Origin of the sequence: Nonomuraea sp. NPDC049624, assembly GCF_040675255.1 — a bacterium.
Classification (GTDB): Bacteria; Actinomycetota; Actinomycetes; order Streptosporangiales; family Streptosporangiaceae; genus Nonomuraea.
Genome location: NZ_JBFAOR010000003.1, coordinates 543334 through 600291 on the forward strand (window position 1 = coordinate 543334; position 56958 = coordinate 600291).

The 56958-nt window shown below is 74.1% G+C and carries 49 protein-coding genes (1 of these 49 only partly in view); 19 read left to right on the plus strand and 30 right to left on the minus strand.

The annotated features are described in order from the left end of the window. Nucleotides 1-23: 23 nt before the first annotated feature. Together AB0J76_RS13915 and AB0J76_RS13920 are read right to left on the minus strand one after the other, a co-directional pair. On the minus strand, nucleotides 24-1745 hold the full coding sequence (locus tag AB0J76_RS13915; protein WP_364389562.1) for an ABC transporter ATP-binding protein: 1722 nt from the start codon (nucleotides 1743-1745) through the stop codon (nucleotides 24-26). Next, nucleotides 1742-3613: an ABC transporter ATP-binding protein gene (locus AB0J76_RS13920; protein WP_352330181.1), complete on the minus strand. Its 1872-nt coding sequence runs from the start codon at nucleotides 3611-3613 to the stop codon at nucleotides 1742-1744. Before AB0J76_RS13920 ends, AB0J76_RS13915 begins: the two co-directional genes overlap by 4 nt. Nucleotides 3614-3679: 66 nt before the next feature. Between AB0J76_RS13920 and AB0J76_RS13925 the strand changes: the two genes are divergently transcribed. Continuing rightward, nucleotides 3680-4267, plus strand: coding sequence for a TetR/AcrR family transcriptional regulator (locus AB0J76_RS13925; protein WP_352330182.1), 588 nt, complete (start codon nucleotides 3680-3682; stop codon nucleotides 4265-4267). A 109-nt stretch (nucleotides 4268-4376) separates the two neighbouring features. On the opposite strand, the gene AB0J76_RS13930 is transcribed toward AB0J76_RS13925, so the two are convergent. Further along, nucleotides 4377-4613 carry a hypothetical protein gene (locus tag AB0J76_RS13930; RefSeq protein WP_352330184.1) on the minus strand — a complete coding sequence of 79 codons (237 nt, stop codon included), beginning with the start codon at nucleotides 4611-4613 and terminating at the stop codon, nucleotides 4377-4379. Between the two features lie 109 nt (nucleotides 4614-4722). On the opposite strand from AB0J76_RS13930, the gene AB0J76_RS13935 reads away from it, so the two are divergent. Further along, nucleotides 4723-5967, plus strand: coding sequence for an MFS transporter (locus AB0J76_RS13935; protein WP_364389565.1), 1245 nt, complete (start codon nucleotides 4723-4725; stop codon nucleotides 5965-5967). Nucleotides 5968-6069: 102 nt separating this feature from the next. Here the strand turns inward: AB0J76_RS13935 and AB0J76_RS13940 are convergent, their stop codons facing one another. Together AB0J76_RS13940 and AB0J76_RS13945 are read right to left on the minus strand one after the other, a co-directional pair. Next, nucleotides 6070-7128: a spore photoproduct lyase family protein gene (locus tag AB0J76_RS13940; protein ID WP_352329045.1), complete on the minus strand. Its 1059-nt coding sequence runs from the start codon at nucleotides 7126-7128 to the stop codon at nucleotides 6070-6072. Continuing rightward, complete coding sequence (locus AB0J76_RS13945; protein ID WP_352329043.1) at nucleotides 7125-7733, minus strand: DNA-formamidopyrimidine glycosylase family protein; 609 nt, start codon at nucleotides 7731-7733, stop codon at nucleotides 7125-7127. The genes AB0J76_RS13940 and AB0J76_RS13945 overlap by 4 nt, the downstream gene beginning before the upstream one ends. Nucleotides 7734-7911: 178 nt before the next feature. Between AB0J76_RS13945 and AB0J76_RS13950 the strand changes: the two genes are divergently transcribed. The 3 genes from AB0J76_RS13950 to AB0J76_RS13960 are packed head-to-tail and all read left to right on the plus strand — an operon-like array spanning nucleotide 7912 to nucleotide 16164. Continuing rightward, the gene (locus AB0J76_RS13950) at nucleotides 7912-8370 is read left to right on the plus strand and encodes a hypothetical protein (RefSeq protein WP_352329041.1); all 459 of its coding nucleotides are present in this window, start codon (nucleotides 7912-7914) and stop codon (nucleotides 8368-8370) included. A gap of 20 nt (nucleotides 8371-8390) precedes the next feature. Then, the gene (locus AB0J76_RS13955; protein WP_352329039.1) at nucleotides 8391-11894 is read left to right on the plus strand and encodes a hypothetical protein; all 3504 of its coding nucleotides are present in this window, start codon (nucleotides 8391-8393) and stop codon (nucleotides 11892-11894) included. 1 nt (nucleotide 11895) lies between these two features. Continuing rightward, a complete protein-coding gene (locus AB0J76_RS13960) occupies nucleotides 11896-16164 on the plus strand; it encodes a hypothetical protein (protein WP_364389568.1) in 4269 nt (1422 codons plus the stop codon). Between the two features lie 138 nt (nucleotides 16165-16302). Here AB0J76_RS13960 and AB0J76_RS13965 read toward each other — a convergent pair whose 3' ends face one another. Next, on the minus strand, nucleotides 16303-17133 hold the full coding sequence (locus AB0J76_RS13965; protein WP_352327233.1) for a helix-turn-helix domain-containing protein: 831 nt from the start codon (nucleotides 17131-17133) through the stop codon (nucleotides 16303-16305). Between the two features lie 343 nt (nucleotides 17134-17476). Between AB0J76_RS13965 and AB0J76_RS13970 the strand changes: the two genes are divergently transcribed. Both AB0J76_RS13970 and AB0J76_RS13975 read left to right on the plus strand, forming a co-directional pair. Continuing rightward, entirely contained in the window at nucleotides 17477-19495 is a 2019-nt protein-coding gene (locus AB0J76_RS13970; protein WP_352327232.1) for an acyltransferase domain-containing protein, read from the plus strand. 129 nt (nucleotides 19496-19624) lie between these two features. Further along, nucleotides 19625-19951 carry a hypothetical protein gene (locus AB0J76_RS13975; protein ID WP_352327231.1) on the plus strand — a complete coding sequence of 109 codons (327 nt, stop codon included), beginning with the start codon at nucleotides 19625-19627 and terminating at the stop codon, nucleotides 19949-19951. A gap of 210 nt (nucleotides 19952-20161) precedes the next feature. Here AB0J76_RS13975 and AB0J76_RS13980 read toward each other — a convergent pair whose 3' ends face one another. Further along, a complete protein-coding gene (locus AB0J76_RS13980) occupies nucleotides 20162-20419 on the minus strand; it encodes a hypothetical protein (RefSeq protein ID WP_352327230.1) in 258 nt (85 codons plus the stop codon). A 344-nt stretch (nucleotides 20420-20763) separates the two neighbouring features. Here AB0J76_RS13980 and AB0J76_RS13985 point away from each other — a divergent pair, with 344 nt between their 5' ends. The 5 genes from AB0J76_RS13985 to fxsT all read left to right on the plus strand — a co-directional run bounded on the left by AB0J76_RS13985 (nucleotide 20764) and on the right by fxsT (nucleotide 29102). After that, nucleotides 20764-21102 (plus strand): CU044_2847 family protein, encoded by a 339-nt coding sequence (locus tag AB0J76_RS13985; protein ID WP_364389571.1) that lies wholly within the window; start codon nucleotides 20764-20766, stop codon nucleotides 21100-21102. A gap of 103 nt (nucleotides 21103-21205) precedes the next feature. Beyond that, nucleotides 21206-22198: a trypsin-like peptidase domain-containing protein gene (locus tag AB0J76_RS13990; protein ID WP_352327228.1), complete on the plus strand. Its 993-nt coding sequence runs from the start codon at nucleotides 21206-21208 to the stop codon at nucleotides 22196-22198. Continuing rightward, entirely contained in the window at nucleotides 22195-23670 is a 1476-nt protein-coding gene (locus AB0J76_RS13995; protein WP_352327227.1) for a hypothetical protein, read from the plus strand. Before AB0J76_RS13990 ends, AB0J76_RS13995 begins: the two co-directional genes overlap by 4 nt. Then, nucleotides 23667-24773: an AAA family ATPase gene (locus tag AB0J76_RS14000; RefSeq protein ID WP_352327226.1), complete on the plus strand. Its 1107-nt coding sequence runs from the start codon at nucleotides 23667-23669 to the stop codon at nucleotides 24771-24773. Before AB0J76_RS13995 ends, AB0J76_RS14000 begins: the two co-directional genes overlap by 4 nt. Nucleotides 24774-24818: 45 nt before the next feature. Then, on the plus strand, nucleotides 24819-29102 hold the full coding sequence (gene fxsT, locus AB0J76_RS14005; RefSeq protein WP_364389574.1) for an FxSxx-COOH system tetratricopeptide repeat protein: 4284 nt from the start codon (nucleotides 24819-24821) through the stop codon (nucleotides 29100-29102). 19 nt (nucleotides 29103-29121) lie between these two features. Here the strand turns inward: fxsT and AB0J76_RS14010 are convergent, their stop codons facing one another. The 3 genes from AB0J76_RS14010 to AB0J76_RS14020 form a co-directional block, all read right to left on the minus strand. Beyond that, nucleotides 29122-30876, minus strand: coding sequence for an HEXXH motif-containing putative peptide modification protein (locus tag AB0J76_RS14010; RefSeq protein ID WP_364389576.1), 1755 nt, complete (start codon nucleotides 30874-30876; stop codon nucleotides 29122-29124). A 34-nt stretch (nucleotides 30877-30910) separates the two neighbouring features. Further along, complete coding sequence (locus AB0J76_RS14015) at nucleotides 30911-31144, minus strand: hypothetical protein (RefSeq protein WP_352327764.1); 234 nt, start codon at nucleotides 31142-31144, stop codon at nucleotides 30911-30913. 69 nt (nucleotides 31145-31213) lie between these two features. Then, nucleotides 31214-31645: a DUF6223 family protein gene (locus AB0J76_RS14020; RefSeq protein ID WP_352327763.1), complete on the minus strand. Its 432-nt coding sequence runs from the start codon at nucleotides 31643-31645 to the stop codon at nucleotides 31214-31216. A gap of 217 nt (nucleotides 31646-31862) precedes the next feature. Here AB0J76_RS14020 and AB0J76_RS14025 point away from each other — a divergent pair, with 217 nt between their 5' ends. Then, on the plus strand, nucleotides 31863-32987 hold the full coding sequence (locus AB0J76_RS14025) for a histidine kinase (RefSeq protein WP_352327762.1): 1125 nt from the start codon (nucleotides 31863-31865) through the stop codon (nucleotides 32985-32987). Further along, nucleotides 32984-33646: a response regulator transcription factor gene (locus AB0J76_RS14030; protein WP_352327761.1), complete on the plus strand. Its 663-nt coding sequence runs from the start codon at nucleotides 32984-32986 to the stop codon at nucleotides 33644-33646. Before AB0J76_RS14025 ends, AB0J76_RS14030 begins: the two co-directional genes overlap by 4 nt. 19 nt (nucleotides 33647-33665) lie before the next feature. Here AB0J76_RS14030 and AB0J76_RS14035 read toward each other — a convergent pair whose 3' ends face one another. Then, complete coding sequence (locus AB0J76_RS14035; protein WP_352327760.1) at nucleotides 33666-34520, minus strand: universal stress protein; 855 nt, start codon at nucleotides 34518-34520, stop codon at nucleotides 33666-33668. A 200-nt stretch (nucleotides 34521-34720) separates the two neighbouring features. On the opposite strand from AB0J76_RS14035, the gene AB0J76_RS14040 reads away from it, so the two are divergent. Next, the gene (locus tag AB0J76_RS14040) at nucleotides 34721-35596 is read left to right on the plus strand and encodes a universal stress protein (protein ID WP_352327759.1); all 876 of its coding nucleotides are present in this window, start codon (nucleotides 34721-34723) and stop codon (nucleotides 35594-35596) included. 15 nt (nucleotides 35597-35611) lie between these two features. On the opposite strand, the gene AB0J76_RS14045 is transcribed toward AB0J76_RS14040, so the two are convergent. Then, nucleotides 35612-36217: a hypothetical protein gene (locus tag AB0J76_RS14045; protein WP_352327758.1), complete on the minus strand. Its 606-nt coding sequence runs from the start codon at nucleotides 36215-36217 to the stop codon at nucleotides 35612-35614. A gap of 224 nt (nucleotides 36218-36441) precedes the next feature. Further along, nucleotides 36442-37320, minus strand: a complete 879-nt coding sequence (locus AB0J76_RS14050) for a hypothetical protein (RefSeq protein WP_352327757.1) — start codon at nucleotides 37318-37320, stop codon at nucleotides 36442-36444. A gap of 116 nt (nucleotides 37321-37436) precedes the next feature. On the opposite strand from AB0J76_RS14050, the gene ppk2 reads away from it, so the two are divergent. Next, complete coding sequence (gene ppk2, locus AB0J76_RS14055) at nucleotides 37437-38231, plus strand: polyphosphate kinase 2 (RefSeq protein ID WP_352327756.1); 795 nt, start codon at nucleotides 37437-37439, stop codon at nucleotides 38229-38231. A 99-nt stretch (nucleotides 38232-38330) separates the two neighbouring features. After that, nucleotides 38331-39521: a MarP family serine protease gene (locus tag AB0J76_RS14060; protein ID WP_352327755.1), complete on the plus strand. Its 1191-nt coding sequence runs from the start codon at nucleotides 38331-38333 to the stop codon at nucleotides 39519-39521. A gap of 26 nt (nucleotides 39522-39547) precedes the next feature. Here the strand turns inward: AB0J76_RS14060 and AB0J76_RS14065 are convergent, their stop codons facing one another. Further along, nucleotides 39548-41032 (minus strand): carboxylesterase family protein, encoded by a 1485-nt coding sequence (locus AB0J76_RS14065; protein WP_364389580.1) that lies wholly within the window; start codon nucleotides 41030-41032, stop codon nucleotides 39548-39550. 170 nt (nucleotides 41033-41202) lie between these two features. On the opposite strand from AB0J76_RS14065, the gene AB0J76_RS14070 reads away from it, so the two are divergent. Beyond that, nucleotides 41203-41556, plus strand: coding sequence for a hypothetical protein (locus AB0J76_RS14070; RefSeq protein WP_352329894.1), 354 nt, complete (start codon nucleotides 41203-41205; stop codon nucleotides 41554-41556). Here AB0J76_RS14070 and AB0J76_RS14075 read toward each other — a convergent pair. The 12 genes from AB0J76_RS14075 to AB0J76_RS14130 form a co-directional block, all read right to left on the minus strand. Further along, nucleotides 41489-42589: an alcohol dehydrogenase catalytic domain-containing protein gene (locus AB0J76_RS14075; RefSeq protein WP_352329893.1), complete on the minus strand. Its 1101-nt coding sequence runs from the start codon at nucleotides 42587-42589 to the stop codon at nucleotides 41489-41491. The genes AB0J76_RS14070 and AB0J76_RS14075 overlap by 68 nt on opposite strands. Continuing rightward, a complete protein-coding gene (locus tag AB0J76_RS14080; RefSeq protein WP_352329891.1) occupies nucleotides 42589-43506 on the minus strand; it encodes a DMT family transporter in 918 nt (305 codons plus the stop codon). The genes AB0J76_RS14075 and AB0J76_RS14080 overlap by 1 nt, the downstream gene beginning before the upstream one ends. 27 nt (nucleotides 43507-43533) lie before the next feature. After that, complete coding sequence (locus AB0J76_RS14085) at nucleotides 43534-44145, minus strand: glycerol-3-phosphate responsive antiterminator (protein WP_352329889.1); 612 nt, start codon at nucleotides 44143-44145, stop codon at nucleotides 43534-43536. Nucleotides 44146-44155: 10 nt separating this feature from the next. Beyond that, nucleotides 44156-45709, minus strand: a complete 1554-nt coding sequence (locus tag AB0J76_RS14090; RefSeq protein ID WP_352329887.1) for an FAD-binding oxidoreductase — start codon at nucleotides 45707-45709, stop codon at nucleotides 44156-44158. After that, nucleotides 45706-47379: a glycerol-3-phosphate dehydrogenase/oxidase gene (locus AB0J76_RS14095; RefSeq protein ID WP_364389583.1), complete on the minus strand. Its 1674-nt coding sequence runs from the start codon at nucleotides 47377-47379 to the stop codon at nucleotides 45706-45708. The genes AB0J76_RS14090 and AB0J76_RS14095 overlap by 4 nt, the downstream gene beginning before the upstream one ends. Next, a complete protein-coding gene (locus AB0J76_RS14100; protein ID WP_352327090.1) occupies nucleotides 47376-48902 on the minus strand; it encodes an FGGY family carbohydrate kinase in 1527 nt (508 codons plus the stop codon). Before AB0J76_RS14100 ends, AB0J76_RS14095 begins: the two co-directional genes overlap by 4 nt. Further along, the gene (locus AB0J76_RS14105) at nucleotides 48899-50335 is read right to left on the minus strand and encodes an MFS transporter (RefSeq protein WP_352327091.1); all 1437 of its coding nucleotides are present in this window, start codon (nucleotides 50333-50335) and stop codon (nucleotides 48899-48901) included. Before AB0J76_RS14105 ends, AB0J76_RS14100 begins: the two co-directional genes overlap by 4 nt. Nucleotides 50336-50533: 198 nt before the next feature. After that, a complete protein-coding gene (locus AB0J76_RS14110; protein WP_352327092.1) occupies nucleotides 50534-50812 on the minus strand; it encodes a hypothetical protein in 279 nt (92 codons plus the stop codon). A gap of 111 nt (nucleotides 50813-50923) precedes the next feature. Further along, complete coding sequence (locus AB0J76_RS14115) at nucleotides 50924-51457, minus strand: GNAT family protein (protein WP_352327093.1); 534 nt, start codon at nucleotides 51455-51457, stop codon at nucleotides 50924-50926. A gap of 10 nt (nucleotides 51458-51467) precedes the next feature. Then, entirely contained in the window at nucleotides 51468-51731 is a 264-nt protein-coding gene (locus AB0J76_RS14120; protein ID WP_352327094.1) for a hypothetical protein, read from the minus strand. A gap of 84 nt (nucleotides 51732-51815) precedes the next feature. Continuing rightward, nucleotides 51816-53045, minus strand: a complete 1230-nt coding sequence (locus tag AB0J76_RS14125) for an alpha/beta hydrolase (RefSeq protein ID WP_352327095.1) — start codon at nucleotides 53043-53045, stop codon at nucleotides 51816-51818. An 87-nt stretch (nucleotides 53046-53132) separates the two neighbouring features. Continuing rightward, the gene (locus AB0J76_RS14130) at nucleotides 53133-53552 is read right to left on the minus strand and encodes a hypothetical protein (protein WP_352327096.1); all 420 of its coding nucleotides are present in this window, start codon (nucleotides 53550-53552) and stop codon (nucleotides 53133-53135) included. Nucleotides 53553-53692: 140 nt separating this feature from the next. Between AB0J76_RS14130 and AB0J76_RS14135 the strand changes: the two genes are divergently transcribed. Next, nucleotides 53693-54229, plus strand: a complete 537-nt coding sequence (locus tag AB0J76_RS14135; RefSeq protein ID WP_352327097.1) for a hypothetical protein — start codon at nucleotides 53693-53695, stop codon at nucleotides 54227-54229. A 43-nt stretch (nucleotides 54230-54272) separates the two neighbouring features. On the opposite strand, the gene AB0J76_RS14140 is transcribed toward AB0J76_RS14135, so the two are convergent. The 4 genes from AB0J76_RS14140 to AB0J76_RS14155 all read right to left on the minus strand — a co-directional run. Further along, nucleotides 54273-55499, minus strand: a complete 1227-nt coding sequence (locus AB0J76_RS14140; RefSeq protein WP_352327098.1) for a hypothetical protein — start codon at nucleotides 55497-55499, stop codon at nucleotides 54273-54275. Further along, the gene (locus AB0J76_RS14145) at nucleotides 55496-56161 is read right to left on the minus strand and encodes an ABC transporter ATP-binding protein (protein ID WP_352327099.1); all 666 of its coding nucleotides are present in this window, start codon (nucleotides 56159-56161) and stop codon (nucleotides 55496-55498) included. The genes AB0J76_RS14140 and AB0J76_RS14145 overlap by 4 nt, the downstream gene beginning before the upstream one ends. Beyond that, nucleotides 56154-56660: a PadR family transcriptional regulator gene (locus AB0J76_RS14150; protein WP_352327100.1), complete on the minus strand. Its 507-nt coding sequence runs from the start codon at nucleotides 56658-56660 to the stop codon at nucleotides 56154-56156. The genes AB0J76_RS14145 and AB0J76_RS14150 overlap by 8 nt, the downstream gene beginning before the upstream one ends. A 125-nt stretch (nucleotides 56661-56785) precedes the next feature. Next, nucleotides 56786-56958 carry the end of an EamA family transporter gene (locus AB0J76_RS14155; protein WP_352327101.1) on the minus strand. The gene runs 664 nt beyond the window's last position, so 173 of the gene's 837 nt are visible here — the last part of the coding sequence; its start codon lies off the right edge, out of view; its stop codon occupies nucleotides 56786-56788.

Genomic DNA, 56958 nt, shown 5'->3' on the forward strand with positions numbered 1-56958 from the left:
GGTACGCACATGATCCAGCTGGTTCACTCCATTATCGAGCCGGGGACGGCCGCCGAGGCGTTCCAGAAGCTTGCGTACCGGCCGCCGCGGCGCAGCAGCTCGTCGTGGGAGCCGGCCTCCACGATCCGGCCGCCGTCGAGGAAGACGACGTGGTCGGCGTGCTGGACGGTCCGCATGCGATGGGCGACCATGACCACGGTACGCCCCGCCAGCAGCCGCTCGACGCCCTCGTGGACGGCCGCCTCGTTCACCGGGTCCAGCGCCGAGGTCACCTCGTCCAGCAGCACGACGGGGGCGTTCTTCAGCAGCGCCCGCGCGATCGAGACGCGCTGGCGCTCGCCGCCGGACAGCAGCGCCCCGCCCTCGCCGACGTTCGCCGCCCAGCCGCCGGGCAGCCGCTCGACCACCTCGTCCAGCCGGGCCGCCGTCGCCGCCGCCCGCACCTCGGCCTCGCCGGCGTCCGGACGGCCGAGCCGCACGTTGTCCTCGATCGTGCCGTCGAACAGGTAGACGTCCTGGAAGACGACGGAGATCCGGCTCATCAGCGCCTCGGTGCTCATGTCGCGCACGTCCACGCCGCCCACGCGGACCGCGCCCGCGTCCACGTCGTGGAAGCGGGCCAGCAGTTGCAGCAGCGTGCTCTTGCCCGCCCCCGACGGCCCGACCACGGCGAGCCGCTGCCCCTCGGCCACGGAGAACGACACGTCGCCGAGCACCGCGCGGTCGCCGTGCCGGAAGGCGACGGACTCGAACGCCAGGTCGTGGCGTACCGGCTCGGCCGGCTCGCGCGGCTCGGGCAGCGGCTCGGTGCGCAGCACCGCGTCCAGCCTAGCCAGCACGGAACGCGCGGCACGCAGCTTGCCCCCGACCTCCGACAGCGACAGCAGCGGGTCCGCGCAGCGGGCGGTCAGCACGAGCACCGCCAGGACCTCCGCCACGCCGAGCTCCCCGCCCAGCGCCAGGTAGGCGCCCAGCGCCAGGATCAGGCTGAACGCGGCCTGTACCACCAGCGCCAGCCCCACCACGCCGGGCAACGTCGAGACCACCGTACGCCGGGAGGCGCGCCGCACCTCGCGCAGCGAGTCGTCGAGCAGCGCGAACCGTTCGCCGGTGCGGCCCGCGGCGCGCAGCACCGGCTGGGTCTGGAGGAACTCGACGACGCGTCCCGCGGCCTCCTTGTCGCGTTCGTGGCGCTCGGCGTCGGCCGCCGCCGTCGAGCGGGCGGTCCAGCGCTGGACCGCCGCCACGACGGGCGCGGCGGCCAGCGCGGCCAGCCCCGTCCGCCAGTCGACGGTGAACATCACCGCCACGATGGTCAACGGCGTGACCAGCGCGGAGACGAACGGCGCCAGCAGGTGGGCGATGATGCTCATCGCCTGCAACAGGCCGCGGCTGGCCATCACGGACACCTCGCCCACCCGGCCGGTGTCGTACCAGCCGAGGGGGAGCCGGGCCAGGTGCTCGCCGAGCCGGTGGTACATGCCGCGCAACATCGAGGTTCCCACTCGCATGCCGGCCAGGTCGCTGGTGTAGCGCAGCACGGCGTACACCGCGACCGCGGCGCCGAACGCGCCCAGCCAGGGCCAGGCGTCCGCGGGCGCGCCGCCGAACAACGCCCGCAGCACGGGCACCAGCAGCGCGCAGGACAGCCCCTCGGCCGCGGCGGTCGTCGTCATCAGGGCCACGGTGCGGCGCGCCGGTCCGGCGTAGCGGTGTCCCAGCACGCGCAGCAACATGCGGATCATCGGGATCGTCCTCCTTGCGGCACGGCGTCGCCGGTCTCGGTCTCGTCGGTGAGCGCCGATCGGTGGGAGCGCCAGAACGCGGCGAACCGCCCGTCCCGCGCCAGCAGGTCGGCTGGTCTGCCGCGCTCGACGATCGTCCCGTTCTCCAGGACGGCGACGGTGTCGGCGTCGATGACGGTCTCCAGGCGGTGGGCGATGACCAGGATCGTCCGATCGCCGTCCAAGGTCGCCAGGGCGCGGCGCACCGCCTGCTCGGTCTGCGGGTCGGCGAAGGCGGTGGCCTCGTCCAGCACCAGCACGGGCGTGGCGGCCAGCAGCGCGCGGGCGATCGAGATGCGCTGCGCCTCGCCGCCGGACAGGCCGGTGTCCTCGCCGATCACCGTGTCGTACCCGCGGGGCAGTTCCAGGACGCGGTCGTGGATGTGCGCGAGCCGGGCGGCCCGCACGATCTCCTCGCGGCCGGCGTCCGGCACGCCCAGCGCGATGTTGTCCGCGACCGACGCGCGCAGCAGCCGGACGTCCTGGAAGACGAAGGAGACCTGCCGGTAGAGCTCCCGGCTGCCGATCTCGCGCAGATCGACCCCGCCCAGGACGACCGAGCCGTGCGTCGGGTCGAAGAACCGCGGCAACAGCCGCACCAGCGTGGACTTGCCGCCGCCCGACGGCCCGACGAGCGCGGTGACCGTGCCCGGCTCCAGCTCCAGGTCGATCCCGCGCAGCACCTCGCGGCCGTCGTCGTAGCCGAACCGCACGTCCCGCAGCTCGATGCGGTGCCCCCGGGGCACGACCGGACGGGCGGGCTCCGGCAGCGGCGGCACCGCGAGCACGTCCTTGATCCGGCCGACCGCGCGCCGGGCGGCCTGCAGATCGTCGAAGCCGTGGCCGAGCGCCGCGACCGGGGCCGTCAGGCCCAGCCCGAGCAGCAGGAAGGGCAGCAGGTCGGCCGGGGCCAGGCCGCCGCCGGTGATCAGGGCCGCACCGCCGGCCAGCACGACCAGCAGCACGAACGGCGGCGACAACGCGACCTGCATCCCCGCCGCGATCAGGGACATGCCGCGCGCCCACCGGCCGAAGACGCCGGCGAAGTCGTCGGCGGCGCGCAGGAAGGCGCGGTGGGCGCGCCCGGAGCCGCCGAACGCCTTGACCACCGCGATGCCCTGCACGAACTCCACGGCGGAACTGGCGATGCGCCCCATGGCGGCGTCGAACTCCTCCTGCTCGCGCAGCCGCGCGGGCCGCATCATCAGCGGCACCAGCGCCAGGGCCAGCGCCACCGGGATCAGCGTGATCAGGGTGAGCCGCCAGTCGACGGTCAGCAGGTAGGCCAGCGACACCGCCGGCACCACGAACGCCGCGGCCAGGTCGCCGGGGGCGTGGGCGATGAACGGATGCACCGCGCTGACGTCCTCGCCCACCACCTTGGCCAGCTCGCCGGTGCGGCGGGTGGACAACCAGCCGAGCGGCACGCGCCCGAGCCGGTCCGCCAGCCGCCGACGTAACGACAGCTGCACCCGGCCGTCGAGCACGTGCCCGAGCCCCGACGACACGCCCGTCAGCAGCAGCCGCACGAACAGCCCGGCCACGCCCGCGAGCACCGCGATCCGAACACGATCGGCGTCCACCGGGCCCGGCGACAGCAGGACGCGGCCCACCTCGACGACCGCCAGCAGCGGCGCCAGGCCCGCGACCGCGCCGATCACCTGCGACACGACGACGGCGACGAACGCCGGCACGTGCGGCCGCAGCAGCCCGCCCGTGCCCGGTTCCGGCGGCGGGACGGCCGCGGGCGGCACGGGGACGGCCGCGCGTGACCCGGGCGGCTCGGGGGTGGGCCGGTGTTCCCGGCTCGGATCGCGGCTGCCGGTCATGGGTCCTCCAATTCCGCTACCTGAAGTATCGATACTTACGGTAGCGCAATAAGTTATCGTTCAGGCATGACCCGAGCGAGCACTTCCGCCAGACCGCCCGGTCGCCCGCGCTCCGGCGTCAACGCCGAGGTGTTCGCCGCCACGTTGCGCACCGTCCACGAGCTCGGCTACGCGCGGGCCACCGTCGAGCGCATCGCCGCCGCGGCCGGCGTGGCCAAGACGACGGTCTACCGGCGCTGGCCGACGAAGGGCGAGCTGATCGTCGACTGCCTGCTCGACGCGTTCGGCCCGGCGCCGCTGGAGGGCGCCGGCCGGGCCGAGATCATGTCCTCGACCATCCGCTGGATCGCGGGGAAGATCAGCGAGCCGGGCACGGGCGACGCGTTCGCGGGCGTGTTCAGCGACGCCGTCAGCGATCCGGCCCTGCGCGAGGTCCTGTCCACCCGGTTCCAGGATCCGTACCGGCTCGCGCTCCAGGAGGCGCTCGGCGAGCCGGAGCAGCGCGTCCTGCTCTACATCGACATCGTCGTCGGCACCTTGCTGCACCGGATGGGCATGACCGGCGAGCCGATGGTCGAGGCCGACGTCGACGCGCTGACCGAGATGGTTCTGCGGCACTTCGCCGGCGAGCCCGGGGAAGCGCCCGGCGCCTGATCCGCGTGCCGCGTCGGCTCCGCGGGTGGTCAGGCGGGGGGTTCCCGGCGGAGTGGACGGGCCGGGCGTCGCCGTAGGCCGACGCCCGGCGCCTGCGCCGGTGCGGGGGTCACGACACCCCGGAGGCGATCTTGTTCAGCAGGCCCTGGCCGCCGCGGGCGGCCTGGTCGTGGACGTGGGCCGGGCCCGCCGGGGCCGGCCAGGCGGGGCCGAAGCCGGGGTAGGGGTGGGGCAGCGGTACGGGAGCGGCCGCGCGGGCCGGCCCGGCCAGCGCGGCGGAGGTCAGCACGCCGGCCACGGCGGCGGCGATCGCGAGGCCGGCTGATCCGCGTCTTCTCTTGAACATCTCGAGGTCCCCTCGACGTGGTCTGGAAGGACCGCCGACAGTAGCAGATTGTTATAGCTCAAGTACAGAGAGTCACATGGTGTGGTGTGAAGCAGTAGCGTGACCGCACGTGAGCGATTACACAGGGTCACCGTCGGTCGAGCTCCGGTCCCCGCGGCGGTGGGTCGTGCTGCTGCTCTGCTGGGCCTCGCTCACCATGACCTCCGTCGACTGTTCCACCTGGGGGCCCGCGTCGCTGCAGGCGGGCGAGGCGCTGGGGGTGTCGCTGGCCGGGCTGGGGGCGTTCGCGACGGCGTACTACGTCGGCTACGTGCTGTCCAACATCGGCGGCGGGCTGCTCGGCGACCGGATCGGCAGCCGGGTCGTGTTGTCGGGGTCGTTGTTCACGGCGGGCGGCTTCATGATCGTGTTCGGGTCCGTGCCGTCCGCCGGGGCGGGGGTCGCGGTGCAGGCGCTGATCGGGCTCTGCGCGGGGGCCGACTTCGCGGCGGGCGTCAAGCTCATCGCGTCCTGGTTCGGCGAGCGGGAGCGCGGGCTGGCGATGGGCGTGTTCACCATGGCGTCCTCGCTCGGCACGGTGATCGCCAACGTGCTCGTGCCCCGGCTGATCCAGTGGTACGACTGGCGGGCCTCGTACCAGCTGTTCGGGATCGTGTCGATGGGGCTCGCGCTGGTGTGCCTGACCCTGCTGCGCGACCGGCGCGAGCCGGCGGCCGCGCCGGCCGCGCGCCCGCCGCTGCGCGGCCTGGCCCGCGACCGGGACCTGCTGCTGATCGGCCTGGCCGGCTTCGGCGGGCTGTGGGGCACGTACGGCTTCGTGACCTGGTCCAACACCCTCATGGTGAAGGGGCACGGGCTCGACCCGGTGGCGGCGGGCACGGTCGTCGTGGTGTTCGCGGCGGCGGGCGCGGTGGGCAAACCGGTCATCGGCCTGGCCACCGACCTGGCCGGACGGGGACGCAAACGCCCGGCGGTCGCCGTGCTGGTCGCCTTCGCCGGCTGCCTGCTGCTGTTCGGCCGCATGGAGACGGAGACGGCGTTCCTGGTGACGGCCGGGTTCGCGGGGCTGGGCGCGTACCTGTACTCGCCGTTGCTGATCGCCATGGTGCCCGGCCTGTCCGGGACGGCGCTGGCCGGCTCGGCGGCGGGCGCGACGAACGCGGTGGCGCAGCTGGGCAGCGTGACCGTGCCGGTCGTCGTGGGGGCGGTCTACCAGGCCAGCGGCTCCTTCTCCGCCGCGTTCGCCACCCTGGCCGCCGGGCCCGTGGCGGGCGCGGTGGCGCTGACCTTCGTCCGCGAGGCGCGCGGCCGGCCGAGCATCGGCCGCGCCCCGCAGGTCGGCTCGCCGGCCTGACGGCGCCGCCGGGACGGGAGCCGGTCGGCGTCCCGGCCTGACGGTGGCGGGCCGGGAGGCGGTCGGCGCCTGGTTCCCCGGACCGGGGGCCGGGGCGGGCCGTCAGAAGGCGTAGCGGACGCGGCAGTAGGGGAGCCTGGCGGCGATCAGCCCGGTCAGGGCGGCGACGTAGCGGCCCTTGTGGCCGTTGCGGTAGCGGACGTTCCAGCCGCCCGTCTCCGACCGTTTGGCCTGCTGCAGCTCAGGCCGCCACAACACCTCCTCGGCCTTCGGGTGCCAGCCCAGGTTGACCTGGTGGAGCCGGTCGTTGTGGGTCAGGAAGATCACCTCGGCGGCGAGCTGGGCGCGGGCCTGGGGCGACAGCGCGTCGTCGAGCCGCTCCAGCAGCTCGGCCCAGTCCTCCAGCCAGCCGTCCCGGACCACCACCGGGCTCAGGTTGACGTGGACCTCGTAACCGGCCGCGACGAAGTCGTTGATCGCGTCGATGCGCTCGGCGACCGGCGAGGTGCGGATGTCCAGGAGCTTGGAGTCGGCGGCGGGCATGAGGCTGAACCGCACCCGCGTACGCCCCCGCGGGTCCCAGCCGAGCAGGTCGCGGTTGACGTACTTGGTGGCGAAGCTGGCCTTGGCGTTGGGCAGGTCGCGGAAGAGCTCGACCAGGTCCCGGACGTTGTCGCAGATCGTGGCGTCGAGCGAGCAGTCGGAGTTCTCGCCGATGTCGTACACCCACAGGCGGGGATCGACCTGGTCGGGCCGGGGCTTGACGCCCTGGCGGCCGGCGTGCCGCCGCAGGTAGCCGGTGATCTGGTCGATGTTGGCGAACACCGTGATCGGGTTGCTGTACCCCTTGCGGCGGGGCACGTAGCAGTAGGCGCACGCCATCGCGCAGCCGTTGGCCGTGGAGGGCGCGATGAAGTCGGCCGAGCGGCCGTTGGGCCGGGCCGTCAGCGACTTCTTGACGCCGAGCACGAGCGCCTCGGTCTTGATGCGCACCCAGCGGGCCACGTTCGCCTCGTCGCCGTACAGCTCGGGGATGCGGTGGTGGCTCTCGACCTCGACGATCTCGGCGCCGGGGAACCTGGCGAGGATCTCCCGACCGCGCGGCAGCGCGGCGGCCGCGGGCTCGGCGTAGATGCGCCGGACGTCGAGGAGGCCGGTCACGGCCGCTCCGGCTGTTCCATGGGGCAAGAATATGCGGTCCGGGACGCGAGTTGCCAGGTCAGCACGGGTGCGCCGCAGCTTCGGCAGTGCTCGCGCCGGTACACCTCGGAGGGGGCCTCCGGGTCACTCACCACCTGCCCGGCGTCCCGGCCGAGGGCGAGATACCTGACCGCCGCGTCCCACAGCCGCCCGGCGGTCTCGGCGCGGACGCCGCGGGCGTTCGGATGCAGGCCGACGAGGAACAGCAGCTCGGCCCGCCACGCGTTGCCGATGCCCGACCACACCTTCTGGTCCAGCACGGCCGCGATCAGGTCGTAGGCCACCTCGCCGGTCGCCAGCCGCAACCGGGTGCCGGGCCGCGGCGACGTCCCGGGGTCGTCGTACCGCAGGAAGATCCCCCGCATGCCCAGGTGGACGTGCACCGTCGGCGCGTCCGCGAAGTGGTACAGCAGGTGCTTGCCGAGCGCCTCCACCTCCGTCAGCACGCGTCCGTCCCACGGCCGCGCGTCGAACCGCCCCTGCGGTCCCGCGGCGAGCACCGTCCGGCCGGCCAGGTCCGCGTGCTGCCCGGCGGCGTGCCGGTGGATGAGATGTCCTTCGGGCATGCCCGGGGCCCTACCCCGCGAGCTGCGCCGACGCGCCGCGGGCGGCCGGTCCGCTGAGTGGACCGAACGTTGCCCGCCGCCCTTCCGGCCCAACAGCATGGACGCGACGTAAGTGATCGCTCACGCAGGGCGACGAAACGCTCGGGCGGTCATACCGTCCCACGGAAGGACGAGCACGATGAACGACAGAACGGCGAGGGCCCTGTCCCGGGCCCTCATCGCGACGGCGGTGGCGGGGGCGGCGGTGACGGCGCCCGGTGCGGCCGACGCGAGCAGCGTCCGGGCCGCGGCCGACCCGACCTGCGGGAGCTGGGTCTCCAGCGCGGTCTTCCCCGGCCTGTCGGCCCGGGCCTGCATCTGGGGCACCGGCGCCTCCTGGAAGCAGGCCCAGACCGAGGTCTTCAACGGCACGGGTTCCGCGGTCGAGGTCGAGACCCTGACCGCCACGCTCGACCCGCTCCCCGGCAACGCCCGGTGCACCGCCATCCACCTCCAGAACGGGCAGACCGCGTTCTGCGGCACGCGGAGCGTCCCCGACGACAACCCCTTCCAGTTCGACCGCGGCGTGGGCTCCGTCCAGGTCACCGACCTGGTCCACCGGGAACAGTTCGCCTTCGCGTCCCCCTTCGTCGGCTGAGCGGAAAGGGTGGTGAAGCCTTGACCGGTCCCGCGGAGGAGCCGGAGCAGGTCCGCCTGGTCCGCACCGCCGACCTGGCGGATCTGCGCTTCGGTTTTCCCGGCCTGTCGTTCAAGCGCCCGGCGGCCGGCCGGATCCTGGTCAGGACCGTGCCGGAGCGCGAGGGGCTGATCGTCGTCACGTTCGCCGCCCAGCACATCGTGGAGCAGGCGTTCTTCGAATCGGCCGGGGCCGGGCTGCCCGACCCCGTCCCGGTGCGGCCCCATCCGGCGCCTCCCGTCGTCTCCCGGATCAGCGGGCGCAGCACGCTCGTCTTCGTCGTGGGGCCCGAGGACGAGGTGCCGTACACCGCCGCGGGCCTGCTGGCGGCCATGAGACGGCTGCCGCTGCGCACGGTGGGCGACCAGGGCCCGGCCGACCCGCTGCGCGACCCGGAGGGGGATCCGCGGACCGCGATCGAGCTGCCGTACCGGCTGCTGCTGTCACCGCCCCCCGACGTGCGCTGGACGCACCGCACGGCCCCCGCCGACGAGGCGGACCGGGTGGAGCTGTGGCACACGCGGCTGCGCGACACACGGGCCAGGGCCGTGTGGACCAGGGACTTCCCCGGCGACACGCCGGTCGATCCGCCGCCCGACCCGCTTCCCACGTCATTGACGCCCGCCGACCGGGCCGCGCTCGTCCACCTCACCAGCGACCGCGGGCTGTTCACCGAGCCGGGGCACCAGCCGTACGTGCCGGTGCCCGTCGAGGTCGGCCACCTGATCCTGTCCGCCCTCGGCGGCTGGCTCGACGCCCTCGGCAGCTGGGACCCCCGCCCGGCGATCACGAACGTCAGCCAGTGGCGGCACCGCGCGGCCATGGGCCGCGACCACTACGTACGGGTGCTCTACTCGGGCTACCTGTGCCCCTTCGGGCACCGCGCGGACCTGGTGAAGGTGACCGAGCGGAAGTTCGACCCCGACCGCCCGGAACATCCCGCCTACCTGGCCCAGCGCATCTTCATCACCTGCCGCGAACCGGTCAGGGACTTCCCGCCCGGCACGGCCCGCCGCGACGCCGACGGCGAACGGCTCGACGCCCAGTTCCCGTTCCGGCGGGTCGAACTGCTGACCCTGGTCACCCCCGACCTCTCGCCGCCCGCCGACGTCCTGCCGGTGCGCGAAGGGCAGCACGCCTTCTTCCCCGCCGTCCGCGACCAGGACCCGTTCCTGTTCAAGGTGCGCGCGACCGACCTGGCCGGACGGGTGACCGAGTTCAGCACTCCGCTGCTGTTCCTCACCGAGAACTTCAACAAGGGCGCCGACCTGGTGGCGGCGGCAGCGGCGTACAACGCCCTGGACCCCGGTCCGGCAGAGGCGCCGCCGGACCGGCTGAGCGCCGACCTGCACGGCGCCCGGGTCGCCGTCGCCGCGCCCGCCGCGCCCGACGACACCACCGTCGAGGCCGCGACCCTCATCTGGGGGACGGCCCTGCCGACGGACCGTGAGGACCAGCTCCACCAGCGGATCCCCGGCTTCCTGCCGGTGCTGCGCTGGGCGTCGGCGGTGGTCCCGGCCGTGAGCAGGCTCACCGGCGCGTCCGGGCCCCGCCCGGTCCGGTACGCCCGGCGCTACCGGCTGGCCGCCTTCGACCGGACGCCCGACCGGCCCGGCGACCCCGTCAACCCCGGCGAGGTGTTCCTGGAGCTGGTCAGCGGCACGTCCCCGCTGGTCATGGACTTCGACGACCAGCGGGACCGCGCCGGCGGCCTGGCCGCGCCCACGTTCACCGTCGCGGGCCTGTCCCGGCTGACCGGCCCGGTCAGCGCCGCCAGAACACCCGCCGGAACGCCCGCCGGAACGCCCGCCGGAACGCCCGCCGCGGCGACCGACCCGCTCGGCACGGTCGCCGACGGCACCTTCCGGCCCTCGGACTTCTTCGACGCGATCGGCGCGAAGCTGTTCGGCGTCATCCCGCTGTCCGCCCTGGTCAAGGCCGCCGGCCTGGACGAGGAGCTGAAGGCGCCGCGGTTCGTCACGCAGACCCTCAACGCCGCCACCGCCTTCCTCACCGACCTGCGCCGCGCCGAACGCCGGCTCACCGAGGTGGCCGCCCGCTTCCCGGCGGTGGCCGCCGCGGCCGAGCGGGTACGGACCACCGCGCTGACCCTCGCCGCCGCCGTCGAGGCGTTCATCGCGGGAACGGCCGACCTCGGCCGGGTGGACGCGGCCTTCCGCGACTTCAGCGCCGCCCTCGACGCGCTCGGCGCCGGCCTTCCCGCCGACGTGGACCACGCCGTCGTCACCCTGCTCCGCCACCTGCGACAGGCCCTCGCCATCTGGGACGACGCCCCCGCCGGGGTGCTGCCGCTGCGGCGGGCGATCGAGAGCGCCGGAGCCGGCCTGCGGCTGCCGGAGTCCGTCGCCGCCCGGCTGGAGTGGACGCCCGACATCCAGCCCTGGTCGTTGCGCGAGGGCGACCAGCCGATCTTCGTCCCGCACGACGGCCACGGCGACCCGGCGCGCAAGGGCCGCTTCTCCGTGGTCGTCGACCTGCGCGCCGGGCTGCGGCCGGACACGCCTCCGGCCGCCGACGTGACCTGCACGCTGGAGGAGTTCGACCTGGTGCTGCTGCCGGGCGTGCTGGAGGCGATGCGGCTGGACTTCCGGCGGATCAGGTTCACCATGCGGGCCGGCGAGAAGCCCGACGTCGAGGTGGCGTTCCGCGACGTCGAGTTCATCGGGGCGCTGTCGTTCGTCGAGACGCTGCGCCGCATCATCCCGCTCGACGGGTTCAGCGACCCGCCGACGCTCGACGTCTCCCCGCGCGGCGTGCTGGCCAGGTACGGGATGCCGCTGCCGAACCTGGCGATCGGCGTCTTCAGCCTGGCGAACATCTCTCTCAACGCCTACCTGGACCTGCCGTTCGCGGGCACCCGGCCGCTGGAGATCGGGTTCGCGTTCTGCCGCAGGGACGCGCCGTTCCGGCTCACCGTCTCGCTGTTCGGCGGCGGCGGCTGGTTCGGGATCGTGCTGTCGCCCGACGGGGTCCGCGCGCTGGACGCCGGCCTGGAGTTCGGGGCCGCGGCGTCCGTCGACTTCGGGGTGGCCAGCGGCAGCGTGTCGGTGATGGCCGGGATCTACTTCCACCTCGACGCCGCGACCGGGCAGGCTGTCCTGTTCGGCTACTTCCGCGCCCGCGGCGAGGTGGACGTCCTCGGCCTGGTCTCCGCCTCGATCGAGCTCTACCTGGAGCTGGGGTACGAGGGCGGCGACGCGGTCGGCCGGGCGCGGATCACGATCACCATCGAGATCGGGTTCTTCGAGGAGTCCGTCGAGATCAGCTGCGAGAAGCGGTTCGGCGGCGCCCGGTCACTGACCGCCGCCGCGGAGCTCACCGCGGGAGCGGTCATGGACGGCGGCGAGACGGCCGGTTCCGCGGCCACCTTCGCCCAGATGATGGCGCCGTACCGGGATCCGGTCACCGGCGCGCGACGAGATCCGGTCGCCGAGTACTGCGGCGCCTTCGCGGAGGTGGCCTGACATGAGCGAACGGACCGGACAGAGTACGGGGGAGCGCATGGGCACGTTCAAGGTTCTGTGGACGGCGTTGCCGGCCGGGGTGGCCGGACCGGGCGAGGTCCGGTTGTCGGTGGCCGTCGGGCCCCGGCTGGAGGCGCCGCGCGGCCGGCTCGACGACGTCGCGGAGTTCACCGACTGGCCGAGGACGTTGCGCGAGACCGTCCTGCCGGCCCTGCGAATCGTGTGGGACGGCCACGCGGCCCCGGTCGTCCCACACCCCGACCCGCGATCCCCCGCCCCCGACTCCGACCTGTGGGGCAGACTCTTCCCGGCCGCCTCGCCGGTGCGGTCGCGCTCACTGGCCGCCGCCGGCGCCCTCGGCGCGGCGGTCGCGGCCGGTTCGCCGGGCGTGCGGGTGTTGCGGTCGTTCCCCGCCGCGCTGGTCCACGAGCGCATCGCCACGCTGTACGACCAGATCGGCCAGGCCGTGATCAGCGACCGCCTCACGCCTCCGGGAAGCGGCGAGGCCGCCCTCGGCCGGCGCGGGGACGGCCTCCTGCGACGGCCCTGGCGTCAGCCGTACACCGGTCTGGTCCGCGAGCTCCCGGTGGTCGGCGAGATGAGCAGGTTCAGCGGCGACCCCCAGGCCGCCTACCGGGCCATCGACGGCATGATCGGCGGGGGCGTCCGCGCCGCCGCCGACTCCGGCCCGGCCACCCTCGACCGGACGAGCGAGGCCTACCGCAGCGACGAGACGAGGTTCGCGCTGGCCGAGGCCGTCAGGTTCTACGACCGGCCCAAACCCCCCGGCGACGGCGGCGGCCCGGCGGGCGCGGCGGCCGGCGGGGCCCGGCCGGAGCCGCCCGACGTGGAGTTCCACGGCGTCTGCGGCTTCCTGGCCGACTATCCGGAGCTGTGCCGCCGGCTCGGGCTCGTCCTCGACCTCGTCGTCCCCGTGCCGCCGGGGCTCGCCGCCGCCGGACGGCTGCGGGTGGCGTTCGAGGACGTGCCACCGCCGTTCGACACCGACCGGCTGCGGCCGTGGACGCTCTACGACTTCGCGCCGGGGGAGCGCTTCACCGCCGCGTCGCCGCCGGGGCACCCCGTCCAGGGCGGCTGGCTCGGCCTGGGCGGCGACGACTGGACGGTCACCGACGCCGACATCGACGGCTCGGCCATCAAGGCGGCCGACTTCACCGCGCTGATCGAGCGCATGCACGGGCTGAGCGGGCCGAGCGGCCAGCCGAGCGCCCAGCACCTGGGCACCGGCACGACGGCGCTCCAGGGCGCCGGGCTCACCGTCTTCCACCGCGGACGGGACGCCTGGCTGGCCGCCCAGATCGGCGACGACGCCGCCCACCAGCGTGGATCGGCCGACCAGGTGCCCGAGCTGCACGCCGGGCACCTGGTCCGCGGGTTCCGCGTGGACGCCGGGGTCGTCGGCCCGGACGGCGCGGTCACCGGCTGGCTCTCCCTGTGCCGCCGCCGGGGCTCCTACCTCATCCGCCGCGGCGGGCAGCCGCCGTACTGGATCGAGGGGATCGCCGACGACGAGGGCGCGGTCCGGGCCAGCGCCGTCACCCGCGACGCGACCAGGACCGACGAGCTGTACGTGCACCAGGCGCTGTTCGGCTGGGACGGCTGGAGCCTGGCCGCCCCGCTGCCCGGCCGCACGCTGGACAGGTTCGGCCGGCCGGTCGTCGCCGATCCGGAGGTGGACGCGAACTTCCCGCTCGACACCAAGTTCACGCCGGTGCCCGGCTCGCTGCCGGCGCTCCGGTACGGGCGCACCTACCGGCTGCGGGCCCGCGTCGTGGACCTGGCGGGCAACGCCCTGGCCCCGGAGGCGCAGGCGCCCGCGTCCGCGTTGTCGCGGGCGATCACGTACTCGCGGTGGGAGCCGGTGCCGCCGCCGGTGATCGTCGAGCGCAAGCCGTTCAACGAGGGCGAGTCCAGCCAGTGCCTGGTCATCCGGAGCACCGTCACGGCCGACGGACGCGACGTGCCCGCCTGGGAGTGGGCCCTCGACCGCCAGGACGTCCCCGGCCACACCGACCACCCGCCCGCCGCCGACGGCCTGAGCCGCCGGTACGTCTACTACGACGAGCGGTTCGTCGCCCCGCCCAAGACGTCGCTGCAGATGGCCGAGCGGCACGGCCGCTTCGACGACGCCATCGGCGGCGACCGGCCGCAGGAGGTGCGCAGAAGGTTCTTCACGGCCGCCGCGCGCGAGTCCGGCACGTTCCTCGACACCGTGGTGAGCTACGCCGACGACCCGCGCCGCACCCGCGACCTGCTGTTCTTCGGCGAGATCGCGGTCGCCAAGCACGACGCCGCCGACCCCGAGCCGGTCACCCGGCTGCCCGTGGCGCGCGGCGCCGGGCTGAAGCGGGGCGAGTTCGTCGTGCACACCGCCGCCGAGCTGATCCTGCCGTACCTGCCCGACGTCCTGGCCAGGGGCGTCACGCTGTACGGACTGCCGGGCGCGCCGCCCCTTCATCCCGTCTCCTTCTACGACGGCTTCCACGACGCCTGGCCGGACGCGGCGCCGTTCACCCTGCGGATCGAGGAGGGGGACGGGCCGCCGCGATGGCAGGACGTCCCGCGCCGGCTCACCGTCCACCTGCCCAAGGCCGAGACGGCGACCGTACGGCTCAGCTGCCGGCTCACCGCGGCCGACCTCGCCCTGCTGCCCGTCTGGCAGCGCCTGCTCGTCTCGGACTTCTGGCGCGACCTGACCGACGCCGAACGTGAGCTGATCGCCGAGGAGACCGTCGCCGGGCTGAACTGGCTGCTCACCCCGTACACGGAGCTGCGCCTCGTGCACGCCGTCGAACGCCCGTTGTCGCCGCCCGCGCTCGCCGGGCTGGACTTCGCCCGCGACCCCGAACAGACCTTCGCCGACCTGCGCGGCGCCCTGCGCGCGCACCCGCGCAGCACCGGGCACGTCGACATCGACGCCACCTGGATGCGCTGGATCGACGACGTCACCGAACCGGCCCCCCGCCGGATCAGGGAGCACGCCCACGTCGGCCGGGTCGAGCTGGCCTACGCCGACCGCGACGAGGTGCGCCTGCCGCACTCGGCCACCCCGCTCCGCCATGACTTCGGCGACACGCTGCACCGCAACGTCGCCTACCGGCCGACCGCCACCACCCGGTTCCGCGAGTACTTCCACCCGTCGATCACCGCCGACCCGGGCCTGGTCACCAGCGCCGGCGAGCCGAGCGCAGGGCCGTCCGGGCGGGGCTGGCCGGTGCCCGCGAGCAGGCGGCCGGAGCCGCCGAAACCGTCGTACCTGCTGCCCACCTTCCGGTGGAGCCGGCAGCAGGACCGCCGCGAGCGGCGCTTCGTGTCGGTACGCGACGGGGCCGGCGTCCGGGTCCACCTGGACCGGCCGTGGTTCTCCTCCGGCGACGACGAGTTGCTGGCGGTCGTGCTCGACCCGCCCGGGGGCGACGCGCTGCCCGGCCGGCTGGCGACCCGGTGGGGCACCGATCCCGTCTGGTCGGACGCGACCGTGCTGCCCCCGCCCGCACCCGGCAACTTCCCCGGCCCCGTGACCGCCGTCGGGCTGCGGCTGGCCGAGTCCGGGGAGGGCCGCGAGCTGACCGGGGCGGTCGTGGCGTACGAGCCGTCGTACGACGCGGCCAAGCGCCTGTGGTTCGCCGACATGGACGTGGACCTGGGCGCGGCCGGGCAGGCGTCGGCCTGCTTCCCGTACCTGCGCCTGGCCCTGGCCCGCTACCAGCCGCACGCGCTGACGGGGCTGGAGCTGTCGCCGGTGGTGCAGGCCGAGTTCGCGCAGCTCGTGCCGCGCCGGACCCTGACGGTCGAGGAGGTGTCCGGCGGGGGATTGCGCGTCGTCCTCACCGGGCCCGCCGCCGCCACCGAGCTCGGCGCGCAGGCCGGTGCCGGGCTGCCCGGAGTCGCGGCGAGCCACCGCGTCACCGCGACCGTCCAGCGGCGGCCCTTCACCAGCGCCGAAGAGCTCGACTGGACGGACACGCCGATCAGAGCCGAACTGACCTGCGGCACGGCCCAGACCGGCTACCAGTGGTCGGCGGTGATCCCGCCGGCGGTGCTGGACATCGTCTGGCAGTACCGCCTCCTGGTGGAGGAGCGCGAACGCTACCGCACCGACCCCGGCACCGCCGACGAGACGGTCGTCATCGAGGCGGCCGGGGGTGGCGCGCCGCAGCGGATCCCGGTGGGCGAGCGGCTCGCGCACGCCGACAGCGTCCCGCTGCGGGCCCGGCTGGGGCGGCTGGTCATCGACTTCGACGCCTGACGCCTCCCCGGACCGCCCGGCCCTGACCGGCGGCGACGGCCGCCGGTCCCCCCTTCGGACGGCCTTGGGACGGCGGGCGGCCTCCTATGGGCGGGGCTCACCGGTCGCGTGGCGGGACTTCCGGCCATGGGCCGGGGCTCACCGGTCGCGTGGCGGGGCTTCCGGGGCGGCCAGCAGGCTCAGGGCGCGGCCCGCTCCCGGCACCCGGGCCAGATTGGCGCTGATGCACGCCGCCGTCTCGCGCACGGCGTCGGCCAGCAAGGGCAGCCGGGACGTGCCGACCACCACGACGGCCGCCGCGGCCACCACGGCCCCGGTCGGCGCGCGGACGGGGGCGGCCACACATCCCAGGGGCGGCAGGGCCGCCTCGAAGTCGAAGGCCACCCGCCGCTCGCGGGCGTCGCCGACCCGCCGCGCCCACTCGGCGGGGGAGTGCCCCTCCGGCAGGCTCCAGCCGGGGTCAGGACGGCGGCCCGACGCCGGGTTGCCCACCGCCAGTACGACCTCCGCGGCGCTGGCCGCCGGCAGCACCAGGCCGGGACGCATGCGAAAGACCTCGTCCACGGCCGGGTCGCCGATGCCCGAGACGACGATGACGTCGTCGCCGTCCCTGACCGCGATGGTCACCGCGCATCCGGCGGCGGCCAGCCGGCGCAGCGGCCGCACGGCGGCCGTGCTCAGCACCTGGGCCGGTGACCAGCGCTGACCCCAGCGGAACATCCGCGTGCCGATGCGGTAGCGGCCGTCCTCGCGGTGGACCAGGCCGAGGTCGGTGAGCCGGCACAACAACCGGTGGGCGGTCGCCTTGGGCAGGCCGGTGGCCACGGCGAGCTGCGTCAGCCCGGCCTCCTCCACCCGCGCGAGCTCCTCCAGCACCGCGAACGCGCCGTGCAGCACGCCGCGCCCGGCGGCGGGCCCGGCTCGTCCGTCGGCACCGTGGCCGCCGAGCTCTTCCGGGCAGAATTCCATCGCGCACCCCCCGGGTCGCACTGACCCACCCGTTCGTATCACCAGGACGGGCGCGCTCCCCAGGATCCCGATCGCCATAAGTGACTAACCAATCACGCACAGTGATCGTGCGAGGCGAGTGCACACTTCAGGGCCTGCGTCGCAAGAGGTGCGGACGGCTATAGGCGAGTTTCTCCGTCGATAGGGTGACGTGTCGCAATGACACGACTACTTATCGTGTGCGAGCGGTATCAGTCGTTCGGCCGGACGGACACCGGCGACGGGTGCGAACAGTTCGCGAAGACGCGTCCTTTGCCGGTCCTTTCCCGTGTCCCGCAAAGCCCCGCCTCCAGGAAGGGACTACATGCGCAGCAAAGTCGTCGCGGTCTTCCCGGGCAGCGTAGCCATGCCCGCCGCCGGGGTGCTGGCGCCCCTGGCCGCCCGTACGCCGGCCGTCCAGGAGCTCCTGCCGGAGATCGACGCCGTCGCCGCCGAGTACGGCTCGCCCCCGCTCAGCGCCTACCTCCTCACCCCGGACGCCCCCCGCCCGCCCGGCCCCGAGAGCCACTACCTGGCCCTGATGGCGGTGTCGTTAGCCGCCTTCGACACCCTCGTACGGGAGGGGCTCCAGCCGTACGCGCTGGTGGGCCACGGCCTCGGGGAGCTGTGGGCCCTGGTCGCCGCCGGGGTGCTGAGCGCGGGCGACGGCGCGCGCCTGGCCTGCGCACGCAGCCGCGCACTGACCGGCCTGGACTGGCCGGGCACGATGATGTCCCTCGACGTCTCCGCCGTGCAGGCCCGGCGCCTGGTCGCGCTGCTCGATCATCCCCATCTCGTGGTCGGCTGCGACGACACGCCGCGGCGGTGCGTCCTGTCGGGGCCGCGCGAGCTGATGCCGCAGGCGGCCCGGATCGCCGGGCACCTGGGCTGGACGAGCGCCCCGCTCCAGGTCCCGCACCCCGCCCACACGCCCGCGGTCGCCGCCGCGGCCGCCGAGCTGAGAGGCCGCCTGCCCGGCGTCAGAACGGCTCCGGCGCGCTGGCCGCTGTTCTCCCCGACGCTGGGACGCCTGCTCACCCCCGACGACGACCCCGTCGCCGTCACCGCCGACGCCATGGTCGTCACCGTGCACTTCCACCAGGCCGTCCGGGGGCTGGCCGCACGCGGCGCGGAGGTCTTCCTGGAGTGCGGGGCGGGCGAGGACGCGGTCGCGCTGGTCCGCGCCATCGTCCCCGCCGCCACCGCCGCGTCCCCGCTCGCCGCCGGGGGCCCGTGGCGGCCGGGCGAGCCGCTCCACCCCGCCGTCCCCCTGAACACCCCCGCACCGAACGGCTCCGCACCTGCCTCGGCTCCGGCGCCGCACGCCGGCCCTGCCCTGCTCCTCGACCGAATCGGACCGCCGCGGCACGACGAACCCGCAGAACCCGCCCAGCGCGACGACCCCACAGAACCGGCCCCGCCTGACGGATTCGCAGAGCTTGCCCAGCGTGACCGGCCCGCAGCGCTTGGCCGGCGCGGCGAAGCGGCGGAACGGGGCACGTCGCCGCAGGCCGGTGCCGGGCTCGTGCCCGCCCCGGCCCGTCCGGGGGACGCCGATCAGGAGCCGAGCCGGTCGGGGACGGCCGACGTCACGCCTATCGGTCAGGAGGCGGGCCGGTCGGTGGTCGGGGGCGCGGCTCTCGGTCAGGAGGCGGGCCGGTTGGGGGCGGCCGGTGTCTCAGCTTTCGGTCAGGGGGCGGGCGGGGCGATGGTCGGTGGTGCGGCTTTCGGGGAGGTGGCGCGGCCGCGGCTCGCCCCTGCGCCGCCACTGGCGCCGCCGCTGTTCCCGTCCGTCGAGCGGATGTTGCCCCCGGCGACGCTTCTGCTGTGCGGCGGGGCCGACGTCCTGGCGTTGCGGGCGCTGACCGACGATCGTGACGACGTGGTGGTGGCCGACGCCGACACCATCGACTGGACCTGGCTCCCCCTGACGCCCCGGCACCTGCGGGTGGTCGCCCGCCCCGGCCCCGACGCCGGACCGGTGCACGAGGCGATGATCGCCACCGCGGCCCGCTTCCCGCACCTGCACAGCATCGCCGCCCTCGTCCTGGACGCACTGCGCCAGGAGGTGGTGCCGCACCCGATCGCCGGCCTGTTCGCGGGGACGATCCAGCCGCTGGCCGCCGAACTGGCCGGTTGCGCCTGCGTCGCGGTCGCGACCGCGGACGTCGACCTGCCCGCCGCGCTGGACGTCCTGGCCGCCGAGCTGGAGGCGGCGCCGCCGCTGCTGGCCGCCTTCTACCAGGGCCCGCAACGGCTGCTGTACGAGCTCACCCCGGCCTTCGGCGACCAGCCGTGGCAGGGAAACGGAGGATCGTGGCCCTCGCCGACCAACACGGCATGAGCACCCCGCCTCCCTGTCGCCGACGCCCGGGGAAGCGACTCCTGACGAAACCGCGCCTTCCGTCTCCGCCACTCCTTGCGTACGCTGCATGACGGTAAGTGACAGACAAGCATTCGTTCAGGAGGGGCATTGCGCAAGACAAGGCATGTCGCGGCGGTCGTCGCCGGGTCCGTCGCCCTGCTGTCGCTGGGGTTCACCGCGCCGGCGTCGGCCGCCACGGTCCTCGACTGCGACACCTTCGTCCACAACAACGACAACTACCTCGGCATCGCGATGTGCAGCAACCCGACGGGCCAGACCTGGCGGTTCCGGGCCGTGATCACCTGCGGCTGGGCGCCCGACGTCGTCGGCGACTGGGTCGACCTCCCGCCCGGTCGTTCGGGCCAGTCCCAGGGCGTCTGCGGCCGGCTCGGCACGGGCGTCGGCGCCGTGGGCGTCGACGAGCGCCGCGTCTGAACCTGAAGATCGGAAACCGACGGTGAAGGCCTTCGGCCGTGCTCAAGGAGCCCTTCACGACCGTCAGGATCGGCCGATGCCCTCTCCGTGCGGCGTGCGGGCATCGGTCCGTTCCTCACGCAGTGGGAGAGCTGGAGCGCAGACCAGCTCTCCCGTGCCCTCCTGCCCTCCTGACGATCCGGCAGGCCGGGCGGATGGTGGCTGGGGGAGTCAGTCGGTAGGCTCCGTGCCCGGTTCCTCCTCGCCGGAGTCCGCGCCGGAGTCCTCGCGGGACTCCTCGGCCACCTCGCGCCGCTCCTGGGCGACCTTCTCCTCAGGGTCGGGCGGCGGCTCGACCGGCTCGGCGGGGATCGGCCGGGGAGTGTCCCGCACTTCGACCGCCGCCCGCGCGGCGGTGGTGTCGCTCTCCCCGTTGACCCGTCCGACCGCGGGCGGCATGTCCTCGGGCAGCTTGTCCTGTTCGTCCATGACTCGCAACTGCCCTGACCTTGACCTCTTGAACGAAAACCGACATGGGCCCCTCTCCGGGCACACTCCGTACCATCCGGCCATCACGCCTGCGCCCGCAATACCGCCTATCGATGACTGAACCGGTTGTTCGGAGTGAGACTCAACAAAAGCGAGATCACCCTCATTCACGGATAAAACTGGTGCGAGTCGGACATAAAGGTGCTGTAGTTACGTTTGGGTTCTGCCGCGAGGGACTCTGTCCGACAAAATGCGCAAAACAGTAGTTCGCGTCATTTCCTCCTTACGGACACGCCTGAGGCAGGAGTATCTTTGACATCCTTGGCGGCGGGCGGCAGCAGAGGATGGCATTGATGCAGTTAATCCGCTTCGAGTCCGAGGATGGCGCGGATATTTACGTCGAGATCGACGACAACGAACCGGGAGTCGTCGCCGCGTCCCGGCTGAGCGAGTCGATCGCCGCGGCCGCCGGATCCTTGGAAGGCGGTCTCGACCAGATTCGCGGACTGGCCCGCACCACCTTCGACCGGCTTGTAGCTTTGCCTCACCCTCCTGACGAAGTCAACGTCGAATTCGGCGTCCGGCTCAATGCGAAGGTGGGCGCCGTCATCGCGCACAGCGAGGGCGAAGGCCATCTCAAGGTGTCCATGACCTGGCGGCGGGTGCCGGACGATCCGGCCTGACGCGGATCACCCGGCAGGCGGGATCGCCGTGCGGACCGGCGGTGCGAGGGGCGGCGTCGCCGTGCGGCCCCGACGGTGTGGACGAGGGGCAGGGAGGCGAGTCGTGGGGCCCGAACGGGGACAGGTGCGCGTGTTGTCGCCCGACGGCGCGCTCTGGGGGGCGGGCGTGCTCACCATGGTGGGCGCGGCCGGTCTGCACGTCGTCACCTGCGCCCACGTGGTCACCGCCGCGGGCGGCGAACCGCCTGGCGAGGTGACGGTCGACCTGTACGGCCGGGGCTGGACCACCGTGGCCCGGTCGTCGCCGGAGGCGTGGTCGGCCCCGCCCCCGCTGCAGGAGTCCCCGTCCGGCCTCTCCCTGGACGGCGACGGCGACTTCGCCGCGCTGACCCTGCGCGCGGGGCACCCGCCGCTGCCACGCGGATGCGGCCCCCTGCCGCTGCTGCCCTGCGGCCCTCCCGACGGACGCAGGGTGGCGATCATCGGCTACCCCCGCGGCACGATGTCCGGCCTGATCGCCACCGCCGTCCTGGTCGGCACCGGCGGCCCCTGCCCCGACTGGGTCCAGCTCGACGGGCTGCGGCCCACCGGCCCCACCGTCGAGCGCGGCTTCAGCGGCGCCGCGGTGTGGGATCCCGCGGCCCGGCGGGTGATCGGGCTGGTCACCGCCGCGCACACCGACCGGGCGGCCAAGGTCGCGTGGATGCTGCCCGTGGAGGCCGCGGTGCGGCTCTGGCCGCCGCTGGCCGCCGCCGTCCGCAGCGCCGCTCCCGCCGCGTGCCGCCCGCCGTCCCCGCAGGACCGCTACCGCCTCGCCGACGCCCTGCTGGAGGTGCCGCAGATCGATCACGACGCGGGCGACATGCTCAGGGAGGCGCTGCCCGCGGCCATCCGCCGCGACGTCCGCAGGCACCCGTGGCCGCGTCAGCAGGTTCAGGCCATCGTGCAGGCGTGCGTCGACCACCAGGACGGCTGCGCGGCGCTGCGCGCGGCGGTGCTGCACGTGGGCGGCGAGTCGGACTCGGCGCTGAGGTCCCTGGGAGTGCTCGACGAGGTGTGCTGTTCCGGCGGCCCCCGACCGGAGGAGGACGCATGAGGGTGGCCACGCGAGTCCTCCCGCGCTACCTGGTCGACGCGGTGGCCGATGTCAGCTGTCTACGGGATGCGGAGACGCTGCGGAACATCGTCGAGAGCCTCGGCGCCGACCGCACCCGCGCAAGCTTCGACGTCGCGGGCGGCGTCTCCCTGCGCGGCGTGATCATCAAGCTGATGAACGAGCTGTCCGAGCAGCCGACCGGCCTGGCCATGCTGGTGGAGGCGCTGGAGCGGTGGGAGGGCGGTTCCGCGGCCATCCGGCGGCTCAGGGTGGCCACCGCCGCCTGGGAGGTCGAGCTGCTGGAGAACGAGGAGTGGGACCAGCTCTTCACGCTGCTCGACCGGGTGCGCATCCCCGATCTCCACCGCCAGTACTGCCTGTTCCTCCAGAGGTGCGGGCTGCCCCTGCCGCCCGTGCGGTGCACCGAGCCCTGGACGGTGTTCCTGCACGCGGCCACCCTGAACGCCCGCCCCGGTTCGGCCCTGCCCTGCTTCGACGTGCTGCGCGACCTGCTGGCGATGGGCGCGGAGGCCGACAGCCAGCTGGAGATCCTCGACTGGGCCGCGGAGCACGACCCCCATGCGCCTCTCGGCGACGAGCCGGTGGCCGGCGACGAACCGGTGGTCAAGGGAAGCGTCTGGAGCCCTTCTGACTACCTCATCATCAGGGTCCGTCCGCTGCTGGAACGAGGCGAGGGCAGCGACGCGATCCTGTCCCACTGGCAGCGTACCCATCCGGGCGGGCAGATCCGGGGCGCGGACCGCCGCGTCTCGCTGAGGCACGCCGAGAAGGAGGTGCGGACACTGATCAGGCAGATCGAGTCCGACCTGGCCCACCGTTCCACGTCCGACCTGGCACTGGAGTTCGTGCTGCCGCGCGACCTGCTGCACCTGCGGGTGGAGCAGTGGAGGAAGGAGTCCTTCCAGGGAGCCGTCGGCGTCCTGGGGGAGGATCACGAGGTCGTCGTGCGCAGCATGGAGCGGCTGGAGCGGCTCGACCTGCACGGCCGGTGGATGAGGCGGTGGAAGGCGTTCTCGGAGGAGCGGGCCGGGCGCGTCCACTGGTTCCCCGAGGACGGCCGCCCCCACCTGCTCTCCGATCCGCCGCCCGCCGTCGTCGTCCTCAGCGTCGCGCCCGGCGAGGTCACCGGGAGACCGGCGGCGGAGGGGCCGGCGCTGGACGAACTGGGCGAGGCCCTGCGCGTGGGCGTCCCCGTGATCGTCTGGGCGCGGACCGGGGCCGACAGCGCGACGTTCCGGGCCGCACTCAGATCGCTGCTGGAGCACCGTGAGGGTACTCGCGACCTGCCGAGTCTTGTCAAGGCGCTACGGATAGCGTCCAATGGGCCGCAAACGCACGATGACGCGCTGATCGGCCGGCACGTCGCTCTGCTGTGGGACGACCCGACCCGGATGCCGGTCGCCTCCGGAGCGGGGGGTCCGTCCGACTCTTCAGAGGTGGAGGGCGCATGATCCACCCCGACACCCCGTCCGGAGCCGCCGACGCCCTCGGCGTACGCCCCCGCTGGTGGATCTACCGCGGCACGGGCGAGCCGCTGCGCGACACCCGGCTGGGCGAGTTGCTGCCGCCGCCGCCTCCCTGGCGCACCTTCGCCGGCGGCGACGTGCTGCAGCCGCCTCCGGAGGACGACGCGGAGATCGTGCGCCGGCTGGGCACGCGATGGCCCGAACGCATCCTGTCCGACGCGGTGCGGCACGAGGCGGAGATGGTCAACGCCGCGCTGCTGCTGCGCCGGCCGTTGCTCGTCAGCGGGCGTCCCGGCACCGGGAAGTCCAGCCTCGCCTACCGGATCAGCCGCGAGTTACGCCTCGGCCGGGTGCTGCGCTGGCACATCACCAGCCGCTCGACCCTGCAGGGCGGGCTCTACGCCTACGACGCGATCGGCCGCGTCCAGGACACCGCCGCGTGGCGGGCCGGGACGGCCGACGACCGCGACGGCGGCGGCGAGGCCCTGCTGCCGCCACCGGAGATCGGCGAGTACATCCAGCTCGGCCCCTTGGGGACCGCCCTGCTGCCCTACGCCGAGCCGCGCGTGCTGCTGATCGACGAGCTGGACAAGAGCGACCTCGATCTCGCCAACGACCTGCTCAGCGTCTTCGAGGAGGGGGCGTACGCGATCCCCGAGCTGCTGCGGGCGCGGCGCAGGCATCCCACGGTGCGCGTCCGCACGGACGACCCGGACGGCGAGGCCGACATCTCCGGCGGGCGCATCACGTGCAAGGCGTTCCCCATCGTCATCATGACGTCCAACAGCGAACGCGAGTTCCCGCCCGCGTTCCTGCGCCGGTGCCTGCTGCTCGATCTGCACGAACCCACCCGCGAGGACCTGGCCGGGATGCTCGCGGCGCACTTCGGGCCGGAGACGGCCGACGAGCTGGGCGGCATGCTGATCTCCCGCTTCCTGGAGCGCAGCAGGGAGCGCGGGGGCCTGTCCATCGACCAGTTGCTGAACGCCCTGTTCCTGGCGACCTCGCGGCGCGACGGCAAACAGGACGACATCGTCCACATGGCGGACTCGTTGTGGCACCGATTGGACGGGCGGGCGTGGGAATGAGGTCACGATGACCCCGTCAGCCGATCAACCACCCGACCGTCGTGGTTGGAGCTCCGGGACGCGCTGTATCTGGCCGCCTACCAGGACGCCGCCGCGCCCAGCCGCCGCCGGGACGTCCCGGCGCCCCGCCGTCCGGACCCGGCGCCCGACGGCGGCGCGAGCACCCCGCCGGCCGGGAAACCCCGGGACGAGGCCGCAGGGGAGGACCCGCCCCGCGTTCCCTCCCCCACGACGCCCGGCGACGACGCCGCGGAGGAGACCCGGGAGCCCGGCACGGACGACCCGCCGTACGAAACCCCGCTCGGACAGGGCGCCGGGCCCGACCGGACGCCGCCCCGGCGCTCCACGGGCGGCCGGACCGCGTTGCCGGGGGGCCACGCGCTGGGGCTGGCCTTCAAGCCGTTGAGGTTGTCGCGCCCCTCTCCCCACGACTGGGAGCTCGACGAGGAGGCGACGGCGGAACGCGTCGCCGCCGACCGGTTGTGGCTGCCGGCGTGCCGGCCCGCCGCCGACCGGCTGCTGTCCCTCGTGCTCGTCGTGGACGCCCACCCCTCGATGGTGCTCTGGGAGGACCTGGTCCGACAGTTCCGCGGGCTGATGGAGCAGACGGCGGCCTTCCGCCACATCACCGCGATCTCCCTCGACATCGCGGAGGCCGGCGCCCGGGCGCGGCGGCGCGGCGGCCCGCCGCGCGGTGTCGGCGAGCTGGGGCCGAACCAGCTCGTGCTGGTGCTCACCGACGGCCTGTCCAGAGGCTGGCGCACCGGGGACGCCGCGGCCTTCCTCCATTCCGTCGCGGTGACCTCGCCGGCGGCCGCGCTCAGCCTGATGCCGCAGGAGGTGTGGGAGTTCACCTTCCCCACCGCCGTGGGGGCCGGGCTGGACGCCCACGGCCCGGCACTGCCCAACCGTCTGCTCAAGATACGCGAGATCAGGGCCTTCTCCTCGTGGCTGAGCGAGCCGTCCAGGGTGCCGCCGCACGCCCCCGTGCCCGTGCCGCTGATGGAGCTGACGCCCGGCTCGCTCGGCCGCTGGTCGAAGCTGGTGGGCAAGGGCGGCCGCCATGACATGGCCGTGCTGCTCACCTCCCCCCAGGGCGACCTGAACGGACGCGCCGGCCCGCACGATCCGGTCGCCGCGCCCGTGCACGGCGACGCCCGCCAGGTGGTCGAACGGTTCATGTCGCGGGCCACCCCCGCGGCGGCCGGACTGGCCAAGAGGCTGGCCGCGGCCCCGCTCAACCTGTTCGTCCTCCGTGTGATCCAGGCCATGAGCCCGCATGCCCAGCTCTGGAACCTCGCGGAGATCATGCTGTTCGGCCTGCTCCGCCGGTCCGGCCGGGACGCGGACATGGAGGACGCCGGACAGGTGACCTTCGACTTTCCCGAGGGGGTCCGCGAGGAGCTGCTCGGGAAGAGCACGCGGGCGGAGACGCTCAGCGTGCTCAAGGAGGTGTCGCGATGTCTGGGGCCACGCCTGGAGGCGCTGATCGCCAACGGGGCCGCCCTGGTCGCCTGGCAGACCGACGCCCCCGACCCGCCCGTCACCGGGAGGACCCAGCCCTTCATCCGGACGCTCTGGACGGCTCTTTCGGCGCTGTCCGGACCCTACCTGGCCCGGGCCAACCGTCTGCGCGGCCTCCTGGCCGAGGAGCGAGCGCGGGCGGAACCGGTACCGGATGAAGACGGGCTGCCCGCGATGGCTACGGTAGGTAATAGTTCAGATACTCTTAGTCCTAGCTCTTCTCCGTCTGATCAAGGAGAGCTATCTCCGGCTTCCCTGGGAGGTCTTGTGTCTGGTTCATCCAAGATTGCGTCGCCGGTTCATCACGAAGAATCCCAACAAGGGCCGCGGCGGATCGGTTCTAATCTGCCCTTGCGCAATCGCAACTTCACCGGCCGGGAAGAGTTGCTCACCGAACTCGGGCGGCGGCTCGCCAGTGAGGCGACCACCGCGGTCCTGCCCGAGGCGCTGCACGGCATGGGCGGCGTGGGGAAGTCTCAGATCGCCATCGAATACGTATACAGAAACAGCAAAGATTACCAGCTCATCTGGTGGATTCCCGCGGAACAGACAAACTCGATAGTACAGTCCCTAATCGAGCTCGGTGAGCAAATGGGACTGCAGGCGGGAGCCGACCGCAGTGCCGTTCCGGCGGTGCTGGAAGCCTTGCGGGTGGGCCGGCCCTACTCCAACTGGCTTCTGGTCTTTGACAACGCCGAGAATCCGGGCGAGGTCAGGAAATTCTTTCCCAACGACGGACCCGGGCGTGTGATGGTAACCTCTCGTAACTCTCAATGGTCGACCATGGCCAGCTCTCTTGAGGTTGATGTTTTCTCCCGGTCGGAGAGCATCTCGCTTATCAAGCGGCGCAGCCCGCAGATTCCGCACGAAGCGGCCGACAGTTTGGCAGAGGCCCTGGGAGACCTTCCACTGGCCGTCGAACAGGCCGCGGTGTGGCTGGCCGAGACGGGGATGCCCGCGCACCAATATCTCGAACTCTTCGAGACCAAATGCGCCGAGCTGCTGGAGGTGGCCCCGCCGGCCGACTACGACCTGCCGGTCGCGGCGGCCTGGAACGTCTCCCTCGACCGGCTGCGGGAGGATTATCCGGCGGCGCTGCAACTGCTGCAGTGCTGCGCGTTCTTCGCGCCCGAGCCGATCGACCGCGACTTCTTCTCGGCCGTCCGCGGGATCAGCGCTCCGCCGGCGCTGCGGGCCGCGCTCGACGACCCGATCAAGCTCTCCCAGGCCGTCCGCGAGATCGGCCGTTACGCCCTGGCCCGCATCGACCATCGCAATTCCACCATCCAGGTGCACCGCCTGGTGCAGCGCGTGCTCATCGAGCAGATGAACCCGCAGGAACGCGCGGAGATGCGGCACTGCGCCCACGAGATCCTGGCCAACGCCGACCCCAGGAACCCGCAGCGGCCGAGCGAATGGGCCCGGTACTCCGCGTTGCTGCCGCACGTGCGGGCCACCACCATGGTGGAGTGCGAGGACCCCTGGACCCGCCAGCTCGTCCTCAACGAGGCCCGCTTCCTGCTGGCCCGCAGCGACTACGCCGAGGCGCTCGAACTGGCCGAGGAGGCCGCCAGGATCTGGCGGCGGGTGCTCGGCGACGACCACGAGCACGTGATCCAGGTCGACCAGGTGCGCGCCGAGGCGCTGCGCTGGCAGGGCCGCCACGGCGACGCCTACAAGCTCCAGTCGGAACTGGTCGAGCGCTGCCGCCGGGTGCTGGGCGAGCGCAACGAGAACACCCAGCGCGCGCTGAGCGTGCTGGCGATCCTGCTGCGCCTGCGCGGCGACTTCTACCGGGCCCGCGAGCTCGACCAGGCCGCCTACGAGACCACGCTGCGCGAGTTCGACGCCGACGACCCCGGCACCCTGCAGGCGGCTCACAACTACGCCGTCAGCCTGCGTCTGGCCGGTGACTTCGAGGAGGCCTACCGGCTGGACGAGGACACCCACCAGCGGCTCGTCGAGGTGCTCGGCGACGACCACCGGCAGACGCTCAACAGCCTGCACTCCCTCCACATCGACCAGCAGGAGCTCGGCCGCTTCCAGGCGGCGCTGGAAGGACAGGAGAAGCTGCGTGACCGGGCAGTGCGGCTGCTGGGCGAAGACCACTCGCTGACCATCTGGGTCGCCCGCGAGCTCTCGGTGACGCGACGCAAGACGGGCGACCACCAAGGCGCGTTCGAGCTCTCGCTCCAGGTGCTCGAACTCCTGCAGCAGGTGCAGGGAGGCAGGTCGCTCGACACGGTCCGGGCGGCCCTGAACCATGCCACCGACCTGCGCCAGACCGGCGACCTCGCGGGGGCGGCCGAGCTCGGCCGGGAGACGATGGAGCAGTGCGGCGCGCTGCTCGGCCCCCGGCACCCCCACACGTTCGCCACCCAGACGAACCTCGCCGTGACGCTGCGGCTGCTCGGCCGGCTCGACGAGGCGTTCGAGCTGGACAGCACGGCCGTCGAGGGCCTCGGCGAGGTCCTGAGGGCCGACCATCCGCGCACCTTGCTGGCCCGGACCAACCTGGCCAGCGACCATTTCGCGATGGGCCGCTTCCAGGAGGCCTACGACATCGACACCGAGGTTCTGGAACTGAGCACCCGCGCGCGGGGGGAGCGGCACTCCGCGACCCTGGCCGTCATGGCCAACCTGGGCCTGGACATGCAGAGCCTCGGCCTGACCAACGAGGCCAAGGAACTGCAGAGCAAGACGCTGAGGTTGTTCCACAAGGTCCACGGCGCGGAACACCCCGCCACGGTCGACATGGAGAACGGCGTCAGGGCCAACTGCGACATCGACCTGCTCAGCATCTGAGGCGGTCGTGGCCCGCGGCTCATGAGCCGAGCCATTCGGCCAGTTCCTCGGGCCCGGGCGGCTGCACGCCGCGGCGCAGCAGCGCGGCGTGCAGCGCCAGGACCAGTTCCGGGCGTTCCACCAGGAGCGACGTTCGCGAGTCCGCCGCCAGGCCCAGCCCGATCCAGGCTTCCGGGCTCGGCGTCGAGCGGCGGTAGAGGTGCCGGGCCTTGGCGGTGTCCTGCGACACCAGCGCCGCGTCGGCGGGGGTGGCGTCGGTTATCCCGAAGGGGCTGGTCGCGCCCGTCTCCAGCGCGGCGCACGCCTGCTTGAACGCCTGCTGGTCCGTGCACCGCAACCGGGCCAGCCAGATCCGCGCGTTGCCCGGCAGGCTCGGGCGGCTCGCGCCCATGCGCACACCGGGCAGTGCCGGCGGGGACAGGCCGGCCGACCAGCGGCGGGCCAACTCGTCGGCGTCGCCCGGCCGCACCACCAGGTGGGCCGCTCGCCAGCCGGCCACCAGGTCGCGGCAGCACAACTCCGCCAGCCGGGCGCCAGGGCCGTTCACCTGCTCGGCCCACAGCGGGCGGGCCGCGTCCGCGAGCGCGGTGACGATGCGGCCGCCTGCCTCGGTCAGGCCGGTGGCCCCGCCCAGCGCGGCCAGTGCCGTGCGCAGCTGCCAGCGGTGGAAGGCGAACTCGAAGTCGGCGCGGTCGCCGTCCTGCTTCCGCCGGGCCTGCCAGAAGGCGGTGACGCCGGCGAAGGCGTGCGCGCCGTAGAGCAATCCCCGCAGCGGGCGTGGGTCCCCTCGCCAGGGGGCGAAATAGGTCGGCTCGGGGCCTTCGGGGGCGGGAGCGAGCAGCGGCATCAGCTCGTCGACGGTGCTGAGGAGCTGGTGCCGCACCTCGTGCACCAGCGTGACGGCGAGCGAGGCGGCGTCGGCCGGCAGCGACATCGTGACCGCCCCGTAGGCGTCCGGCACCGTCGCGCTGACCACGCGCAGCGTGCTGGGCCCGTCGACGGGCACCAGGGAGCGCACGGTCGCCGTCACCGCCCGGTACGCGCCGGGATGGCGCTCCTTCAGCAGCTCGACGGCCGCCCGCAGCAGGTCGCGCCAGCGGCCGAGGTCCTCGGCGGCCAGCGGGGCCGGGTCGTGCAGGCCCCGGAAGTCGCGGTGGGGGGAGAGATGGTCGAGGGCCACGCGGCGCCCGCCGTCCGCCGGTTCGGCCACCGGCAGCGGTGACCAGCCCTCCACCGGACGGGACATGTCGTCGGGCAACCGCAGCGATCCGCTGTCGCCGAAGACGACCGTGCCGTGCGCGCGGCTCTCCACGCCCACGACCGGCCATTCGCCACGTCCCACCGCCCCCGTGAGGCCCAGGGAGGGCAGCCAGAGCCGTCCTCTCCTGGCCGGGACCCGTAAGGAGCAGCGCATGCCCGCGCGAACGGCCGCGGCGGCGGCCATCGAGCCGAACAGTCTCGCGCAGGCCCCCGCGACGGTCTCCGCCGGACCGGGCACGGAGCCCTGCGCGACCGTCCGCAGCAGGTGGAAGGCGCAGGCGCCGACGGCGGGGTCGCGCAGCACCTCCTCCACGGCCTCCGGCGAGCTGCGTTGCGCTGCCGTCAGCACCGACCAGGACACGGTCAGCGGGGTGGGCGGAATGTCGTCACGCCGCGGCCTGGGCTGGGCGGCATGACCGAGCTTCAGCAGGGCCGCGAGCGCCGTGAGCAGCCGGCTGCGCTGCGCGGATTCGAGCACGGCCAGATCGGCTGCGCTCACGTCGCCGGTGGCCACGGCCACGAGTGTGGGAATCGGAACCCGGTAGGGCTCAGGTCTGATCAAGAGCGGTGATGGCCGTGCTCGGCACCGTCACGGGCACGGTTCCGCACAGGGCCGCCATACCGCTCTCGCACAACGGGGTCGCGTGGTCGGTCAGCCGGCCGCACAGGGTGGCGATGGCTCCCTCCAGCCCACTGATCTCTCGCAAGGCGTCCAGAGGCACCTGCGTCAGGTCGATGAGGTGCGACTCCAAGCAGGCATTGGTCTCCGTCGCAAAGGTCATGAATCCATGGTGACTCACGTCTCAACGCCGGGGAAGCCTTCGCGTCACGGAACTTGCGCCGTCCGGCGGTCAGGCCGGACGGCGGGCGCGGTTCAGCACGAGGACGCCGAGGACGACGGCGGCCAGGCCGAGGATCAGGTCCAGGTAGCCGCCGACGATGCCGTAGCCGGTGCCCGGACCGCCCTTGGCGGCGCCGATGACCCAGCCGCCGATGACGATGCTGGTCACCCCCGCGACCAGGGCGACGACGGCCCCGCGCTTCCCGGTAGCGGCCACGGTCCCGGCCACGGTCCCGGTGCCCGTGCCGGTGCCGGTGCCGGTACCAGTGCCGGGGGTGGCGCGGCGGCGGAGGCGGCCGGTGGAGCGGGCCAGGGCCAGGCCGCCGGCGGCGACGCCGGCCAGGCCCAGCCCGGCGGCGATCAGGGACCACATCCGGCCGGTGGTCATGGCGTACGCGGCGACGGGGTCGGCCTGGGCCGCGAGCAGGTGGTCGATGAACATGGCTGGGTTCCCTTCGGCTGGACGTCAACGTGGAAGAGCATGACCGCCGGGCCCGCCGCCGGTCGTCCGGCGGGAGCGGGCTTGTCGGGGTGCCGCCGGCGCCGCAGCCGGCTACCGCACGGGCGGCAGGCGGGCGCGGACGTACCGCGTCCGCGGTAGGCGGCGGGTGATCCTCCGGCCGGAGTCGTACGGCCGGACATGCGGCTATGGTGCGCGTATGAGCACAAGGCGGCTCGGCGTCGGGGCCGGGGTGATCGACTGGCTGATCGCGGCCGGCGTGGCGGCGGCGCTGGTGGTCACCGGGTTGTCCGGCCAGCCGTCCGCCACCCGTCTCGCGCCGCTCGGCTACGCGCTGCTGGCGGCGGGCGGACTGGCGCTGGTCGCGCGCCGCCGGGCGCCGGTGCCCGTCCTGGCCGTGACGGGGTTGTGCGCGGTGGGGTACCAGGCGGCCGGGTTCGACGTGCCGGCGGTGGCGTACCTGTTCGCGGTGTACGCGGCGATGCGGGCCGGGCGACGGCTGGTCACCGTGGCCGCGAGTGTGATCGTGCTGGCCCTGCTGCCCCTGGCCGCGATGGCCTCCGGTCTGCACGACACGGGCGAGGCGTTCGCGCAGGCCAGGGGCGCGCTGGAGCTGGCCTGGCTGGTCGCGGCCGGCGCCGCCGGTGAGGCGTTGCGGCAGGCGGAGGGACGGGCGGAGGAGGCCGAGCGCACCCGGGAGGAGACCGCGCGGCGGCGTGCCGACGAGGAGCGGCTGCGCATCGCGCGGGACCTGCACGATTCGCTCACCCACCAGATCTCGGTCATCAAGGTGCAGGCCGAGGTGGCCGTGCACGTGGCCCGCAGGAAGGGGGAGCAGGTGCCGCAGGCGCTGCTGGTGATCCAGGAGGCCGGACGCGAGGCGACCAGGGAGCTGCGCGCGACCCTGGAGGCGCTGCGCGACGACACGACTGCGCCGCACGGCCTCGACCGGGTCCCCGAGCTGCTGGAACGGGCCCGGACCACCGGCCTCGACGCGACGCTGACGATCGAGGGACAACGACGGGACGTCCCGGCCGCGGTGGACCGGACCGCGTACCGGATCGTCCAGGAGTCCCTGACCAACATCGCCCGGCACGCCGCCGCCGCGACCGCGCAGGTCCGCATCGACTACCGTCCCGACGCGCTGGCGATCCGCGTGGACGACGACGGCACGGCCACGCCGGACGCCGCCCCCGTGCCCGGCGTGGGCCTGATCGGGATGCGGGAACGCGTCACCGCGCTCGGCGGCAGCCTGCGGGCGGCGCCGCGCGGCGCGGGCGGCTTCACCGTCCAGGCCGAGCTGCCGATGGACCGCACGCCGTGATCCGGGTCCTGCTGGTGGACGACCAGCCGCTGCTGCGCGGCGGGTTCCGCGCGCTGCTCGACCTGGAGGACGACATCGAGGTGGTCGCCGAGGCCGCCGACGGGGCGCAGGGCCTGGCCCTGGCCAGGGAGCACCTGCCGGACGTCGCGCTCATCGACATCCAGATGCCGGTCGTGGACGGCATCGAGGCGACCCGCCGCATCGCCGCCGACCCGGCGCTGGCCGGCGTGCGCGTCGTCATCCTGACCAACTACGGCCTGGACGAGTACGTCTTCAACGCGCTGCGCGCCGGCGCGGCCGGGTTCCTCGTCAAGGACGTCGTGCCGGAGGACTTCCTGCACGCCGTGCGCGTCGCGGCCCGCGGTGACGCGCTGCTCGCGCCGTCGATCACCCGCATGCTGATCGACCGGTACGTCACCCGGCCGCCCGCCGCCACCGCCGGCGAGGAGCTGCGGGAGCTGACCAACCGCGAGCGCGAGGCCGTCGCCCTGGTCGCGCGCGGGCTGTCCAACGACGAGATCGCCGCCCACATGGCGATCAGCTCGATGACCGCCAAGACCCACGTCAACCGGGCGATGGCCAAGCTGCGCGTGCGCGACCGCGCCCAGCTCGTGGTCCTGGCCTACGAGTCGGGCCTGGTGACGCCGCGCACCGCGTGACGCGCCGGGAGTCACCGGTTCAGGGGCGCTCGCGCACCACCGCGACGGTGCAGCGCGCGTGGTGCAGGACGCCGCGCATGACCGAGCCGAGCACGAACGAGCCCAGCCCGCTCCTGCCCTGCGAGCCGAGCACCAGCAGGCCGGCCCGGTCGCCCGCGGCGACGAGCGTCTTGACGGGGTGGCCGCACTGGACGTCGGCGATCACCCTGACGCCGGGATGGCGGTCCTGCCACGGGGTGAGCTGCTCCCTGGTGACGCGCAGGTGGCTCTCCCGAAGAGCCTCGATGTCGCAGGAGAAGTCGGGCGCCAGCGCGAACGGCAGCGGCCAGGCGTGCACCGCACGCAGACCGACGCCGCGCAGCTCGGCCTGCCGGAAGGCGTAGTCGAGGGCCGGCTCGCAGGCGGGGGAGCCGTCCACGCCGACGACGACCTCGTCGTGGGAGGCGGCGTCCCCGTCCCGGACGACGACCACCGGGCCGGGCGCCTGACCGGCCACGCTCATGCTGACCGAGCCGAGCACGGCGCCGGCGAAGCCGCCCGCCCCCTTGCGCCCCACCACCAGCTCGGCGGCCTCGGCCGCCTGCTCCCGCAGGACGACCGACGCCTTCCCGGCCATGACCCGGGTGCTCACCTCGACCGTGGGCCGACGTTCGCCGGCGATCTGCTGCGCCTCGGCCAGGATCCCCCGCGCGCGTTCGGTCATCGAGCTCTCCCACTCGACGGCGGCGATCTGCGGCACCTGGTACGGCCAGGTCTCCACCACGGACACGATCCGCAGCGCGGCCCCCGCCCGCAAGGCGTCGTCGGCAGCCCACGCCACGGCGTCGAACCCGGACGGCGATCCGTCGACACCCACCACGACCAGCTCAGACATCGCTCTTACCTCCCTTACTCATTCAGCCGTCCGGGAGGTGAGCGGACAGGATCGCCAGCCCCAAAACTTGGAGAAATCTGGCGGCGAAGGCGATCCGGGACGGCTCCGCACGGCTTCCGGCCCGCGAACTTGGGCTTTCTTCGCCCGCTCCTGACTTTGGGCAGGCCGGGGCCGAGGAAGATCCACGGCCGGGAGGCAGCATGCCGGGACGCATCATGGTCGGCGTGGACGGGTCCGCGCCGTCGGACGCCGCGTTGGGCTGGGCCGCCGACGACGCGGCGCGTACGGGGGCGGAGTTGCACATCGTGCACGCCCTGGACCGCCAGCCGTACAGCGTCGGCAGGTTTCCCGACTTCGGGCAGTGGAACAACCTGCTGCTGGCGGCGTCCAGGGTGCTGGAGCGGGCCGAGGCGGCCGTCCGGGCGCGGCAGCCGTCCGTGCCGGTGCACGCCGAGATCGTGGAGGGGACGCCCGCGGCCGTCCTGCAGGATCAGGCGCGGCGGGCGGACGAGCTGGTCATCGGCAACCGGGGGCTGGGCGGGTTCGCCGGCGCGCTGCTGGGGTCGGTGACCATGCAGGTGGCCGGTCAGGTGCGGTGCGCCGTGGTGGTGGTGCGCGCGGACCCGCCGGAGCGGGTCGGCGAGATCGGCGTCGGGATCGACGACTCCGACGTCTGCGAGCCGGCCATCGGCTACGCCTTCGAGCAGGCGAGGCTGCGCGGCGCCCGGCTGCGATTGATCCACGCCTGGCAGGTTCCGGTGCACGCCTTCGCCCCGGAGATCGCCTACGACGTGGACGAGGTCCGCGCCGCCCAGCGCGAGGTGGTCCGGACCAGGACGGCCGGATGGCGGGAGCGGCATCCCGAGGTGACGGTCGTGGAGGACGTGCAGAGCGCGCACCCGGTCGAGGCGCTCGCCGGCGCGCCCTGCGACCTGCTGGTGGTCGGCTCCCGCGGCCGGGGCGCGTTCGGCTCGCTGCTGCTCGGCTCGGTCAGCCGAGGGGTGCTGCACCACGCCCGCTGCCCGGTCGCGGTGATCCGCCCCGCCGACGACCCCGGGACCAGCCCGTCGCGGTGACGGAGCTCGGGGTGGTCAGGGGCTGCGTCGCCGTCCCCAGTCCTCGCCGGCCCGTGCCCACTGGACCTCCCACTCCCGGTACCGCCGCCGATCCGTCCAGCACCGGAACGCCGCGAACCCGCCCGCGGCGGCCAGGGCGATCACCGACATGAGCAGGAGGCCGGTCACCACGCCTCTCGTCCGCAGGACCGTACGGGGGGTGGGCGGCGGCACGGGCCGGCCGGCGGCGTCGATCCACAACGGGACCGTCGAACCGGCCCTGGCCACGCCGGGGACCGGCACCTGCCCGCTGCGCGCCGCGCCCGAGGACGTGGTCCAGCTCGCCATCGCCCGCTGCTCGCCCACCGGCATCTCGGTGAGGGCGACGCGGGCGGCCGGCGCGTCGGCCAGCAGCGTCGCCCTGACCTGGTGCCGCCCCACGGCGTGCGCGCTCTCCTCGTGCAGCGCGCCCTCGTAGGCCAGCCGGCCCACGAGGACGGCGGGCCAGACGCCCGCCAGCACCACGAGCCCGGTCACCAGCACGGCGAGCGCCTCCAGCCGGTCGGAACGGCGGCGCAGGGGATTGCCGTCGGGACGGTACAGGCGTACGCGCCGGGCCAGCAGGTCGATCAACGCTTTCAACGGGCACCTCCTTGAAGCACTGTGCGGGTGCCCCGGCGGGGGGCGGCAGGGGCGGGCGGCTCTTGACGGGAGGACCTTCGTCCCGCGTCGTCAGGACGGACCGGGGCGGCCCCGCGTTCGGCTCACGGAGGACAAGGCGTGGTCACCCCGCCATCATGAACGAACCAAGAGATCAACATGGCCGTTCTCCTGGGAAGACGTGCCAAGAGACACCCCGGCCGGCCTCAGCCGGGCTCCAGCGAACGGGGGATCGAGTCCGACGGCCCGGCGGGATGCCCGGTACGCCCCGCCGCGTCATAGATCTTGACCCACCGGATGGCCGGGAACTGCTTGAGCGTCGGCCTGATCTGGTCGGCGACGGTGAAGGCCGATCCGCCGCCGTCGACCGGGCCGGTCAGGTGGACCCTGGCGATCCCGTCCGCGACGGTCAGCCTGCCGAAGCCGGTGGCCCCGGAGCTGACGAAGCGCAGGCCGCGCGCCCGCTCGGCCTCGGTCGGGCCGGCGAACAGCCGTTGCAGCGCGCCGTAGGCGGTCGCCGGCGCGGCCACCGGGCGGGTCACCGCCGCCGTGCGCGGGCTCCGGCTGCCGGCGTCGAGGAAGTGGTCGCGTACGGGCACGGTCCGGTAGGACGTGGTGAGGTCGACGACGACCCGGCTCGGCCGGGTGAGCGTGCGCACCTGGTAGGGCACGCGTCTGGCCAGGCCGACGCCGAAGGTGAGCGTGGCCTCGAAGTCGCCGGTGTTGACGACCTGGACGACGCCGGGCAGCGCGTAGGTCCGGCGGGTGGGGCCGTAGGTGACCCGGCCCCGGCGGTCGTGGCCGTCGGCCTGGTCGAAGCGGACCTGGAGGAGGGCGTCGCCGACCGCGCCGACCGTGCGTCCGGAGCCGTCGGCGATCAGCCGGGAGACGTAGCGCACGTCGTGCCGGGCCGGGACCGGGCCGCGGAACTCGAAGACCAGCCGGTCCAGGCCGGGCAGGTGCGCGGCCCGGATGCCGACCAGGACGGGGACGGCGGCCTGCCGCGCGGCCAGCGCGGGTGAGCCCGGCACGCCGGTGACGGTCACCGCCATGGCGACGGCGAGGAGGGAACGGATCGGGACCATGGTCATCATCTCTTTCCCGTGAACGATCCTGGTCCCAGACTGACGCGCGCGACCGCTGGGCGACACCGCCGGACGTCCTGAACTCCGTGGCCTTCCGGCTTCTAGAATCCGCGGGCATGGGGACTGACAGGCTGCGCCGCAAACCGTACGAGAAGGAACTTCTCCGCCTCCAGGCGGAGCTGGTGGAGGTGCAGGAGTGGGTGCGGGCCGAGGGGCGGCGCGTCGTGGTGATCTTCGAGGGACGCGACGCCGCGGGCAAGGGCAGCACGATCAAGCGGGTCGCCGAGTACCTGAACCCGCGCGTCGCCAGGATCGCGGCGCTGCCCGTCCCGACCGACCGGCAGCGGTCGCAGTGGTACTTCCAGCGGTACGTCGAGCACCTGCCGGCCGCGGGGGAGATCGTGCTGTTCGACCGGAGCTGGTACAACCGGGCCGGGGTCGAGCGGGTGATGGGGTTCTGCACGCAGGAGGAGTACACGCGCTTCCTGCACCAGTGCCCGATCTTCGAGAGGCTGCTGGTCGAGGACGGGATCCTGCTGCGCAAGTACTGGTTCTCGGTGAGCGACGCCGAGCAGGAGCGGCGCTTCCGCGACCGGCTGGCGGACCCGATGCGCCGGTGGAAGTTGTCGGCGATGGACCTGGAGTCGATCACCAGGTGGGAGGAGTACTCCCGGGCCAAGGACGAGATGCTGGTGCACACCGACATCCCCGAGGCGCCCTGGTACGAGGTGGAGAGCGAGGACAAACGGCGGGCCAGGATCAACATGATCGCGCACCTGCTGTCCACGATCCCCTACCGGCGGGTCGAGCGGGCGCCGCTGGAGATCCCGCCGCGACCGCCCGCCACCGGCTACCGGCGTCCGCCGCGCCGCCCCGGAGGGTACGTCCCCGACGTCACGGCCGGCCTCTGAGCTCGGGGCGCCCGTCCGGGGGGCTCCGCGCCGATCAAGGAAATCCGGCGTACCGGACTTGATCCTCCCTTGTGGGGGAAAAGATGATTGTCTTTGCTTGTGTCCGGTGATCTGCTCGACGTCGTCCTGGTCGTTCTGGTGGTCGGGTTCGGCGTGGCGGGCTTCCGGCAGGGGTTCGTCGTCGGGGTGACGAGCTCGATCGGGTTCGTCGCCGGATGCGTGCTGGGCATCGCCGTCGCCCCCGCCGTGACGAACGCGCTCGTGACCGGCGACATCGCCCAGACGGCCCTCGCGGTCGTCATCGTGTTCCTGGTCGCGCTGGCCGGCCAGTTCGCCGCGTCCACGCTGGGGGTGCGGTTACGCACGTACCTGCGCGGCGAACCGGCCCGGATCCTGGACTCCCTGGGCGGCGGGCTGGTCAACGCCACGTTCGTGCTGCTGGTCGCCTGGCTCCTGGGCAGCCTGCTGGTGTCCGGCCCGTGGACGCTGGTGGTGGAGCAGATCCGCGGCTCGGCGCTGCTGTCCACGCTCGACGGGGCGGCGCCCGAGGCGGCGCGGAACTGGCAGCGGCCCTTCAAGCGGTTCATCGACCGGTCCGACTTCCCGCCGGTGCTCGACACGATCGCCGGGATGAGCCCCGTCCGGGTGCCGCCGCCGGACGTGGCCGTGCTGCGCAGCCCGGCGCTGCGGCAGGCCAGGGCGGGCATCCTGCAGGTCCAGGGGACGGCCTCCTCCTGCGGCAAGCGCATCACCGGCACCGGCTTCACGTACGCGCCCGACCACATCATGACCAACGCCCACGTCGTGGCCGGGGTGGACACGGACCTGCAGGTGGTCGACCACCAGCAGCGGCCGCACCCGGCGCAGGTCGTCTGGTACAACCCCCGCCGGGACGTCGCGGTCCTGTACGTCCCCGGCCTCGGGCTGCCCGCGCTCTCCTTCGACACCCGGGCCAGGGAGGGCCAGGACGCGCTGGTCGCCGGCTACCCGAACGGCGGCGGCTTCACCCCGGAGCCCGCCCGCGTCGCCGAGCGGCAGCGGGCCGGCAGCCCCGACATCTACCACGCCTCGCAGGTGACCAGGGACGTCTACCTGGTCCGGGGCAAGATCCAGCAGGGCAACTCCGGCGGCCCGCTGCTGGCCGTGGACGGCCGCGTGCTGGGCGTGATCTTCGCCGCCGTCGCCGGCCAGGTGGAGACCGGCTACGCGCTGACCGCCGGCGAGGTCGCGCCCGACGCCCGCCAGGCGGCCACGGCCACGACCCCCGTCAGCACCCAGACCTGCGACTGACCCCCGCCCGCCCGCGGCGACGGCGCTCAGCCCGCCGGCGGGAGCGGGTCGAAGGCGTGCCCGGCCCACAACCGGCGCGACGCCTCCTCCGGGTACGCCGCCGTGCCCGGCTCGGCGTCGATGATCCAGGTCAGCCGCTCGCGCGGCTCGTACGCCGGCCAGCCCGGGTCGCCGGTCGCGGCGAAGGCGGTCCACGCCGCCCGCACCCGGGCCGACAGCTCGGCGGCCTCCGGTGGCGGCTCCTGGCCGAGCATCAGCCCGGCCACGCCCGCCGTCAGGTTGCCGAACGTCAGCGGCAGGCCCAGCCCGTGGCAGGCGCCGAGCGTCCCGCCCATTCCGGGGGCCGGCCAGGTCAGCTCGTACAGGTGGGCCCGGCCGTGCCCGCCGTGGGCCTCGGCCAGCCGTAGGGACGGCATCCGGAACAGCCAGTCGGAGTGGACCAGCTCGTACAGCCGCTCGTCGCCGGCCTCCGGATGGGCGGCCCGGTAGGCCGCCGGGTCGGGGGCCAGCGCCCCCAGCGCGGCGGCCGCCTGCTCGGCGGTGACCTGGCCGAGCTCGCCGCCGAGCGCCATGAACAGCCGGTACTCGTCGCGGTTGTGCCCCACGAGCAGGTCCACCCCGCCTGCCGGTGACCGCCAGGGCGTCGCGGACAGCACCTCGCCGTCCACGACCGGCGCGAACGGCGTGCGGACGTGCGCGGCCAGGCCCCAGCGCGGGCTGCCGCCCATCCCGGCCGCCACCGCGTCGCCGGCCTCGATCAGCCGTTCCGGCGGCAGGCGCGCCAGCTGGCCCGCGTGCGGGGCCGCCCCCAGCTCGGCGGCCACCGCGGCGGCGAGATCGGCGGCCAGCTCGGGGGTGAAGAACAGGCCCGGCACGCTCTGCGCGATCGCCCGGTGGAACAGGCCGGCCGCGGCGGGCATCGTCATCAGCGCCGCGATGCTCCCGGCTCCGGCGGACTCGCCGAAGACGGTGACCCGGTCGGGGTCGCCGCCGAAGGCCGCCGCGTTCTCGCGCACCCAGCGCAGGGCGGCCACCTGGTCCAGCAGGCCGCGGTTGGCGGGCGCGCCGCGGAAGTGCCCGAAGCCCTCGGCGGAGACCCGGTAGTTGACGGTGACCACGACGACGCCGTCCCGGGCGAGCACGCCGCCGTCGAAGAGCGGGTCGCCGGACCAGCCGTACATGTAGCCGCCGCCGTGGATCCACACCATCACCGGCAGCCGGGCCGCGCCCAGGTCGGGGGTCCACACGTTGGCCGTCAGCCAGTTCCCGTCCGGGCCGGCGCCGCCGGGGGCGCCCAGCAGCCTGGACTGCGGCGGCGGCGGGCCGAACGCGGCGGCCTCGCGCACGCCGTCCCACGCCTCGGGCGGCGCCGGGGCGGCCAGCCGCAGGGCGCCCACCGGCGGGCGTGCGTAGGGCACGCCGCGGAAGACGGCCACGCCGCCCTCGATCCGGCCGCGCAGCCGGCCCGTACGCACGGTGACCTGCGGATGAGCGGTTCCGGCGGCGCTCATGGCATGCTCCTCGTCCGGGGGACGGCTCCGACGGCCGTGCGCGGCCATCCTCACCCCGGACGCGGGCCGGCCGCATCCCGTTTTCGACGGCCGCGCCACGGTGCGCAGGCATGGGACGGCCCGGTGCGGGTATGCGGTGCGGATCTCCCGCCCCGGAAGGAGCCGCCGGAATGTCTGACCGCATCGCCGATCCGTGGGGTTCGCGCACGCCGTACGGGCCACGCGAGGACGGCAGCGCCGAGAGCTGGCCGGTCCGGGTGGACGCCTGCCTGGAGGAGGGACTGACCGAGCAGGACGTCGAGTCGTGGGCCCAGTCGGCGTCCGTCCTGCACTCCAACGGCGACGCGATGGACATCGCGGTCAAGGACGGACGCATCGTCGGCGTGCGCGGCCGTGCCGTGGCCCGGTCGAAGGAGCTGCTGCGCGGCCCCGGCGGATGGGGGCACGCCCCGGCGGTCAGCCGTCGAAGACGATCAGCTGGCGCAGGGCGGCGCCGTCGGCGAGCTGGTCCATCGCCTCGTTGACGGCCGCCAGGCCGATCCGGGCCGAGACCAGCCGCTCCACCGGCAGCCGGCCCTCGCGCCACATCCGCGCGAACACCGGGATGTCGCGGGCGGGCAGCGCCGAGCCCAGGTAGCTGCCGATGATGCTGCGCCCGCCGGCCACCAGGGCGAGCGGCGAGATCGAGGCGCGGGCGCCGGGCGCGGGCAGGCCCACGCTGACGGTGCGGCCGCCGGGGGCCGTCGCGGTCACCGCGGTCTCGAACGCCCGCGCGCTGCCCGCCGCCTCCACCACGACGTCCGCCTGGCATGGCAGGTCGTCCGGGCCGTACACCTCGTGCGCGCCCAGCTCGCGGGCGGTGGCGAGCTTGGCCGGGTTGGCGTCCACGCCGATCACCCGGACGTCGTCGAGGGCCAGCGCGGTGAGCAGCGCCGCCATGCCGACGCCGCCCAGCCCGACGACCGTGACCGTCTGCCCGGGGCGCGGCCGGCCGGCGTTGAGCACGGCGCCGCCGCCGGTCAGCACGGCGCAGCCGAGCAGGGCGGCGACCTCGGCCGGCACGTCGGGATCGACCGGGACGACCGAGCGCCGGTCGACCACCACGTGCGTGGCGAAGGCCGACACCCCGAGGTGGTGCAGCACCGGGGCGCCGTCCCTGTGCTGGCGGACCGCGCCGCTCAGCAGGGTGCCGTCGTTGTTGGCGGCGCTGCCCGGCACACAGGGCGTCACGCCCTCGGTGGCGCAGCCGGCGCAGCCGCCGCACCTGGGCAGGAAGGTCATCACGACGCGCCGCCCGGGGGCGAGGTCGTCGACGCCGGGGCCGGTCCGCTCCACCACGCCCGCCGCCTCGTGGCCGAGCAGCATGGGCACGGGACGCACCCGGTTGCCGTCCACCACCGACAGGTCGGAGTGGCACACGCCGGCCACCTCCACCCGCACCAGCAGCTCGCCCGGCCCCGGCGGATCGAGTTCGAGGTCGCAGACCGTCAGCGGCCGCGACCGCGCGTAGGGCCGGGACCGGCCGATCTCCTCCAGGACCGCGCCGCGAATGCGCATCAGTTCGCCCTTCTTCGTGTCGAGAGGTTGGCCAGCAGCACCCCGCAGCCGCCCAGGACGAGCCCGGCCACGGCGAGCGGGGGCAGCGGCTGCCCGGCCAGCGACCAGGCCAGGACGGCGGTCACGGCCGGGGTCAGGAAGAACACCGTGCTCACCCGGCTGGCGGGGGAGCGCAGCAACATCCGGTTGAGCAGGATGAACGCCGCGATGGAGTTGACCAGCGCCATCCAGCCGACCGACAGCCCGAACGCCGTCCAGTCCGACACCCGGACCGGGCCGAGCGCCAGGCAGGCCAGCCCGGCGGCGGGGGCGCTGACCAGCAGCTGCACCGCGGTGCCGCTCAGCGCGTCCATGCGGGGGGCGTAGCGCTGCTGGTAGAGGGTGCCCGCGCTGAGCCCGGCCAGCCCGAGCAGGCACAGCGCGACCCCGGAGGCGGACAGGCTGATCCGGTCGGCCACCGCCAGGACCACCCCGGCCAGGCCGAGCGCGAACCCGGCCCACTGCCCGGCGCCGACCCGCTCGCCCAGCACCCGGCCGACCAGCAGGATGACCACCGGGTTGAGCCCCTGCACGAGGGACACGACTGCGGCCGGCAGCCCTTCGCCGAGCGCGCTGTAGAAGGCGCCGAACTGCACGGCCTGGATCAGCAGCCCGGCCACGGCCACGTGCGCCAGATCCCGCCCCCGGGGCCACGGCACCCGCCTGACCAGCGCGTACGCCCCCAGCAGCACCCCGGCGACGGCGAACCTGCCGAACATCAGCAACAACGGCGGCGCCGCTCTGACCCCCGGGATGCCCGCGATGAACGCGCTGCTCCACAGGACGACGAACACCCCGGGCGCCACCGGCCACCGCCTCCCGGCGCGCCGGACGGGCGCCGCAGGGGCGGCGGTCTCCCGCACGCGGGCAGGCGTCATCGCAAGGTCCTTCCGGATGAAGACGGATCAGGAGGCGCGCAGGGCCGAGCGGCGCAGCCCCCACAGCTCCTCGTCGGAGGTGCACACGCCGACGGCCCCGTGCCGCAGCGCCTCCACCACGTCGTCCGCGCTCTGCACGAACCCCGCGGCCAGGCACGGCACGCCGACCGCCCGCACCTGCCGCTCGACGTGCCGCAACACCATGGCCGGCATGAGCTGCACCAGGTCGGGCCGCGACCGGGTGATGGACTGCAGGCTGCGCCGCAGGTTCGACCGGTCGGTGACGAACACCTTCTGCATGGTCAGCAGCCCGAGCCCGGTGGCCCGCTCGATCATCGCCTGCCGCGTGGAGACGACCCCGACCGCGCCGATGCCCTGCAGGTACGCCAGCGCCCCGGGATCGTGCCCCAGGCCGGGGGTGGAGTCGATGTTGACGAACCCGATCTTCCGGGCGTCCACCGTGCGCTGGACCGTGGCCGCCAGGTCGCCGAGCGGGATCGAGGCCAGGATGCCGATCGGCGTGGGGGAGGAGGTGAACCGCTCGACCATCTCCACCCCCACCAGCGACGCGGCGACGGGATGCTCGGCCAGCGCGGCGAGCAGACGCTGATCCAGCGGGGCCTTGTGTCGAGAGTTCACCGCATCCACCTTAGTGCGCCGTGTTTTCGAAGGGCGCGGGCAGCCCCAGCTTGCCGGGGTTCATGATGCCCCGCGGGTCCAGCGCCTGCTTGACCGCCACGAGCGTGGGGTAGCCGCTGCCCAGCGCGTCCCGCATGTACGGCGAGCGCAGCAGGCCGACGCCGTGGTGGTGGCTGATCGCCGCGCCGTGCCTGACGAGCACCTCGGCGGCGGCGTCCCAGGCGGCCCGGTACCAGGTGCGCCGCTGGTCGCGCTCGACGTCGCCGCGCAGCGAGAAGTACAGGCAGGCGCCGTCGGTGTAGGCGTGCGACTGGTGGGCCGAGGCGCGCAGCGTGCCGGGGACGGCCTCGATGGCGGCCACGACCTCGTCGTACAGGGCGGGCAGCGCGGCCCACGGCCCGGCGATCTCGCAGGTGTCGGAGACGAACCCCGGCCCCCGGACGAAGCCGTCGGCGGCCTTGCCGACGATCATCCGCTCGTCCAGCCAGCGGGCGAAGACGGCCTCGCCGTCCAGTTTCACCGACGCGCGTTCGGCGCAGACCTCGTCGGCGATCTTCATGACGGCGTCGACCAGCACCGGGTCGCCCTCGTCGGCGACCAGCAGCAGGTTGGTGCCGGGCTCGCCGAAGTGGGTGCCGCTCTCGTGCGCGTCGTACAGGCGCAGCGCGGCCGGGGTGGCGCCGCGCTGCAGGATCTCCCGGCACGCGTCGAGCCCGGCGGCGAAGGTGTCGAAGCCGTAGGCGATGCCCACCGCGTAGTCGGGCAGCCGGTGCGTACGCAGCCGCAGCCGGGTGATGACGCCGAGCGTGCCCTCCGAGCCGATGAACAGCTGCCGCAGGTCGGGGCCCACCGCGGCGCGCGGGTAGGTGCCGTAGCTGGCGGTGGTGCCGTCGGGCAGCACCACGTCCAGCCCGACCACCATGTCCTCGATCTTGCCGTAGCGGGTGGAGAGCTGGCCCGCGCCGCGGCAGGCGGCCCAGCCGCCGACGGTGGAGATGGCGAACGCCGACGGCCAGTGGCCGGTGGTGGCGCCGTGCGTCTCCTGCAGCTCCTTCTCGAACAGGTCGCCGAACATGCCCGCCTGCACCTCGACGATCATGGATTCGGCGTCGAAGGACAGGATGCGGTTGAGCCGGCACACGTCCAGCACGACGCCGCCGTGCACGGGCAGCGCGGCGCCCAGCACGTTGCTGCGGCCGGCCGAGACGGTCAGCGGGATGCGGTGCTCGTGGCAGATCCGCACCACGGCGGCCACCTGCTGCTCGTCGTCCACCTCGACGACGACCGCCTCCGGCGTGGCCGGGCGGCCGTCGGTCTCGCCGATGGAGGTGCCCGCCCACCAGTCGCGGGTGCGCAGGACCACTTCGTCCCGGTCGGTGTGCACGGCGGCGCCGAGCGCGCGCAGCTGCGCCACCACGCTCTCGGGGACCGGCACGACCTGGCCCTGCAGGCTGGCCGGGCCCTTGCCCGGCGGGCAGTCGGCGGCCCAGCGCGGCGGCGTGGGCGCGCCCACGACGTAGTCGCCGCGGTTGAACGGGTGCGTGACGGTCTGCCTGCTGATCATGAAAGTCCCTCCATCAGAACGCTCTTCTCGCGGTCCACGCCGCGCACGTAGTCCTCGACCTGCCGGGCCACCTCGTCGTCGGAGAGGCCGAGCTCGCGCTGGAGCAGCCGGCCCACCTCGGGGGCCGCCTCGACCGACAGGTCGCGGGCGAACACTCGCATCCGGGTGCGCCGCGACAACACGTCGTCCACGTTCCTGGCCAGCTCGCAGCGGGCCGCGTAGACCACCTCGGCCCGCAGGTACTCGCTGCCCTCGACGACCGGTTCGGCCAGCGACGGGTCCTCGGTGATCAGCTCGGCGACGAACCGGGCCTCGGTGCCGTACCGCTCGCCCAGGTGGGCGCCGAGCCCGCCGGTCGCGGTGGTCGCCTCGGCGTCGTAGCCCGCGCCGCCGAGCAGCGGCAGCCGCGCGGTGCGGCAGCGGGCCTTGCGGCCGAGCACCTTCAGCGCCTCGTCCACGGCCAGCTCGCCCATGTGCCTGCTGGTGGTCAGCTTGCCGCCGGTGACCGTGACCAGGCCGAAGCCGTCGGTGATGATCCGGTGGTCGCGGCTCATGTCGAGCGTGGCGCCCTCCTTCTCGCCGACCAGCGGGCGCAGGCCGGCGATCGAGCCGATCACGTCGTCCGGGGTGAGGTCGGCGTCGAAGGCGGTGTTGGCGCCGTCGAGCAGGTACTGCATCTCCTCGCGGGTGCACAGCACCTCGTCCGGCGAGCCGTCGTAGTCGGTGTCGGTGGTGCCGACCACGACCACGTCGCCCCAGCGGGTGCAGGTGGCGCGGCGGGCCCGGCCGGGCACCGGGACGGTCACGGTGCCGTCCACCGGCAGCCGCGTCCACGGCACCACGATGTGCACGCCCTTGGCCGGACGCACCCGCGGCCGGTGCGCCGGGTTCGACAGCGCGTCCAGGGTGTCGGTCCACACGCCGGTGGCGTTGACGACGACCCCGGCGCGCACCTCGACCGTGCGGCCGTCCACCTCGACGCGGGCGCCGCGCACCCGGCCGCCCTCCTTGACCAGCTCGCGGCAGGTGGCGCCGTTCAGCACGGTGGCGCCGAAGTGGGCGGCGGTCCTGGCGATGGTCAGGGTCAGGCGGGCGTCGTCGGTGCGGCTGTCGTAGTAGAGCAGGCCGCCCTTGAGCCGGTCGGCGCGCAGCCGCGGCGCCCTGGCCAGCACCTCGGCCACGCTGAGCCGCTGGTGCAGGCGGCCGATGCGCCAGCCGCCCGCCAGGTCGTAGGTCCACAGCAGGCCCTCGAAGGCCTTGGCGATGCGGGCGTCGAAGACGCCGTCCTCGGCGAGGATCGGCAGCACGAACGGCAGCCGCCGCACCAGGTGGGGGGCGTTGCGGCGGAAGCGCTGGCGCTCCAGCAGCGAGCGGCGCACCAGCGGCAGGTTGCCCTGCTCGATGTAGCGCAGGCCGCCGTGGACCATCTTGGAGGACTTGGAGGAGGTGCCCGAGGCGAAGTCGTCGCGTTCCACCAGCGCCACGCGCAGGCCGCGGGTGGCGGCGTCCAGCGCGGCGTAGCAGCCGGTCACGCCGCCGCCGACGACGAGCACGTCCACCGGCTGCGCGGCCAGCCGCTCGATCTGCGCCTGACGGTCCAGCCGCAGCGGGGTGCGCCGGATGGCGCTCCTGGTCTCCGATCTGGGCTTGCGTTCTGGAAGCCGGATCACGAGGGGGATTCCTCCTGTTGGTACGAGATGTGCCGGGTGAGCAGGTCACGCCAGGCGGCGCGGGCCTCCTCGCGGGCGGCGTCGGGCAACGTGGGCTCGAAGACGGGGACGTCGCCGAGCCCGGCGAGGGCGGCGGGCAGGTCGGGCCAGAGCCCCGCGCGCACGCCCCCGAGGTAGGCGGCGCCGCGCAGGCTGGCCGTCTCGTTGGCGCGGGCGCGGCGGACCGGCCGTCCGACGAGGTCGGCCTGGCTCGCCATCAGCACGTCGCTGCTGGCCAGGCCGCCGCCGCAGAACAGATCGGTGACCGGCGCGCCGAGCGCCTGCTCCACCCCGTCCAGCAGGTCGCACACCGAGTGCGCGATGCCCTCCAGGACGCCCCGGGCCAGCTCGGCCCGGGTGGTGGACAGGCTGAGCCCGGTCAGGACGCCGCTGGCCTCGGGTGACCAGACCGGGGTGCGTATCCCGGCCAGCGCGGGCAGGAAACGCACCCGGCTCGGCCCGGGATGCTCGCGGGCCAGCGCGGTCAGCTGGGCGGGCGAGTCGAACAGCCCGATCTCCTCGCACAACCAGCGCACCGCCGAGCCGGTCGTGGCGGCGTAGCCCTCCAGGCTGAACACCGCCGCGCCGCGCGAACGCCAGCCGACCAGCGTCAGCACCCCCGGCACCGCCCGGCGATGCGCGGTCGGCCGGTCGCCGGCCACGGCGTCCAGGAACGTTCCCGTGCCGTGCACGCACATCGCCTGGCCCGGCCGATGCGCGCCGAGCGCGATCATCGCGGCGTGCTGGTCGCCCATCACCGACAACACCGGCAGCCGCACGCCGAGCACGTCCGGGTCGGTGTGGCCGTAGTCGCCGTCCTCGTCCAGGATCTGCGGCAGTACGTCGCGGGGGCAGCCGAGGAAGTCCCGCCACGGCTCGTACCAGTCGCCGGTGCGCAGGTCGTAGGCGCCGGCGGCGACCGCGTTGGTGGCGGACATGACGTGCCGCGCGCCGCCGGTGAGCCGCCACACCAGCCAGGTGTCGACCGACCCGAACGCCACCCGTCCCGCCTCGTGCGCCCGGCGCACGGCCGGGTCGTCGTGCAGCACGTCGGCGGCCCACAGCAGCGGGGCGCGCGAGCCGACCGGCCGGCCGGTGTGCTCGACCAGGCGGGCGTCCCAGCCGGGCTCCCATTCGCGCAGCCGGGCGGCGTAGCGGCGGTCCTGCCAGACCACGGCGGGGGTGAGCGGCTCGCCGGTGACGGTGTCCCACAGCAGCACGGTGGCGCGCTGGGTGGCGATCGACACGCCGGTGACCTCGACGTCGTGCGCCCGCGCCCACTCCAGGGCCTGCGCGCAGACCTCGGCGGTCTTCGCCCAGATCTCCATGGCGTCCTGCTCGACCCGCAGGTGGTCGGGGGAGTGGACCGAGATGGGCCGGTAGGCGGGCGGGGCCGCCGAGCCGTCGTCCAGGACGACCGCGGCGCGCGTGCCCGTGGTGCCCTCGTCGACGCTGAGGATCCCGCGCCGGGTACGGCCGGTCATCGGCGCTCGTCCCTGTTCCGCAGCGCGATCTCCTCCTCCTCCAGGTTGACCGCCACGCGGGTGGGGTCCCACTTGATCAGCAGGCAGGTGACCAGGCCGGCCAGCGGCACCACCGAGAGCACCATGAGGCTGGCGCCGACCCCGATGCCCGCCTGCAACTGCGGGAACAGGTACAGGCCGGCGACCGAGCCGAGGCTGCCTAGCATGCCGGTCACGCCGGTGCCCAGGGTGCGGATGTCGCTGCGGTAGGACAGCGCGGCGATCGACTTGCCGTTCGGGCCGGGCCCGGCGGAGTGGAAGAAGATGAACAGCACGGGCAGCAGCGCGGCCAGCGCGACCGGCAGTTCCTTGAACGTCGCGCCCATCACCAGCAGCGCCACGAACACCACCGCGTACCCGGCCATCGAGCTGACCCGCAGGCCGAGGCGGCGGCCGGTGTAGGCCGCCAGGCAGCCGCCGACGATGCCGACCGCGTTGAACGCCATCGACCCGATCGTGGCCTTCTCGAACTCCTTGCCGAACAGCTCCAGGCTGATCACCGGCAGGTACCAGCCGACCGCGAAGTACTGCATGGCCTGGGTGAGCGAGATGACCGTGGACAACACCGTGCGCGGCAGGTACGGCCGGCGGAACAGCACGCCCGCGTCACCGAACCCCACCTGCCGGCCCTGCTCGGCCGCGACGCCGTCCCGCCCGGCGTCCTCCTGGACGGCGAAGCCGTACATGCGGCGCAGGGCCGCGGCGGACTCGCGCAGCCGTCCCTTGGCGGCCAGCCACGTCGGGCTCTCCACCAGGAACGTGAGTTGCAGGACCAGCAGCACGACGGCGAAGACGGCCGAGGAGCCCACCGACCAGCGCCAGATGTCCGCGCCCACGTCGAAACGGTAGAACACCAGCGTGAGCAGCAGGTTCGTGGTGGTGGCGGTGTACCAGACGCCTTGCCAGAAGTTGAGCCTGCCCTTGAGCGCGGACGGCGTGTACTCGGCCAGCAGCGCCATGGCCACCGCGAAGTCGATGCCGTACGCGATGCCGACCAGGCCGCGGCCGGCGAAGACGGTCTGGAAGTCGGAGCCGGCCGCGGTCAGCAGCGCGCCGAGCGCGAACACCACCTTGGTCAGCAGCAGCGGCTTGACCCGGCCGATCCGGGCGGCCAGCCAGCCGCCGAACGGGTTGGAGACGATGGCGATGGCCGGCGCCATGGCGGTGAGCACGCCCACCTGGCCCGGCGACAGGCCCAGCTGCTTGACCATGGGGGACAGGCCGGCGCCCAGGGCCGCGTTGGAGTAGGCGTCCAGGAACAGGCCCGCCAGGGCGAGGAACCAGATCCAGTTGGCCCGGCCGGCCAGCCTCGTCAGGGTGTTGATGGCGTCGGCCGCGTCTCCGGCGTTGCGGATCAGCGTGACCGAGGTGTTCTGCACGGGGGCGTCGCTCATGCCCAGCCGCCTTTCAGGGGGGTGTGATCCCTTGCCAGCGGTCCGGGTACGACAAAGGCACAGACGAAGACCACTGACAGGGATCTCTTCGTCTGTGCCTGCCGATTGACGGGACACTATGTGCCGGTTGTCCGGTATGTCAAGCAGCCGGGGTCGTATCGCCGCAGCTCGCACGCCCCTGCCCGGTGCGCCGGCCGGTCAGGAATACCGGATCTCCCACCAGCCGCGGGTGCACGACCACTTGCCCGCGGCCTTCACGCACGCCCGGAACTTGCGGCCGTTCGGGGCGTCCACCGCGTACGACGTGACGCTGCGGCGTCCGCCGCCCCTGACGACCGCGTGGCAGGCGTGGTAGGTGCGGCCCCCGTCGTCGGTCCAGTCGATGGAGATCCGGTCGCCGGAGCGCAGGCTGGTGCCCCATGCCCACCACACGTCCCGGCCGCGGTAGACGCCGCCGCCCTCGTACAGGTAGACCATGCCGCGGCGGCCCCCCTTGGTGCGGAATCGTGTGATCGCAACCTAGGGGGGCCGGTGTTGAGGATCCGTTGAGCCCGTGTTGATCTCCGCCGCGGGTCGCGCCGCCGCCGGTCAGGCGCCCGGAGGTTCCCGGGTCCCGTCCAGGTCCGCGCGGACGATGCCGTACATCACGCCGTCCCGCCACTCGCCGGCGCGGAAGCCGCCGCCGCGCAGCACGCCCTCCCGGGTGAAACCGGCCTTCTCCAGGGCCCGCTGCTCGGCCACGTTGCCGAGCTCGGTGGTCGCCTGCACCCGGTTGACCGGCGAGTGGTCGAACAGGTAGCGCGCCAGCAGCCGCTGCGCCCGCGTCCCGTGCCCCTTGCCGCGGAAGCCGGGCGCCACGATCAGGCCCATCTCCCAGCAGTACGACACCCGTGAGGTGAGTTGTCTGCGCCACGACACGAGGCCCGCCCGCTCCTCGCCGGAGGCGATCACGAGCATGCCGCCGTCGTCGCCGAGCATGCCGTTGTCGTCCCAGAGGCGGCGCAGGCGGTGGGGGTCCTGCCAGCCGTACCACTGGTACTCGCCGCTGCTGTCCGGGTCGCCGATCAGCCGGGTCAGGAACGCCAGGTCGTCCTCCCGGACGGCACGCAGTTCAATCGTCATGATCGCGACACTATGTGACAGGTGCGACGTCGGCGCGGGCCCGGCGTCCGGCCCGCAGTGCCAACGCCAGCGCCGCCAGCAGCGCCGCGCCCGTGAACGGCAACCACGACAACCCGGACGGCGGCCCGAACGTCCCGCCCGCCCCGGCACGGTCGAGCACCGCGGCCACCGCGAGCGCGGGCACCGCCTGGGCCGCTCCCGAGACGAGCGCGAGCACGGCGAGCCAGGCGACCCGCGCCGCGTTGCCGCGGCGGTACGGCTCGCCCTCGAACACCGACGTCAGCAGCCCTCCAAGGAGACGGACCGATGGTTGTTCATCATGCCCGCCGGGCCGGCCCCGCGTACAGAGGGCCCCGGCTCACTCGCAGGTCCTGGCCTCAGGACTGCAGAACTTCACCTCGGGGACGTCGGCCGACGGCTCGTCCAGCAGGGGCCGGGGCTGCCCGCGCAGGTGCCGGTCGAAGAAGGCGGTGACGTAGGCGCGGGTGACGTCGAGCGCGCGGGCGCCCGGCACGGTGGCGCCGTCCTCGATGCCGAGCTGGTCCATCAGGACGCCCAGGTCGGTGAAGGACGTGTGCGCGGCCCCCGTCAGCAGCAGCCAGCGCTTCCATCCGGTCAGCCGCGCCCAGACGCGCTCCCACGTGGCGGCCGGATCGCCCTTGCCCGGCGTGTACGTGGCGGGCTTGCCCAGGAACAGGAACGGCCGGGACGTCCCGGCCTCCGGGAGCGTCGTCTCCACGCTGCCGTCGAGGTCGATGCCGGCGCGCAGCCGGGTGTCGGCCGCGATCGACGCGACGGTGGCGGCGCCGCCCGCCGAGTGCCCGGCCATGGCGATCCTGGACGGGTCGATCAGGCGGGACCCCTTCCACGACGCGTGCGCGCCGGTGAGCCGGTCGAGCACGAAGGACACGTCGGCCGCCCGGCTCTGCTCCAGCTTCGCCCACCAGGCCGGGCCCTTGTCGTCGATCTCGCAGGTGACGCAGGTGGTGACCCGGCCGTCCGGGAAGGAGGTGGCGACGTTCTCGTAGGTGTGGTCGATGGCGGCCACCACGTACCCGTGGCTCGCCAGCTCCTCGGCCAGGGCCGTGAGCTCGGTGCGGGGCTTGCTGTGCCCGGGGGACAGGACGACGAGGGGCAGGCTGCGGGGGCGTCCGGCGGGGCGGGCGTCGGTGAAGGCGTTGGTCCGGGTCCTGCTCAGGGTGTCGGCCGGGAGGTAAGTGATCCCGCCGTCCTTGAGCAGCAGCTCCGACGCCTTGGCCGTCATGTACGGGGCACGCCGGCGGCCCGGCGACCTGGCCGGGTACCAGAGGGAGACCATGAGCTCGCGCGCCTTGACCGAGGGGACCCACGGGTCGGGGCGCGAGGTGTCCTTCAGGTACAGGGACGTGGTGCCGACCGGCCGGGAGCCGGTGGGGGCAGGCAGGTACGTCGCGGGCGCGGGCGCCGCCGATGCCGACGCGGCCGACGCAGCCGGCGCCACGGACGCCGCCGCCGGCGAGCCGTGCACCAGCCCGGCGGCCAGGACGACGGCGAGCCCGGCGACGGCCGCGGTCCCGCCGGCCCGGTTCGTTCTGAGGTGCTTGATCATGCACCGCAATGTACTCCGAGAGTATATACGCGGTGTATAAGAGAGCGGAGTGCGGGACACCCCCAGGGAGGGGCCCCGCCGCGCGGGTCAGCCGGCGGGCGGGGCGGCGGGCGGAGCGGCGCGGAAGCGGAAGGCGAGCACCGCCGCGCAGAGCAGCAGCACCCCGCAGACGCCCTGCTCGGCGACCATCCAGACCGGCAACGGCAGGAACAGCAGCACCCCCACCACCGCGACCAGGATCACGACGAGCACGATGCGCAGGCGCAGCAGCGCCCGGTCGCCGCCCCGCTGGGCCCGCCGGGCGAACACGAACGTCAGGACGGACGTCGCCGCCACGATGACGCCGCGCCCCCATGCCTCGGGGGTGACCAGCGACGGCGCGACGGCGGACAGGACGGCGATCGCCGCGACGGTCAGCAGGCTGAGCGCGGCGTAGGCGGCGACCAGGATTTCGGCCGTGTGCAGGCCGGAGCCGGGGAGCGCGGCGGGAGGGGTCGGCGTGGTCATGGGACATCCTCCGGATCTGTGCTGCTGGAGACCGCTCGGAAGGCGTGGACGGCGTCGGTGAGGATGACGCTGATTGGACTCTCCCCCACGGGGAGACCCCACGCTATGGGGGATTCCACCCAGATCTACCCGGAGGATCCATGACCCCGCGACTGGTCCATTGCCATCCCGTCACCTGTCTCAACGTCACGGGCATGGGAGAGCCCGGCGGCCCCGAACACCTGTCGGCCATCGGCGCCCTGTACGCCGTGGCCGCCGCGATGGGCGGCGCCGCCGGGCCGCTGGAGGGGCGGTGGTGGGTGGAGGACACGTCGCTGCCGCCGCTGGAGACCCCTCGCGACCAGTGGCGGTGGCACCTGCTGCTGCCGTTGCCCGGGATGCCCGAGCCGGGCGCGGCCGAGGCGGCGCGTGAGCGGGCCCGCCCGTCGGGGGCCGCCGTCGACCGGGTCCAGGTCGTCACCTTCACCGAGGGCGAGTGCGTGGAGCTGCTGCACGAGGGGCCCTACAGCGAGGAGAAGAGGTCGCTGGAGGTGATGGAGGCGTTCATGGCCGAGCACGGGCTGGTGCCCAACGGGCTGCACCACGAGATCTACCTGACCGAGTTCACCGACCCCGACCCGAAGACACTGCTCAGGCAGCCGGTCACCGCCCGCCCGGAGGAGGCGGCTCACCGGTAGAGGGCCGGGGTGCGCGGGGGTGCGCGGTGTCAGCGGGCGCCGGTCACGTCCGTGCGCCGGACCGCAGCGCGCCCCGTAGCAGGGGGCGGGCCGCCAGGGCGACGAGCACGGCGGCCAGCACCCCGACGCCCGCCATGAGGACGGCCCTGGTCAGCGCCCACGGCAGCGACTCGACGCGGTAGACGCTCACCAGGGTGAGGATCACCACGGCGACCCCCGAGACGGCCGCCACCACGCAGACCGGCAGCGCCGCGACGACCGCCTGCCGCACGAGCACCCCGCCCAGCGCCCGCTCCGGCACGCCGGCGGCGGCCAGCGCGGCGAACGAGCGGCGATGGTCGATCAGCTCCTCCGCCTGGTGCACCACCAGCGCGATCGACGAGGTCGTCAGGGCCAGCAGGAGCGCGACGTCCACCAGGGCGTGGCCCTGGGAGTAGCCGACGGAGGCCTGCTGGGCCCCGGCCCCCGCGCCGAAGAAGACCGTCAGGCTCACCACGGACAGGGCCCTGGCCCACGCCCGGGGGTCCGCCTCGACCAGCCGCGCGGCCAGCAGCGTCTCCGGAGACCGGGCCCGCCGGCCGGCCCGGCGGGCGTACGCCCTGATCAGCCAGGTGGTGGCCAGGGTCGCGCCGATCAGCAGCAGGACCAGCCCGGCCGCCATGGCGGTCACCGTCCCGTACTTGCCGACCACGGGGAAGCGGCCCTTGACCGACAGCCCGAGGACGAGCAGGCCCACGCCCGCCGCGAACAGGACCAGGTCCAGCGCCCGCGGCCCCCGCACGCGGGCGCGGCGGGTCACGCCCAGCGGCGAGGTGACGACGTGCCGGCCGGCGCGGGCCCCCGACAGGACACCGCCGAGCGTCACCAGGGCGACGACCACGGGGATCTGCGGCAGCGGCCCGCCGAGGTGGGTGACGAGGTAGAGCGCGCCGCCGGTCAGCGAACCGGCCAGCGCCAGCAGGCCGCCCTCCAGCGCGCCCAGCCGCCGTACGTCGCCCGGCGTCGCGCCCGCCAGCCGCAGGGCGGCCAGCCGCCGTTCCCTGGTGGCCGAGGCCAGCCGATTGGCCTGGTGGACCAGGCCGGCGACCGGCACGGCCAGCAGGGCCAGGCCGAGCCCGGTCAGCGAGCCGTCCTCGTCCTGGAAGTCGGCCATGCCGACGGCCGTGCAGACCAGGAACGTGGCCACCGCCGCCCCGGCGGCGACCAGCCGGGCGCGCACGCGTTCGGCCCGCGAGCGTCCCCTGTGCAGCATGCGGAGCACGGTGATCATCTTTCCGCCCCCACCAGGACGGCGCCGTCGCGCAGCGGGATCTCGCGGTCGGCGTAGGCGGCCACCCGGTTGTCGTGGGTGACCAGGACGACGGCCGCCCGGCCGGCGCGGGCCGCGCCGAGCAGCGCGCCCATCACCTGCTCGCCGCCGAGCGTGTCCAGGGCTCCGGTGGGCTCGTCGGCGAACACCACACGCGGGCCGGTCACCAGCGCCCGCGCGATGGCGACCCGCTGCCGTTGCCCGCCGGACAGCTCGCCGGTGCGCCGCCCGGCGCAGTCGGCCACCTCCAGCCGGGCCAGCCACTCGGCCGCGGCGGTCGTCGCCTCCTGCCGGCCGTGCCGGTTGAACAGCAGCGGCAGCGCGACGTTCTCCGCCGCGGTCAGCTCGGGCACCAGCTCGCCGGACTGGAAGACGATCCCGAAACTCTCGCGTCGCAGCCGGGTCAGGTCGTCCTCGGGCAGCGTGTCGATGCGCCTGCCGTCGAGGACGACCTCGCCGGACTCCGGCCGGACGACCCCGGCCAGGCAGTGCAGCAAGGTCGACTTGCCCGCGCCGCTCGGACCGGTGACCGCGACGATCTCGCCCTCTGCGATCGCGACCGAGACGCCGTTCAGCGCCCTGGTGCCGCCGAACGACTTGCCCAGGCCCCTGGCCTCAAGCATCGATGTCCTCCTTCATCCGCGCGAGCGCGGTCTCGATCCAGCGCAGGTCGGCGTCGAGGTGCTGGAGCGCGTAGTCGGCCGCCAGCACCTGCGCGGGCGAGCCGGTCGCCTTCTCGGCGGTCAGCTCCCGCATGCGGGCCAGGTGGGCCTCGCGTTGCCGCAGGAGGTAGCCGTCGGCGGCCTTCCCCGCGACGGCGACCCGGGCGAACAGGGGACTGGCGACGTACGGCGCCGACGGCTCGACGGCGTTCAGCCACCGCTCCAGCTCCGCCCGGCCGGCATCGGTGATCGCGAACAGGGTGCGCTCGGGACCGCCCTCCTGCTGCGTCTCGGCCACCTCCGCCAGTCCGTCGCGTTCCAGGCGTTGCAGCGTGGCGTAGACCTGCCCGTACGCCAGGGGCTTGGCGCCGGCGAGACGGTGATCATGCTCTTTCTTGAGCTCGTAGCCGTGCTTCGGCCGCTCGACGAGGAAGCCGAGCAGCACGTGACCGGTTGACATGATCACGACTATACATTCAATGAATAGTCGTGTGGACGGAATCGGCGGGCTTACGCGAGGGGGGCCCTTGTGTGCGGTGAGGACCAGAGGTGCACGCGGGTGCAGCCTGCTGGCGTGCGCAGGGCTCAGGGCAGGGCGAGGAGGCTGACGGCGAGGGCTGCGGTGCCCAGGCCAACGAGCTGGCCGCGGTGGATGCGTTCGGCGAGCACGCCGCGGGCCAGCAGCACCGTGCCGGCCGGGTAGAGGGCGGTGACCACGGCCACCACGGCCAGGTCGCCGCTGCGGGCCGCGAGCAGGA

Coding starts and splice junctions, on each gene's coding strand:
- AB0J76_RS13915 (WP_364389562.1), bottom strand. CDS start 1,745: ATGATCCGCATGTTGCTGCGCGTGCTGGGACACCGCTACGCCGGACCG.
- AB0J76_RS13920 (WP_352330181.1), bottom strand. CDS start 3,613: ATGACCGGCAGCCGCGATCCGAGCCGGGAACACCGGCCCACCCCCGAG.
- AB0J76_RS13925 (WP_352330182.1), top strand. CDS start 3,680: ATGACCCGAGCGAGCACTTCCGCCAGACCGCCCGGTCGCCCGCGCTCC.
- AB0J76_RS13930 (WP_352330184.1), bottom strand. CDS start 4,613: ATGTTCAAGAGAAGACGCGGATCAGCCGGCCTCGCGATCGCCGCCGCC.
- AB0J76_RS13945 (WP_352329043.1), bottom strand. CDS start 7,733: ATGCCCGAAGGACATCTCATCCACCGGCACGCCGCCGGGCAGCACGCG.
- AB0J76_RS13950 (WP_352329041.1), top strand. CDS start 7,912: ATGAACGACAGAACGGCGAGGGCCCTGTCCCGGGCCCTCATCGCGACG.
- AB0J76_RS13960 (WP_364389568.1), top strand. CDS start 11,896: ATGAGCGAACGGACCGGACAGAGTACGGGGGAGCGCATGGGCACGTTC.
- AB0J76_RS13965 (WP_352327233.1), bottom strand. CDS start 17,133: ATGGAATTCTGCCCGGAAGAGCTCGGCGGCCACGGTGCCGACGGACGA.
- AB0J76_RS13970 (WP_352327232.1), top strand. CDS start 17,477: ATGCGCAGCAAAGTCGTCGCGGTCTTCCCGGGCAGCGTAGCCATGCCC.
- AB0J76_RS13980 (WP_352327230.1), bottom strand. CDS start 20,419: ATGGACGAACAGGACAAGCTGCCCGAGGACATGCCGCCCGCGGTCGGA.
- AB0J76_RS13985 (WP_364389571.1), top strand. CDS start 20,764: ATGGCATTGATGCAGTTAATCCGCTTCGAGTCCGAGGATGGCGCGGAT.
- AB0J76_RS13995 (WP_352327227.1), top strand. CDS start 22,195: ATGAGGGTGGCCACGCGAGTCCTCCCGCGCTACCTGGTCGACGCGGTG.
- AB0J76_RS14000 (WP_352327226.1), top strand. CDS start 23,667: ATGATCCACCCCGACACCCCGTCCGGAGCCGCCGACGCCCTCGGCGTA.
- AB0J76_RS14015 (WP_352327764.1), bottom strand. CDS start 31,144: ATGACCTTTGCGACGGAGACCAATGCCTGCTTGGAGTCGCACCTCATC.
- AB0J76_RS14020 (WP_352327763.1), bottom strand. CDS start 31,645: ATGTTCATCGACCACCTGCTCGCGGCCCAGGCCGACCCCGTCGCCGCG.
- AB0J76_RS14025 (WP_352327762.1), top strand. CDS start 31,863: ATGAGCACAAGGCGGCTCGGCGTCGGGGCCGGGGTGATCGACTGGCTG.
- AB0J76_RS14035 (WP_352327760.1), bottom strand. CDS start 34,520: ATGTCTGAGCTGGTCGTGGTGGGTGTCGACGGATCGCCGTCCGGGTTC.
- AB0J76_RS14040 (WP_352327759.1), top strand. CDS start 34,721: ATGCCGGGACGCATCATGGTCGGCGTGGACGGGTCCGCGCCGTCGGAC.
- AB0J76_RS14050 (WP_352327757.1), bottom strand. CDS start 37,320: ATGGTCCCGATCCGTTCCCTCCTCGCCGTCGCCATGGCGGTGACCGTC.
- ppk2 (WP_352327756.1), top strand. CDS start 37,437: ATGGGGACTGACAGGCTGCGCCGCAAACCGTACGAGAAGGAACTTCTC.
- AB0J76_RS14065 (WP_364389580.1), bottom strand. CDS start 41,032: ATGAGCGCCGCCGGAACCGCTCATCCGCAGGTCACCGTGCGTACGGGC.
- AB0J76_RS14070 (WP_352329894.1), top strand. CDS start 41,203: ATGTCTGACCGCATCGCCGATCCGTGGGGTTCGCGCACGCCGTACGGG.
- AB0J76_RS14075 (WP_352329893.1), bottom strand. CDS start 42,589: ATGCGCATTCGCGGCGCGGTCCTGGAGGAGATCGGCCGGTCCCGGCCC.
- AB0J76_RS14080 (WP_352329891.1), bottom strand. CDS start 43,506: ATGACGCCTGCCCGCGTGCGGGAGACCGCCGCCCCTGCGGCGCCCGTC.
- AB0J76_RS14090 (WP_352329887.1), bottom strand. CDS start 45,709: ATGATCAGCAGGCAGACCGTCACGCACCCGTTCAACCGCGGCGACTAC.
- AB0J76_RS14100 (WP_352327090.1), bottom strand. CDS start 48,902: ATGACCGGCCGTACCCGGCGCGGGATCCTCAGCGTCGACGAGGGCACC.
- AB0J76_RS14105 (WP_352327091.1), bottom strand. CDS start 50,335: ATGAGCGACGCCCCCGTGCAGAACACCTCGGTCACGCTGATCCGCAAC.
- AB0J76_RS14110 (WP_352327092.1), bottom strand. CDS start 50,812: ATGGTCTACCTGTACGAGGGCGGCGGCGTCTACCGCGGCCGGGACGTG.
- AB0J76_RS14115 (WP_352327093.1), bottom strand. CDS start 51,457: ATGACGATTGAACTGCGTGCCGTCCGGGAGGACGACCTGGCGTTCCTG.
- AB0J76_RS14125 (WP_352327095.1), bottom strand. CDS start 53,045: ATGATCAAGCACCTCAGAACGAACCGGGCCGGCGGGACCGCGGCCGTC.
- AB0J76_RS14130 (WP_352327096.1), bottom strand. CDS start 53,552: ATGACCACGCCGACCCCTCCCGCCGCGCTCCCCGGCTCCGGCCTGCAC.
- AB0J76_RS14135 (WP_352327097.1), top strand. CDS start 53,693: ATGACCCCGCGACTGGTCCATTGCCATCCCGTCACCTGTCTCAACGTC.
- AB0J76_RS14140 (WP_352327098.1), bottom strand. CDS start 55,499: ATGATCACCGTGCTCCGCATGCTGCACAGGGGACGCTCGCGGGCCGAA.
- AB0J76_RS14145 (WP_352327099.1), bottom strand. CDS start 56,161: ATGCTTGAGGCCAGGGGCCTGGGCAAGTCGTTCGGCGGCACCAGGGCG.
- AB0J76_RS14150 (WP_352327100.1), bottom strand. CDS start 56,660: ATGTCAACCGGTCACGTGCTGCTCGGCTTCCTCGTCGAGCGGCCGAAG.